This window comes from Cytobacillus sp. T106 (genome assembly GCF_040492155.1).
GTDB classification, from domain to species: domain Bacteria; phylum Bacillota; class Bacilli; order Bacillales; family Cytobacillaceae; genus Bacillus_AB; species Bacillus_AB infantis.
The window spans coordinates 1-55,972 of record NZ_JBEUMK010000007.1; the positions used below are offsets into that span (position 1 = coordinate 1).

Annotated in this window: 59 protein-coding genes and 3 riboswitches (1 of these 62 cut by a window edge); of the genes, 39 read left to right on the forward strand and 20 right to left on the reverse strand. The window is 45.1% G+C overall.

Going from position 1 to position 55,972, the window contains the following annotated elements; translation table 11 throughout:
* Positions 1–231 precede the first annotated feature (231 nt).
* Complete coding sequence (locus tag ABU165_RS13780; RefSeq protein ID WP_022543907.1) at positions 232–381, reverse strand: hypothetical protein; 150 nt, start codon at positions 379–381, stop codon at positions 232–234.
* Positions 382–508: 127 nt separating this feature from the next.
* Here ABU165_RS13780 and ABU165_RS13785 point away from each other — a divergent pair, with 127 nt between their 5' ends.
* The 11 genes from ABU165_RS13785 to ABU165_RS13835 all read left to right on the forward strand — a co-directional run bounded on the left by ABU165_RS13785 (position 509) and on the right by ABU165_RS13835 (position 8,618).
* Positions 509–1,888, forward strand: a complete 1,380-nt coding sequence (locus ABU165_RS13785; protein ID WP_318060673.1) for an amino acid permease — start codon at positions 509–511, stop codon at positions 1,886–1,888.
* Between the two features lie 74 nt (positions 1,889–1,962).
* Entirely contained in the window at positions 1,963–2,400 is a 438-nt protein-coding gene (locus tag ABU165_RS13790) for a GNAT family N-acetyltransferase (protein WP_253617015.1), read from the forward strand.
* A 353-nt stretch (positions 2,401–2,753) separates the two neighbouring features.
* Positions 2,754–3,569, forward strand: coding sequence for a lipid II flippase Amj family protein (locus tag ABU165_RS13795; protein WP_253617013.1), 816 nt, complete (start codon positions 2,754–2,756; stop codon positions 3,567–3,569).
* Between the two features lie 42 nt (positions 3,570–3,611).
* Entirely contained in the window at positions 3,612–4,085 is a 474-nt protein-coding gene (locus ABU165_RS13800) for an NUDIX hydrolase (protein ID WP_022543905.1), read from the forward strand.
* 105 nt (positions 4,086–4,190) lie between these two features.
* Complete coding sequence (locus tag ABU165_RS13805; RefSeq protein WP_276537412.1) at positions 4,191–5,759, forward strand: DEAD/DEAH box helicase; 1,569 nt, start codon at positions 4,191–4,193, stop codon at positions 5,757–5,759.
* Between the two features lie 287 nt (positions 5,760–6,046).
* Positions 6,047–6,571, forward strand: a complete 525-nt coding sequence (locus ABU165_RS13810) for a sigma-70 family RNA polymerase sigma factor (RefSeq protein WP_022543903.1) — start codon at positions 6,047–6,049, stop codon at positions 6,569–6,571.
* Positions 6,564–6,884, forward strand: coding sequence for a hypothetical protein (locus ABU165_RS13815; protein ID WP_009793633.1), 321 nt, complete (start codon positions 6,564–6,566; stop codon positions 6,882–6,884). Before ABU165_RS13810 ends, ABU165_RS13815 begins: the two co-directional genes overlap by 8 nt.
* Before the next feature lie 35 nt (positions 6,885–6,919).
* Complete coding sequence (locus tag ABU165_RS13820) at positions 6,920–7,180, forward strand: hypothetical protein (protein ID WP_009793634.1); 261 nt, start codon at positions 6,920–6,922, stop codon at positions 7,178–7,180.
* A gap of 39 nt (positions 7,181–7,219) precedes the next feature.
* Positions 7,220–7,387, forward strand: a complete 168-nt coding sequence (locus ABU165_RS13825; RefSeq protein WP_009793635.1) for a hypothetical protein — start codon at positions 7,220–7,222, stop codon at positions 7,385–7,387.
* A gap of 66 nt (positions 7,388–7,453) precedes the next feature.
* Entirely contained in the window at positions 7,454–8,014 is a 561-nt protein-coding gene (locus ABU165_RS13830) for a nucleotidyltransferase domain-containing protein (RefSeq protein WP_009793636.1), read from the forward strand.
* Positions 8,015–8,075: 61 nt separating this feature from the next.
* Positions 8,076–8,618 (forward strand): isochorismatase family protein, encoded by a 543-nt coding sequence (locus tag ABU165_RS13835; protein WP_094769522.1) that lies wholly within the window; start codon positions 8,076–8,078, stop codon positions 8,616–8,618.
* 39 nt (positions 8,619–8,657) lie between these two features.
* On the opposite strand, the gene ABU165_RS13840 is transcribed toward ABU165_RS13835, so the two are convergent.
* Together ABU165_RS13840 and ABU165_RS13845 are read right to left on the reverse strand one after the other, a co-directional pair.
* A complete protein-coding gene (locus ABU165_RS13840) occupies positions 8,658–9,866 on the reverse strand; it encodes a cytochrome P450 family protein (RefSeq protein WP_148949415.1) in 1,209 nt (402 codons plus the stop codon).
* A 132-nt stretch (positions 9,867–9,998) separates the two neighbouring features.
* Positions 9,999–10,922, reverse strand: coding sequence for a MerR family transcriptional regulator (locus tag ABU165_RS13845; protein WP_318060674.1), 924 nt, complete (start codon positions 10,920–10,922; stop codon positions 9,999–10,001).
* 361 nt (positions 10,923–11,283) lie between these two features.
* On the opposite strand from ABU165_RS13845, the gene ABU165_RS13850 reads away from it, so the two are divergent.
* The gene (locus ABU165_RS13850) at positions 11,284–12,030 is read left to right on the forward strand and encodes a C39 family peptidase (protein WP_022543901.1); all 747 of its coding nucleotides are present in this window, start codon (positions 11,284–11,286) and stop codon (positions 12,028–12,030) included.
* Positions 12,031–12,693: 663 nt separating this feature from the next.
* On the opposite strand, the gene ABU165_RS13855 is transcribed toward ABU165_RS13850, so the two are convergent.
* Complete coding sequence (locus ABU165_RS13855) at positions 12,694–13,782, reverse strand: AbrB family transcriptional regulator (protein ID WP_318060675.1); 1,089 nt, start codon at positions 13,780–13,782, stop codon at positions 12,694–12,696.
* 470 nt (positions 13,783–14,252) lie between these two features.
* On the opposite strand from ABU165_RS13855, the gene ABU165_RS13860 reads away from it, so the two are divergent.
* Positions 14,253–14,957, forward strand: a complete 705-nt coding sequence (locus tag ABU165_RS13860) for a response regulator transcription factor (protein WP_009793643.1) — start codon at positions 14,253–14,255, stop codon at positions 14,955–14,957.
* Here the strand turns inward: ABU165_RS13860 and ABU165_RS13865 are convergent.
* Positions 14,944–15,087, reverse strand: coding sequence for an anti-repressor SinI family protein (locus tag ABU165_RS13865; RefSeq protein WP_009793644.1), 144 nt, complete (start codon positions 15,085–15,087; stop codon positions 14,944–14,946). The genes ABU165_RS13860 and ABU165_RS13865 overlap by 14 nt on opposite strands.
* Positions 15,088–15,192: 105 nt before the next feature.
* Here ABU165_RS13865 and ABU165_RS13870 point away from each other — a divergent pair, with 105 nt between their 5' ends.
* The 4 genes from ABU165_RS13870 (at position 15,193) to thiE (ending at position 22,904) form a co-directional block, all read left to right on the forward strand.
* On the forward strand, positions 15,193–20,361 hold the full coding sequence (locus ABU165_RS13870) for an AAA family ATPase (protein WP_318060676.1): 5,169 nt from the start codon (positions 15,193–15,195) through the stop codon (positions 20,359–20,361).
* A gap of 61 nt (positions 20,362–20,422) precedes the next feature.
* A riboswitch (TPP riboswitch) is annotated at positions 20,423–20,536 on the forward strand.
* A 78-nt stretch (positions 20,537–20,614) separates the two neighbouring features.
* Positions 20,615–21,430, forward strand: coding sequence for a hydroxyethylthiazole kinase (thiM, locus tag ABU165_RS13875; protein WP_050767298.1), 816 nt, complete (start codon positions 20,615–20,617; stop codon positions 21,428–21,430).
* On the forward strand, positions 21,431–22,264 hold the full coding sequence (gene thiD, locus ABU165_RS13880) for a bifunctional hydroxymethylpyrimidine kinase/phosphomethylpyrimidine kinase (RefSeq protein ID WP_094769517.1): 834 nt from the start codon (positions 21,431–21,433) through the stop codon (positions 22,262–22,264).
* The gene (thiE, locus tag ABU165_RS13885; RefSeq protein WP_094769516.1) at positions 22,251–22,904 is read left to right on the forward strand and encodes a thiamine phosphate synthase; all 654 of its coding nucleotides are present in this window, start codon (positions 22,251–22,253) and stop codon (positions 22,902–22,904) included. Before thiD ends, thiE begins: the two co-directional genes overlap by 14 nt.
* A gap of 39 nt (positions 22,905–22,943) precedes the next feature.
* Here thiE and ABU165_RS13890 read toward each other — a convergent pair whose 3' ends face one another.
* Positions 22,944–23,921: a quinone oxidoreductase family protein gene (locus ABU165_RS13890; RefSeq protein ID WP_129612772.1), complete on the reverse strand. Its 978-nt coding sequence runs from the start codon at positions 23,919–23,921 to the stop codon at positions 22,944–22,946.
* Positions 23,922–24,452: 531 nt separating this feature from the next.
* Here ABU165_RS13890 and ABU165_RS13895 point away from each other — a divergent pair.
* The 5 genes from ABU165_RS13895 to ABU165_RS13915 all read left to right on the forward strand — a co-directional run bounded on the left by ABU165_RS13895 (position 24,453) and on the right by ABU165_RS13915 (position 27,748).
* Positions 24,453–25,136: a M50 family metallopeptidase gene (locus ABU165_RS13895; RefSeq protein ID WP_318060677.1), complete on the forward strand. Its 684-nt coding sequence runs from the start codon at positions 24,453–24,455 to the stop codon at positions 25,134–25,136.
* Positions 25,137–25,245: 109 nt separating this feature from the next.
* Entirely contained in the window at positions 25,246–25,521 is a 276-nt protein-coding gene (locus ABU165_RS13900; RefSeq protein WP_094769513.1) for a hypothetical protein, read from the forward strand.
* Between the two features lie 25 nt (positions 25,522–25,546).
* Complete coding sequence (locus tag ABU165_RS13905; RefSeq protein WP_022543897.1) at positions 25,547–25,879, forward strand: aminoacyl-tRNA hydrolase; 333 nt, start codon at positions 25,547–25,549, stop codon at positions 25,877–25,879.
* Positions 25,880–25,901: 22 nt separating this feature from the next.
* Positions 25,902–26,492: a hypothetical protein gene (locus ABU165_RS13910; protein ID WP_318060678.1), complete on the forward strand. Its 591-nt coding sequence runs from the start codon at positions 25,902–25,904 to the stop codon at positions 26,490–26,492.
* A 248-nt stretch (positions 26,493–26,740) separates the two neighbouring features.
* Entirely contained in the window at positions 26,741–27,748 is a 1,008-nt protein-coding gene (locus ABU165_RS13915; protein ID WP_009793655.1) for a DUF3231 family protein, read from the forward strand.
* Positions 27,749–28,567: 819 nt separating this feature from the next.
* Here the strand turns inward: ABU165_RS13915 and katA are convergent.
* A complete protein-coding gene (katA, locus tag ABU165_RS13920) occupies positions 28,568–30,019 on the reverse strand; it encodes a catalase KatA (RefSeq protein WP_009793657.1) in 1,452 nt (483 codons plus the stop codon).
* A 394-nt stretch (positions 30,020–30,413) separates the two neighbouring features.
* Here katA and ABU165_RS13925 point away from each other — a divergent pair, with 394 nt between their 5' ends.
* Together ABU165_RS13925 and ABU165_RS13930 are read left to right on the forward strand one after the other, a co-directional pair.
* Positions 30,414–31,232, forward strand: coding sequence for a squalene/phytoene synthase family protein (locus ABU165_RS13925; protein WP_318060722.1), 819 nt, complete (start codon positions 30,414–30,416; stop codon positions 31,230–31,232).
* An 83-nt stretch (positions 31,233–31,315) separates the two neighbouring features.
* Entirely contained in the window at positions 31,316–32,167 is an 852-nt protein-coding gene (locus tag ABU165_RS13930) for an SDR family oxidoreductase (RefSeq protein WP_009793659.1), read from the forward strand.
* Positions 32,168–32,217: 50 nt separating this feature from the next.
* Here the strand turns inward: ABU165_RS13930 and ABU165_RS13935 are convergent, their stop codons facing one another.
* Together ABU165_RS13935 and ABU165_RS13940 are read right to left on the reverse strand one after the other, a co-directional pair.
* Positions 32,218–32,634, reverse strand: coding sequence for a VOC family protein (locus ABU165_RS13935; protein WP_009793660.1), 417 nt, complete (start codon positions 32,632–32,634; stop codon positions 32,218–32,220).
* An 84-nt stretch (positions 32,635–32,718) separates the two neighbouring features.
* Positions 32,719–33,570, reverse strand: coding sequence for a VOC family protein (locus ABU165_RS13940; RefSeq protein WP_101547816.1), 852 nt, complete (start codon positions 33,568–33,570; stop codon positions 32,719–32,721).
* A gap of 146 nt (positions 33,571–33,716) precedes the next feature.
* Here ABU165_RS13940 and ABU165_RS13945 point away from each other — a divergent pair, with 146 nt between their 5' ends.
* Positions 33,717–34,040: a winged helix-turn-helix transcriptional regulator gene (locus ABU165_RS13945; protein WP_009793662.1), complete on the forward strand. Its 324-nt coding sequence runs from the start codon at positions 33,717–33,719 to the stop codon at positions 34,038–34,040.
* 144 nt (positions 34,041–34,184) lie between these two features.
* Here ABU165_RS13945 and ABU165_RS13950 read toward each other — a convergent pair whose 3' ends face one another.
* Positions 34,185–34,400 carry a hypothetical protein gene (locus tag ABU165_RS13950; RefSeq protein ID WP_009793663.1) on the reverse strand — a complete coding sequence of 72 codons (216 nt, stop codon included), beginning with the start codon at positions 34,398–34,400 and terminating at the stop codon, positions 34,185–34,187.
* A gap of 469 nt (positions 34,401–34,869) precedes the next feature.
* On the opposite strand from ABU165_RS13950, the gene map reads away from it, so the two are divergent.
* On the forward strand, positions 34,870–35,616 hold the full coding sequence (gene map, locus ABU165_RS13955) for a type I methionyl aminopeptidase (protein ID WP_009793665.1): 747 nt from the start codon (positions 34,870–34,872) through the stop codon (positions 35,614–35,616).
* 44 nt (positions 35,617–35,660) lie between these two features.
* Here map and ABU165_RS13960 read toward each other — a convergent pair whose 3' ends face one another.
* Together ABU165_RS13960 and ABU165_RS13965 are read right to left on the reverse strand one after the other, a co-directional pair.
* Positions 35,661–36,083, reverse strand: a complete 423-nt coding sequence (locus tag ABU165_RS13960; RefSeq protein ID WP_009793666.1) for an organic hydroperoxide resistance protein — start codon at positions 36,081–36,083, stop codon at positions 35,661–35,663.
* A gap of 79 nt (positions 36,084–36,162) precedes the next feature.
* Positions 36,163–36,612, reverse strand: a complete 450-nt coding sequence (locus ABU165_RS13965) for a GNAT family N-acetyltransferase (RefSeq protein ID WP_129612775.1) — start codon at positions 36,610–36,612, stop codon at positions 36,163–36,165.
* A gap of 100 nt (positions 36,613–36,712) precedes the next feature.
* On the opposite strand from ABU165_RS13965, the gene ABU165_RS13970 reads away from it, so the two are divergent.
* Entirely contained in the window at positions 36,713–36,967 is a 255-nt protein-coding gene (locus ABU165_RS13970; protein ID WP_129612776.1) for a hypothetical protein, read from the forward strand.
* 57 nt (positions 36,968–37,024) lie between these two features.
* On the opposite strand, the gene ABU165_RS13975 is transcribed toward ABU165_RS13970, so the two are convergent.
* Both ABU165_RS13975 and ABU165_RS13980 read right to left on the reverse strand, forming a co-directional pair.
* Positions 37,025–37,792 (reverse strand): CPBP family intramembrane glutamic endopeptidase, encoded by a 768-nt coding sequence (locus ABU165_RS13975; RefSeq protein ID WP_009793669.1) that lies wholly within the window; start codon positions 37,790–37,792, stop codon positions 37,025–37,027.
* A 110-nt stretch (positions 37,793–37,902) separates the two neighbouring features.
* Positions 37,903–38,748, reverse strand: a complete 846-nt coding sequence (locus ABU165_RS13980) for a YitT family protein (protein WP_396349989.1) — start codon at positions 38,746–38,748, stop codon at positions 37,903–37,905.
* A gap of 601 nt (positions 38,749–39,349) precedes the next feature.
* Here ABU165_RS13980 and ABU165_RS13985 point away from each other — a divergent pair.
* The 6 genes from ABU165_RS13985 to ABU165_RS14010 all read left to right on the forward strand — a co-directional run bounded on the left by ABU165_RS13985 (position 39,350) and on the right by ABU165_RS14010 (position 44,791).
* Positions 39,350–39,910: an RNA polymerase sigma factor gene (locus tag ABU165_RS13985; protein ID WP_129612778.1), complete on the forward strand. Its 561-nt coding sequence runs from the start codon at positions 39,350–39,352 to the stop codon at positions 39,908–39,910.
* The gene (locus tag ABU165_RS13990; RefSeq protein WP_148949629.1) at positions 39,907–40,638 is read left to right on the forward strand and encodes an anti-sigma factor; all 732 of its coding nucleotides are present in this window, start codon (positions 39,907–39,909) and stop codon (positions 40,636–40,638) included. Before ABU165_RS13985 ends, ABU165_RS13990 begins: the two co-directional genes overlap by 4 nt.
* A 237-nt stretch (positions 40,639–40,875) precedes the next feature.
* A complete protein-coding gene (locus ABU165_RS13995; protein WP_318060679.1) occupies positions 40,876–42,219 on the forward strand; it encodes a copper amine oxidase in 1,344 nt (447 codons plus the stop codon).
* Between the two features lie 72 nt (positions 42,220–42,291).
* Positions 42,292–43,215: a class F sortase gene (locus tag ABU165_RS14000; protein ID WP_318060680.1), complete on the forward strand. Its 924-nt coding sequence runs from the start codon at positions 42,292–42,294 to the stop codon at positions 43,213–43,215.
* Between the two features lie 126 nt (positions 43,216–43,341).
* Positions 43,342–44,064 carry a CBS domain-containing protein gene (locus tag ABU165_RS14005; protein ID WP_022543894.1) on the forward strand — a complete coding sequence of 241 codons (723 nt, stop codon included), beginning with the start codon at positions 43,342–43,344 and terminating at the stop codon, positions 44,062–44,064.
* A 115-nt stretch (positions 44,065–44,179) separates the two neighbouring features.
* Positions 44,180–44,791 (forward strand): lysophospholipid acyltransferase family protein, encoded by a 612-nt coding sequence (locus tag ABU165_RS14010; RefSeq protein ID WP_035402537.1) that lies wholly within the window; start codon positions 44,180–44,182, stop codon positions 44,789–44,791.
* A 14-nt stretch (positions 44,792–44,805) separates the two neighbouring features.
* Here the strand turns inward: ABU165_RS14010 and ABU165_RS14015 are convergent, their stop codons facing one another.
* Positions 44,806–45,591: an HAD family hydrolase gene (locus tag ABU165_RS14015; protein WP_009793677.1), complete on the reverse strand. Its 786-nt coding sequence runs from the start codon at positions 45,589–45,591 to the stop codon at positions 44,806–44,808.
* A gap of 686 nt (positions 45,592–46,277) precedes the next feature.
* Positions 46,278–46,320: riboswitch (PreQ1 riboswitch) on the forward strand.
* A 50-nt stretch (positions 46,321–46,370) separates the two neighbouring features.
* Here ABU165_RS14015 and queC point away from each other — a divergent pair.
* The 3 genes from queC to queE are packed head-to-tail and all read left to right on the forward strand — an operon-like array spanning position 46,371 to position 48,220.
* Positions 46,371–47,027: a 7-cyano-7-deazaguanine synthase QueC gene (gene queC / locus ABU165_RS14020; RefSeq protein WP_009793680.1), complete on the forward strand. Its 657-nt coding sequence runs from the start codon at positions 46,371–46,373 to the stop codon at positions 47,025–47,027.
* Position 47,028: 1 nt separating this feature from the next.
* On the forward strand, positions 47,029–47,502 hold the full coding sequence (gene queD, locus ABU165_RS14025; protein ID WP_318060723.1) for a 6-carboxytetrahydropterin synthase QueD: 474 nt from the start codon (positions 47,029–47,031) through the stop codon (positions 47,500–47,502).
* The gene (gene queE / locus ABU165_RS14030; protein ID WP_009793682.1) at positions 47,495–48,220 is read left to right on the forward strand and encodes a 7-carboxy-7-deazaguanine synthase QueE; all 726 of its coding nucleotides are present in this window, start codon (positions 47,495–47,497) and stop codon (positions 48,218–48,220) included. The genes queD and queE overlap by 8 nt, the downstream gene beginning before the upstream one ends.
* A gap of 377 nt (positions 48,221–48,597) precedes the next feature.
* Here queE and ABU165_RS14035 read toward each other — a convergent pair whose 3' ends face one another.
* Positions 48,598–49,242 (reverse strand): SDR family oxidoreductase, encoded by a 645-nt coding sequence (locus ABU165_RS14035; RefSeq protein ID WP_318060681.1) that lies wholly within the window; start codon positions 49,240–49,242, stop codon positions 48,598–48,600.
* Between the two features lie 285 nt (positions 49,243–49,527).
* Here ABU165_RS14035 and ABU165_RS14040 point away from each other — a divergent pair, with 285 nt between their 5' ends.
* Entirely contained in the window at positions 49,528–49,938 is a 411-nt protein-coding gene (locus tag ABU165_RS14040; RefSeq protein ID WP_022543891.1) for a hypothetical protein, read from the forward strand.
* 36 nt (positions 49,939–49,974) lie between these two features.
* Here the strand turns inward: ABU165_RS14040 and ABU165_RS14045 are convergent, their stop codons facing one another.
* On the reverse strand, positions 49,975–51,246 hold the full coding sequence (locus ABU165_RS14045) for an ATP-binding protein (RefSeq protein WP_094769498.1): 1,272 nt from the start codon (positions 51,244–51,246) through the stop codon (positions 49,975–49,977).
* Positions 51,247–51,368: 122 nt separating this feature from the next.
* Between ABU165_RS14045 and def the strand changes: the two genes are divergently transcribed.
* On the forward strand, positions 51,369–51,947 hold the full coding sequence (gene def, locus ABU165_RS14050) for a peptide deformylase (protein ID WP_009793686.1): 579 nt from the start codon (positions 51,369–51,371) through the stop codon (positions 51,945–51,947).
* Between the two features lie 44 nt (positions 51,948–51,991).
* Here the strand turns inward: def and ABU165_RS14055 are convergent, their stop codons facing one another.
* The 3 genes from ABU165_RS14055 to ABU165_RS14065 all read right to left on the reverse strand — a co-directional run bounded on the left by ABU165_RS14055 (position 51,992) and on the right by ABU165_RS14065 (position 55,293).
* Entirely contained in the window at positions 51,992–52,282 is a 291-nt protein-coding gene (locus tag ABU165_RS14055; RefSeq protein ID WP_318060682.1) for a hypothetical protein, read from the reverse strand.
* A gap of 236 nt (positions 52,283–52,518) precedes the next feature.
* Positions 52,519–54,258, reverse strand: coding sequence for an AAA family ATPase (locus ABU165_RS14060; protein ID WP_318060683.1), 1,740 nt, complete (start codon positions 54,256–54,258; stop codon positions 52,519–52,521).
* Between the two features lie 108 nt (positions 54,259–54,366).
* A complete protein-coding gene (locus tag ABU165_RS14065) occupies positions 54,367–55,293 on the reverse strand; it encodes a DMT family transporter (protein ID WP_318060684.1) in 927 nt (308 codons plus the stop codon).
* Positions 55,294–55,660: 367 nt separating this feature from the next.
* Positions 55,661–55,765, forward strand: a riboswitch (SAM riboswitch).
* 67 nt (positions 55,766–55,832) lie between these two features.
* Here ABU165_RS14065 and ABU165_RS14070 point away from each other — a divergent pair.
* Positions 55,833–55,972, forward strand: partial view of a Fur-regulated basic protein FbpA gene (locus ABU165_RS14070; RefSeq protein WP_084520832.1) — the 5' portion only. 28 nt of this gene lie beyond the right edge of the window; only the first 140 of its 168 coding nucleotides appear in the window; it begins with the start codon at positions 55,833–55,835; its stop codon lies off the right edge, out of view.

The following is a 55,972-nucleotide window of genomic DNA, read 5'->3' on the forward strand; positions in this document are numbered from 1 at the left end:
CAACAGGCTCCTGGGATACATGACCCGGCTGTGCAAAGGGGAGTCATGTACTTCAACAGGCTCCTGGGATACATGACCCGGCCGTGCAAAGGGAAGTCATGTACTTCAACAGGCTCCTGAGATGCACGATCCGACTGCCAAAAGGGGAGTCATGACTCTATTCAGCCTGATTCCAGACTTACCTCAAAATGTCACTCCTCCTCCAGCCACGTAAAAAAGAAAAACAAGCCTTTAATTCACCTTTTGTCCGTTCTGAACCCTCATAATTAATTCCTCAATCCTCAGATGATGATAAATCGTCATTCCAATAATGATCAGGCTGAAAAAGCTTGAGAGAATAGCGCCTGCACCAATCATTTTCCTATTTTTATTCTCGAACACAAACAACACCTCCCTGATTCCATTTATTTCACCGGATTTTCTGGCCGAAGATTAGAAACGATAATCTTGTATAGTGTTTGTCGGATAAATGACAATAATTCATTTTTCTCTAAGAGGGAGGCAGAAAATGAGCAGTGCTAGTTGTGATCCAAGCAGTTCAGGAAAAGGAAGCAAGGGAGGGAAGGAAGGAAATCTGAAATGGTGGCAGCTGTCCTTGACAGGGGTTGGCTGTACAATCGGGACAGGCTATTTCCTGGCCTCAGCCATCGGCATTAAGATTACTGGCCCTTCCATCGTCTTTTCGTTCATACTGGCTGCACTTGGAACTTATATTGTTTTTAACCTGCTTGCAAAGATGACTGCAAAAGACCCGCAGGAAGGTTCATTCTGCTATTACGCAAAAAAGGCTTATGGAAAATGGGCCGGCTTCAGCTGCGGATGGAATTATTGGACATCCAATATCCTGATCATGGGCAGCCAGCTGACAGCCTTGTCCATATTGTCACGTTTCTGGTTCCCGCATGTGCCTTTATGGGTATTTGCAGCCGGCTATGCCATTTTGTCCATCCTTGTTGTACTGACTGGTACAAAAGGCTTTGATAAGATAGAGGATATCCTGGCAGTCGTAAAAACGGCAGCCATCATCATGTTCATCATTCTGGCGGCAGCCGCCATGTTCGGCTGGCTGCACAGCGATGCGGACCGGCCTGGGATCCCGGACTCTGCAGGTGCTTTTTTTGAAGACGGCTTTAAAGGCTTCTGGTCTTCCCTTATTTATGCTTTCTATGCCTATGGGGGGATTGAAGTCATCGGGCTGATGGCCATGCAGCTGAAAAAGAAGGAAGATGCACCAAAGGCGGGGAGTGTGATGCTGATCCTCCTGGCATCTATTTATGTGATCTCTCTGGGGCTTGCTGTCGCGATGGTGCCGATTGATGCTTTCCATGAGAAAGAAAGCCCGTTCATTACGGCTTTGTCGAAAAATCATCTGCCATTCTTTCCGCATGTTTTTAACGGGGCAATCATCATTGCCGGGTTTTCAACCATGACTGCTTCACTCTTCGGAGTGACCAATCTTCTTGTGACACTGGCTAAGGAAGGGGATGCACCGGCTTTCTTCGGAAAAAAAATCAAGAAAATGAAGGATCTGCCCCTGCCATCCCTGGGGCTGGCTTCTGTCGGGCTGCTGTTATCCATTATCACCGCCCTGCTTTTGCCGGGTAAAATTTATGAGTATATTACAACAGCGGCAGGGATACTGCTTCTATATAACTGGTTTTTTATCGTCATTTCTTCATTTAAGCTTCTCAAAGCGAAGATTTGGAGCAAATTGATGGGTTCGGCGGCACTGCTGCTGATCCTGGCAGCCGTCAGCGGCACTCTGCTTGAAAAGAATATCCGTCCCGGATTTTTCGTTAGCCTGGGCATCATTGCTTTAATCGCCATTGCGGTGATAATAATGAAGAAAAAGGTCTGGGATTCAAATCCAACTGAAAATACCGGCTGAAACAGGATTGGCGGCACCATGGGCATTTGTCCGGCATATATTATGCTGAAAGCAAATGAACGGGGTGCTGCCTTTTGTTTATACGAAAAGCAAATCGGGCTGAAACAGAACAGCTGCTATATACAACCGTGCATGTGATGGAGGAAAGCTCAATGGGGCATCTTCAGAATGATCCCCAAAAGGGATTGGGTGCATTTATTCCGGCGCTGCAGAGTGGGGCATTCTTTTATGTGGCAGTCCATGATTACAATATCCTTGGCTGGCTGATGGCAGGAAGGGATACGAATCCTGTAAATGGAAACAATGCGGCATTTTTGTATTCTCTTTATGTGTTCCCGCCCTACAGAAAGCTTGGGGTTGGAAGGATGCTTATGTCCCACGCGGTAGAAGTGTTCAGGCGGGAGGGATATGAAAAGGTACAGCTGAATGTTTTTCAGGGAAATCCCGCCAAGAGGATGTACGAGAAAATTGGCTTTCATGATATATCAACAGTGATGGAAATAAAGTTTTAGGCTATGTTAAAGTCTATTGTTGATAAGATGATTCAATGGATCCTTGAGCAGCAAGCTTTAAAAATATGCGGGAGTTTCTCCGCTTATTTTTGTGCCTGTCACCGATCCCCTCATTCAGGTCCGGGAAGGTCCGGTCCTTTTATGGGGTGGCGCGGATTTTTTTTTTACATAGATTTTTTGATCGGGTCCGTCAGTTTAGCAAGCAATTCCGGCAAAATGGAACTTCCGCTAATGATGAAGTCCTATTTTTGATCAGTATTATCAACATTGAACTTTATAAAGCTAACTTTTAAAGATAATATTTCCCATCATCTTCCTTTTGGTTTAAAATAAAATAAAAAGGAGGGTGGAGCATGGCGGCTTTTATTACAGGAAAACTCCTTATCATAGCCCTGCTTCTGCTGGTCATCACGGCTGTAGAAACACTGGCTTATTCGGCAAGGCTGTCAGGGGCAAGGGTCGGCCTTATTGCCACTGCTTTGTCCCTTTTCAGCTCGATTGTCCTTATATCCAGGTTTTCCACTCTTTTTCAGCAGCCGATGACAGCAAAATTGGCCGATTTAGCTCCTGAAGGGGACAAGCTTGGCTTTCTGGAGGACCAATACCGATTCCTTTTATTTGTCTCATCTGCAGGGGTCGTGCTCGGCATATTGCTGTTCCCAACCTTCATCGGCATTTTTTCGAGGACCATTGTCCAGCTGTCGGAAGAAAAAGGATCATATATCAAAGTGCTGAAAAAAGGGTTTACAATAGCAAGCCTCAAAAAAGCAGCTGCCTGCTTCCGTTTTCCGAGGCTCTCTTATCTGGACGGCATTACTTATCAGACGGTGCCTAAACGCTTGTTTGCCGTTAATGTCCTGATTTCCGGGATTTATACAGTGGGCATCCTTGCGGCACTGTATGCTTCGGCGCTGGCTCCTGAATACCAGGGGGCAGCCATGATGTCATCAGGCATCATCAATGGCTTCGCCACCATTATGCTGACCCTTTTTGTTGATCCGAAAGCGTCTATACTCGCCGACAGGGTCGCCAATAAAAAGGCCGGCTATGTGTATTTGAAGAGCTATTCACTGACCATGGTGACAAGTAAATTCGCCGGGACGCTTTTTGCACAGGCATTATTCTTGCCCGCTGCTTATTATGTTGCCTGGTTTTCTAAATGGATTTAGCAGGATGTTCATAGCTTGCCAAACTAATATAGGGGGAAAATCATGGGGTATATAATGGATTTAAGAAAGGTGGTAGGGACACGGCCGCTTATTGCTGCGGGAAGCAGTGTCCTGCTATTGGATGGAATGGACAGGCTGCTGCTGCAGCTGCGAAAGGATAACGGCTGCTGGGGCCTTCCAGGCGGATCGCTTGAGCCGGGAGAATCACTAGAAAGCACAGCACTCAGGGAGCTGAAGGAAGAGACAGGCTTTCATGCAGAAGATCTTTCATTTTTCAAAGTATATTCCGGCGAGCAATTATATTATAAGTATCCTCATGGCGACGAAGTTTATAATGTCATTGCTGCTTATATTTGCACGAAATACCACGGAACGGCTGAACCAGATCCTGAGGAAGCAGTGAAGGTCGAGTTTTTCCCGTTGGAGCAGCTGCCTGAGAATATCAGTCCTCCGGATAAGATAGTCATCAGTGACCTATTGAAAACTAAGCGTGCTATGCATTCTTCTGTCCTATAGAGGCCTCCCGGGTCTCTTTTTTCTTTTACGGTCCGATAAAGGTTGCTATTTGATGAAGCTATCGCAGATAATAGGAGTATTGTCCAAAAGAAAGCAGGGATTAGATTGAATTTTAAACATCTTGGGATTTCAGATCCTCTTATACATAAACTGGCCGCCCAGGGAATCGATGAACCGACAGCTGTCCAGGAAAAAGCGATTCCAATCGTATTGGAAGGCAGGGATATCATCGCCCAGGCACAGACAGGCACAGGAAAAACGCTGGCGTTCATTCTTCCCATCCTGGAAAAAATTGATCCTTCAAATGGAAGCACGCAGGCATTGATTGTCACGCCGACAAGAGAGCTCGCCCTGCAAATCACATCCGAAGTGAAAAAGCTGATCGAAGACATGCCTGACTTGAATGTGCTGGCCGTGTACGGGGGCCAGGATGTCGAGAAACAGCTGCACAAGCTGCAAAGACAGACACAGATTGTAGTGGCCACGCCTGGCCGCCTTCTTGATCATCTCAGGAGGGGGACTGTCCAGCTTGATGAGGTATCGTTCCTTGTTCTTGATGAAGCAGACCAGATGCTGCATATCGGTTTTCTAAATGAGATGGAACTGATTATCAGCCAGACACCTGCTTCAAGGCAGACGATGCTGTTTTCAGCCACCATGCCTGACGATATCAGGAAATTGTCCAAAAAGCATCTGAAGGAGCCGGAGAGCATACGCATTGAAAAAACATTTGTTCCCGAAAAAGCTATCGAGCAGCTGGCTATTTTTACGACAGACCGAGCCAAGCAGAATGCCCTTATCAGCAGGATCAGGGAAGACAGGCCATTCATGGCGATCATATTCTGCCGGACGATCCGCAGGGCCACAAAATTATACGATGCCTTGAAGTCCCAGCGGTTCTCATGCGAAGAACTTCATGGGGATCTTACCCAGGCGAAACGTGAAAAAGTCATGAAGAAGTTTCGTAATGCTGAAATCCAGTTTCTGATCGCAACCGATGTAGCGGCCAGGGGCCTTGATGTGGAGGGCGTGACACATGTATACAATTATGACATCCCCCAGGACAGCGAAAGCTATGTCCACCGCATCGGCCGCACCGGGCGGGCAGGCAAAGACGGGCTTGCTGTCACTTTCTACGCAGAAAAAGATGAGGCGGCTTTAAAAGCGATCGAGCAGGAGCTGAATATAAGACTGCCTAAAGAAGAAAGCACTGCGACTGCCAATACAACAGCTGATGGGGAAAAAAGCAGCAGTGGAGATAAACCTAAAAATCGTTCTGACAGGGACCGCAGGGCTGGCGGCGCTGAATCACGGAGAAGGACTGGCGGCCGGACGGAAGGGCGGGGTAGCCGGGAAGTCCGCAGCACCCGATCAGGGGAGAGGCGCAACCGTTCGAGTGAAGGACGCAGAGCCGATGGCGAAATCCGCAGCTATACACATGACGAGCGGAGAGAGAATGGCCGCCGATCAGGGGACAGGCGCTCTCTTAGTGATGGCCGGAGATCGTCAGGTGGGCGATCTGCTGAAAGAAACCCAAGGCCTGATGGCATACGCTCAAGCGGGGAGCGGAGCCGTGACAGCCAGCGCTCCAGAAGTTCAGATGGAACAGGCGGTCGCAGAGACCGGGGTCCAGCTTCAAATGGAAGCCGGGGACCTGGCCGCGGCAGGAGGTAATGAGAGAAGGCCGAAATTGGGCCTTCTTTTTTTATGAACATTTTTTTGCACCATTCTCACCTTTCATTTAATATATTGCTCAAAATACTTGCATCGGATATCTTTTCTCCTAAACGGCTGAAGCTCAGGCCTGCCTAGGCCTGGGACTGATTAGAAATCGGGAATACCATTTGCCCAAAAAGCTCCTTTTTTCTCCAATTTCCATAAGTAATTAAGCCCAATTTAGATAAAAAATGGAACCTTTGCATTCGAAAAAATGTCTAATGTGCAAAGGGAGGAAGATAAATGTGTTTTCAGAAAAAGACATTATTCTTGCCAAAAAAGGAAATGAGGAATCTTTCGTCAGACTGATCGAATCTTGCGAACTATCGCTTTACCGGGTGGCGCGAGGCCTGCTGTCCAATGATAATGATTGTGCAGATGCCATTCAGGAAACGATCCTGAAGAGCTTCCGCAGCATCCGCAAACTGAAGCAGCCCAAATATTTTAAAACCTGGATCACGCGCATCCTCATCAATGAGTGCCATAACATCCTGAGAAAAAAACAAACAGTCGTGCCTGTGGAGGATATTGAATATTATCTATCAGACCGGTTTCTCGGCGATCCGGCCCAAAGCATTAGCGAAGCAATCGGTGAGCTGGATGAAAAACACCGTGCACCAGTCATCCTTTACTATTATGAGGATTTCTCCGTCAAGGAAATTGCAGAGCTGCTGGAAATCAGCACAGGAACAGTAAAATCAAGGCTGAACCGGGCAAGGGCCAAATTGTCTGTCTATCTTTCTGAGGAGAGGGGGATCGGCAATGCATGATAAATGCAAGGATGAACAGCTGAAAAGAATTCTGCAAAATGAGCCGTCATATCTGCCGCACTCTATCAAGCAACAAATACACTTCACTTTATACCGCCTTCCCAAACAAAACAGGACCCTATCCATTGTGATGCATTATCTAATGTACGGAGCAATTTTTGTCCTGGCCGCACTTATATTTCTATTCTTTTTCCTTTGGAACGCTGAAAAAACTAAACAAACAGCCTATGAAGAGAGCTATAACAGAATTTTGGATGCAGAAACCTATTTCTTTTGCCAAAAAGGAGGGAATGACATGCACCAGCCCGAATAAAGAGACAAACTGCCATAAAAAAGGGAGTGCTGTAAATGAAAGCTGTCCTGCTAATCTTCTTGACTATTTTAGGCTTAGCATTGTCCTGTAAAGGCATAGAGCTTATGCACCTAGGGACAGATGTTGATGGTGACGGGATCGGCATACAATTCCTGGGCTTTGAAATGGCTGACAGCCTTTCCGAACAAAACATTCCAAAAGCTGCCGCAGCCTTTCTTGCAGCTGGAGTCCTGCTGGTGCTGTATGGCATTATTTCAGCATTATGTTTAAAAAGACCGTCTGAGCGGAAAAAATGACAACAAAGAGTTACTGAACAACGAAAGGCAGGTAATTCTATGACAAAGGAAGGTCTGATGGATCTCAGCCTGATCATTTTTTTCAGTGCCCTGGCTATATGTTTGATTTTTCAAGGTTCCTGGCTTGCCGGCACTGCGTTTTTCTTCATGCTGGTTTCCAGCATAACCACTTTGGGAAGCTTCTTTCTCAAAGAAAAAAGCCGCTAGTCCAGAAATCTGCCGGATGCAATCCATCCGGTTTTTTTCTTTGAAAGAAAGAGGAGGAATGGGCCAATGTTCCCGGAGTGTAAAAAAGCAGCTGGATGGATGGACGGATTTGAGAGGCCTTGGTTTGTTGCGGGCGGCTGGGCGATTGATCTTTTTATAGGGAAACAGACCAGGCCGCATGCAGATCTGGAAATCGGCATATTCCGGGAAGACCAGAAAGCTTTGAGGGACCAACTCGCAGATTGGGAGTTTCGCAAGGCTGTCAATGGGTCTCTCATCACCTGGAATGGAGAATACCTCAATCTTCCGGTACATGAAATTCACGCAGTAGATAGAGTACATAATCAACAGACGGAAATTCTCCTGAGCGAGCGTGAAGAAGGAAGGTGGATCTTCCGCCGCAACTTTGGGATTTCCTGCCCAGCTGCCGAAGCCATCCTGTTCACAGAAGATGATATCCCCTATCTAAACCCGCAAGTTGTACTTCTCTTCAAGCTGAAAGCCCGTCCCAAAGATCAAGCAGATTTTCATAGTGCGAGGGATTTTCTCAGCAAAGAACAAAGGTATTGGCTGAAGCAAGGCATCCGGCAAATGGACATTCATCACCCCTGGATTTCTTATTTATAGAAGGAGATTACGAATCTAATGATGAATTGGTAGAGGATTGCCAATTAGGGGGGGAGAAAAAATGGAAGCATTGCTGGTGATAGATGTGCAGAATGGTATTGTTACGACAGGGGATTTTTCAGATGAACTGCAAAAAATGGAAAAAGTTATAATGGATTTTAAAGACAGGGGCAGACCGGTCATATTCCTTAAACATCTGGATGGAGTTGAAGAAAGCCCGCTGTATGAAAAAGGTGAAGGAGCTGAAATCATCGGGGAATTTGCCGATTATCCAGATTATGTGATTGACAAAAGGACCCCGAGTGCCTTTTTTGAGACGAATCTGGCAGAGCTGCTGCAGAAAATGGATGTCGAAAAGCTGGTGATCACCGGATTCAATACAGAATTCTGCTGTCTCTTTACAAGCATCAGCGCTTATGACAGGGGATATAAAGTAACTTTCATTGAAGATGCCACAGGCACTGTAAATAAAGATGAGACATATGAAATGCCCGGCCTTGATATCAAGGATTTTATCGGGACGGTCCTTCATTGGTCTGACGTTATCGAGGTGCTGGATTTTGAGGAATATGAAGAGATTTATTTGAAAGTGACAGAATCTTAAAGTGAAACAGCACCCTGACAGGGGTGCTGCTTTTAATTTTTATCTGACCCTCAAAGGAAGCTCTTTAACGCCTCTGACAATCATGCCAGGGCGCCACTCTAGCTCATCCGGTGAAGCATTCAGACCGATTTCCGGGAACCTTTCCAGCAGGGCTAGGATGGCTATCTCGCCTTCTAAACGAGCCAGTGGTGCACCGAGGCACAGGTGGATGCCCTTGCCAAAAGCAAGATGGGGGCTCTTCTCCCGCGTAATATCCAGTACGTCCGGATCCGCAAATTTCTCATCATCGCGATTGGCAGAATTCAGTGCAGCAATGACCAGCTCGCCTTTTCTGATCGTCTGCCCCTGGAATTCGACATCCTCTATTGCCCAGCGGGACGTGCTGTATTCTACAGGCCCATTGTAGCGCAGAAGTTCTTCTACGGCATTATGGATGAGTTCCGGTTTCTCCCTCAGAAGCTTTAGCTGATCTGGATTTTCAAGCAGGGACAGGATCCCGTTTCCGATCAGGTTGACGGTGGTTTCATGGCCCGCAATAATCAGCAGGGAGACGACGCCATACAATTCTTTTTCTGTCAGCTTATCCCCGCCTTCTTCAGCATTGATAAGCTGGCTGATCAAGTCATCACGCGGATTATCGCGCAAAAATGCAAACCATTCGCCCAGGTACTGGACAAATTCATTCATATGCTGCTGGATTTCATTCCAATTCTCGCCATTTGACCCTTCAATCAAAGAGTTGGACCAGATCCTGAACTTGTCCTGGTCTTCTGTTGGGACACCAAGGATTTCCGAAATGACGATGATCGGAAGGGGGAAAGCATAATCATCGATCAGGGTGATTTCTTCCTTGTTTTCCATCCTGTCCAGAAGCTGGTCTGCTATTTCCTTGATCCTGCCGCGCATGTTTTCAATCATCCTCGGAGTGAATGCTTTCTGGACCAGACCGCGAAGCCGTTTGTGGTCAGGAGGATCAGAGAAGAGCATATTCTCTGTAAAGATGCTCTCATGATCCATCTGGCCGCCGTAAAGTTTGGAAAAGTCCTTAATGAAGCGCTTGTCCTTCAATGCTGCAACTGCGTCTTCATATTTCGTAATGACCCAGCCTGTCTGTCCATCAGGCATGACGGTTTTATAGACTGGCTGTTCTTCTCTGAGCTTACGGTAGCCGGGATAAGGGTTTTGGATAAACTCTTTTGAAAAAATCCTGTATGCTTCCGGGTTGTCTTGATGGTTTCCATTAAACACGCTAATCGCTCCTTTGCTAGTACTAATGCATAAAATAAGCGTAGCATAAAGAGGATGTTAAAATATAACAATAACTGTCAGGCTGCAGAAATTTCGTGCCAATGTCTCAGATGATCAATCAGGAATATAGGCTTATTTCCAGAATTTCCAGCCTTTTTTTGCCTTTTCCTCTGCAGCAGCTGCCTGGCGGAAGCCGACGACAAAATCCTGGAAGATATCTTCTCGCTGTTTGATATCCACCCGATATTGCTCTCTCTCTTCATTCATGGCATGAAGATAGGCATCACGGTCCTTATTCAGTGTATCAATGAGGCTGGTAATCTCGTGATTCGTTATTTCCGCAGATTTTGAAATATAGTGGATCATCGTTTTGAATTCTTCAGAAGCCGCTTCCGAGGAATCCGACACACGTGCCGTCAATTGGCGGATCTGCTCAGAAGTGCATTCCGAAGCCCTCGCAACCTCTTCTGAAAAAGCTCCGAATGTTTCGGAGGTATCTTCTGAAACCTGTTCGATTTTGTGAGACAGGCTTTTAAGCTGGGATTTCGTGCCTTCAGCTGTTTTATAAATAGAATCGGATATTGTTTTGACTGTGTGCACCGATCCCCTGGAAATCTCTTTTTTTACTTCTTCAAGTACTTCCTTTCGGATGCCATTCCTGATTTCAGCACGGATATCAGCAAGAAAGCTTTCTTTGTAGCTATCAAGGGCTTCCATAAAGAGTTCCATATCATTTACAGGATTCGCCTCAAGGCTTCTTGTAACGGCTGGAGGAGATGCCGGCAATGGGGCGGCATCTTCTTCGCCGCGCCCGTCCAGGTGGATCTGCATAAGATGGCGGATCATTTCCTTGCTGAGATTTTTCTCGCGCATCTCTTTAATTTTTCCCAATAGCTCAATTTCTGTATCAGTAAAAAAGCGCACCCCCTGCTTGGACCGGGGAATTACAAGAAGGCCATTCAAATCTTTTTCCCATTGCCGGAGTGTACCGGAAGGAACTCCTATTTTCTTTGATACCTCTTTAATCGTGTAAGCTTTCATAAATTGAGTTTCCATAAAAAACATCCTTTCAATTATATTGAATATAAAACATGATTTTACCTAACGTATTAGAGCCGCTTTTTATCATTGCCTGTTATATTCCGCAGTGCTGTCTTTTTTCCTGCCGTCTGACAAAAGCTCACAAAACTAGACGGAATCTATCATAGAAAGAGAAATTGCACGAAACTGGCAGAAAAAAGGGGAGGATGGCAGTATCAGCTGAGGCGCCCATATCTATACTTAACTGGAAAAGAAGGGAGGGATTGTGTCGAAAGGGTTAAGTTAACTTTAAAATTGAGGCAAATTTCTTGAAAGTCCCCTCTCCAGACTTAATAATAAAACTACTAGAATGTATGCAGCTAAGGAGAATTTGCAGATGAACAAAGCTTGGGGAATCGCTATTGCCGCCACAGTGGGTCTTTCTATTACTCTGGGAGGCTACCATTGGATGGATGCAGAAAACGAGCAGCCGGGAAAGGCCCTGGCAGCAGAATTACATAGTAAAGCAAAGAATGCGCCGATAACGAAGAATGAAATTATAAAGGAGGAAGTGATGCTGGATGTCCCATTGTTCAACCAAATGGCCGCCCCCCGGCTTTATAACGGCTGTGAGGTGACAAGCCTAGCCATGCTTATGAATTATAAAGGATATAAGGTTACGAAAAATGAATTGGCGGACAATATAGATACCGTCCCGCTCCGCTATAGTAACGGCAGCTATGGCAGCCCAAACACAGGGTTTGTGGGTGACATGGCCAACGGGCCTGGACTTGGCGTCTACAGCGGACCCATTCTCAAGCTGGCTCAGTCTTATGCCGGCGATAAGGCGGAAAACCTGACAGGCCGGGACTTTGAAGAAATCCTTAAAAAGGTTAGTGAGGGCTCGCCCGTATGGATTATAACAACGGCCAGTTTAACGCCGGCTGCTTCCTTTGAAAAATGGGACACGCCCGAGGGAGCGGTAGAGGTGACATTCAACATGCACAGTGTCGTGATCACTGGCTATGATGAGGATCATATCTATGTTAATGATCCTTATGGAACGAAAGACAGAAAGGCTGAAAAAGAAGCTTTCGCCGAAGCATGGAAGATGATGGGCAGCCACGCTGTAACTATAAATTAAAGCAACATAATACTAAAGAGTGCCTGATCAGAGCGTTCTTGTAGAAATACTGTAAATGGCATATGTGTCAGCATACATTTCAGTGCATAAAACATATGGTTGTTTGATAAGACAGCACAACTAAAATGGCAAAGAAACAAGCACCCCAAATAGCACATTGGCAATGAAGATTGTATCGTGCCATTTAGGGTGTTATTTAACTTTCTTGAGAGTTTGATCTGCTCATACAATTACGATCGATCATAACAGATACAACAGCTGGGAAACTACAAAGTGAGTAACAAGTGACAGGCAATAAGGGGAGATTTTACTGTTAATTGCAGGTCAGAAGTCGTTTTTGGGTAAAATAAGAGGGTTTTTTCCCTCTATGCAAATAAAAGCAATCTGTTTTTCGCGTTTTCGATTACATAAAAGGAATTTCTCCCTCTATAACACTCTATTGCAGAAAACCTGACTTCATTGTTTAAAAATCAAAAAGTTTAACGCAAATCACAGTTCTACCATTCAGCGATTGAGAGCGTTTACTGAATAAAGTCAAAAAAATAAAAAGCCTGGGGACATTCCAGGCTTTTTTGGTGTGTTAATTACCCTGCTATTTACATTACGAAAACGCATGTTTATTGGGCTGTGATTTTTACATTATCTGAACTGCTATGGTCATAGTCAGGCCCTCTTTGCCGTTCTCTTGCGTGTCCGAAGGCGGAAATACCAGCGCAGTGCAGGGGGGACGGCGAAAAAGATAAAAAAGATCCGGAAAAGCTGATAGCCGGTGACTGTGGCCAGATCTGCATGAACCTCGTGTGCCAGGATTCCCATTTGGTCCATTCCTCCTGGAGCAAGGCTGAGAAAGCTGGTGGCAGATGAAAGATCGTACTCGAATGCCAGCAGGATACTTAATAAAAGGGATAAACCGATAAGCAGAGCGCCGCTTAAAAGGGCAAGTGAGATGGTTTTAGTTTTGTGATGGAGCTTTTCCGGCCTCATAAGGAGGCCGATATGGCCGCCGATGAAAAACTGGGACAGATCCAGCAGGGAAGGAGGAAGCGCAGGTCCTCTCGTAAAATATATCCCCATCAAAGCGGTTGCGACAATGGGGCCGAGCAGATAAGGTGTCGGCAGCCTTAACTTTTTCCCCAGATAAGCACCTGCCAGTGAAGCGAAGATAAAGGGTATGACAGCCGGAAACAAGGCACTCCATTGCGGTATTTCTTCCTGAAGGATAGCAGCAGGCCCCGCTTCTCCTGATAAAAGCGGACCTAATACTAAAAAAGGGACAAAGAAGACGATCATCAGTAGCCTTGCAACCTGCAGAAACGTAACTGTCGTCAAGTCAATCCCTTCTGATTCTTCTGCAAAAACAAGCATTTGCGAAAGCCCGCCAGGAATGCTTCCTGTAAGGACCGTCGGAAAATCAATTCCGGATATGCGGGAAACGATGACGGCAAGGAGGACCGAGAATGCAATGGTAAGCAGGGTCATGGCAAGCATGCTAGGCAGTTTTCCTGACATCTGGCTGACTGCATCCTTTGTGAATGTCAGACCGATGCTGTATCCGACCAAGAGGATCCCTGCGTCCCTCAGCTTTCTTGGCCATTCCAGCTTGAAGGGGATGAACCGGCTGGCAGCAAGAATGGCCGTCAGACTGCCCAGCAGCCAGGGAATCGGCAGGTGAAGGAGAGTAAAAATTATACCGCCGGCAAGAGCGATGAAAAAAGCAGCCAGGAACCCCTTATTATTTGAAATGATTTGCATGTTGCAACCTTCTTTGTTTGTTTAGTTTTCCTAAATATATCTTACCATTTTTTTGCTGATACCCCAAGAAGTGCGGTTTCCTGCTGCAATCTTCAATAGAAAAAGCGCAAGCCATATGGCCTGCGCTTTCTGCTGCATAAGCAGCTAAGTTTCCCCTAGAGGGGCACGGAAGGTTCAGCTTTGGGGCCGAATCGGTTCTAAGTCCACCGATTAAGCACCAGGGTTCCTTGTGAACGGAAAACAAAAGAACCTTCCATTAAGATGCCAAAACCAGAAGTCGCTGCTAATCGATTCATCGTTTATCAGTCCCTTCGATAGATTGGCTTTCCTTCCTTTTTTACCCCGGGACCAGCTCATCAAACATATAAATCCTGCTGTCAGAAGATTTATACAATAAAACCTCTAAGGAGTGCTATAATATATCAGTAGTGTTAATTTTTTCCTTGTGCTTAAAAAGGGGGAAGCGTGCTATGACTGGTGAATTAATTCTGCTGGTTGATGATGATCCTGACATTCAGAATATTCAAAAGGCTTATTTATCTAAGGAAGGCTTTAGGCTTGCCTTTGCAGCAACAGGTGCAGAGGCGGTGCAACTGGCAGGAAGCCTGGAGCCGGACTTGATCATCCTGGATGTGGCGCTGCCGGACATGGATGGATTTGAGGTTTGCCGCATCATCAGAACAAAGACAAAGGTTCCGATCCTTTTCCTTAGTGGAAGGGAAGATGATATAGATCAGATAATAGGTCACAGGATAGGCGGCGATGACTATATAACGAAACCGTTCAGCCCGCCAGTGCTCGTTGCAAAGGTAAAGAGCCATATTAGAAGATATAAAGAGCTGTCAGGAAGCCCAAAGGCTGCTAGTAATGGACGGGCATTAATATTTGGAGAGCTGGCTATTGACAGGGACTGCTGTGAAGTGACGAGGGAGGGAAAGCCCATCTCTCTGGCTGCAAAGGAATTTCAGCTGCTCTGCTGCCTCGCTGAAAATGCCGGCCGTGTCTTCAGTGCAGAGCATTTATTCGATTCCATTTGGGGAAAAGACAGCTTTGGGGATATCAGGACTGTTATGGTCCATATCAGCAATCTCCGCAAGAAAATCGAACAGGACCCGGCCCGGCCGGAATATATTATCACAGTCAGGGGCATGGGCTATAAATTCAATGGAGGTTGAGGTTTTTGGCGGATTTGAAGAATTCCCTGACTTCCTCAGCCGTCATGCCAAGCTTTCTTGCTTCTGCCATCAAACATATCCATTCATACAAATCCTGTTCATAAGAGAGCGTTTTCTCTTCCTTCTTCATACTTTACCTCCAGACCATTCTTCTCGTTGGCTATATTATAAAATGGAAAGTTAAAGTTTTATTAAAGCCGTATTAAAGTTTCGCTTAAATAAGAGGGTGACCATTATGATTGAGAACATTAATATACCTGGATACCAGCTGATTGCCGCAGAAACTGCAAATGAAGAATTTATCTTCCTGAAAGGCTACTCGGTCAAAAGCAGGGAGCAGGTGCTGATAAAGACATATAAAAACGATGTGCTGTCAGATATGGAGATTGCTGCTCTTGTTCACGAATACCAGCTTACAAAGGAAATGGAAGAAGACAGCATCCTAAAAGCAGAAGAGTTAATCATACACTTAAAAAAGCCATATCTGGTCTGCAAATACTTTCCTTGTATAACACTAAGTGAACTCAGCATCAAGAATGCCGATCTTACAGAGATGCTGGACATTTCAGCAAAACTGGCCGGGGCAATCCTGCAGGTACACCAGCAGCATATTATCCATAAATCGGTCAATCCGGGAAATATCCTTTTTAACCCCGTTGATGGCAGGATTAAAATTACTGGTTTCGGCCAGTCGACGCTATTAAAAGAAGAACATCCTTCCTTGAACGCTGCCAGCCTGGCCAATTTGGCTCATTTGCCTTACATATCCCCTGAACAGACTGGAAGATTGAACAGGCTAGTTGATTATCGTTCAGATTTCTACTCAGCAGGAATAGTATTTTACGAATTATTTACCGGTGAATTGCCTTTCAAGGCGAAGGAACCGCTTGAGCTTGTGTACGAGCATCTGGCAAAAAGTATGAAGAATCCCTGTGATTCAAATCCTGATCTTCCACCTGTAATTGCGTCAATCATCATGAAACTTCTTGAAAAAATGCCTGAAAATCGATACGGCAGCGCTTTCGGGATACGCGCCGATCTTCTCCGTGCCCTCGAAAATCTAAAGTCCGGGAAGCGGCAAGAAGTTTATCCACTTGGGAAAGACGATGATAGTATGCTGTTTGAACCCGGAAGGAAGCTGTATGGACGTGACAATGAAAAAGCACAAATCCTTCATGTTTTTGAGGAGGTCAGCCGGGGGGGTACAGGCGCCGTGTTCCTGCCAGGTTCACCGGGGATGGGAAAGACGGCTCTTGTACACGAGATCCAAAAGCCGCTCATCCGGGAAAAAGGCTATTTTGTTTCCGGAAAATATGACATGCTGCAAAGGCAGATGCCTTATGCCCCGATCATTGCAGCATTCCGTTCTCTCGTTCTCCAGGTAATGCTTGAGAGCGAAAGCCGCAGAGCGATGTGGGCATCTAAATTGAAGGACGGCTTTACCGGAAATTATGCGGTCCTTTTCTCAGTCCTTCCAGAGCTGGGCTTGCTTATGGGAGAGCAGGTTGAAGAAGGGCCAAATGGAGCCGACGCCCATCAGCAATTTTTGTTTCATATCCACCAGTTTATATGCCTGTTTGCAGATGAACAGCATCCGCTTGTTCTCTTTCTTGATGATCTTCAGTGGGCGGATATTGCTTCGCTTGAGCTGATCGAATATCTCCTGCTGAAGGGCATGATTCCCCATTTTATGCTTATTTGTGCATACAGGGACAATGAAACAGGGTCCAGGCATCCAGTAAGAAGGACACTTGCCAGGCTGGAAGAAGGAGCAGCAGAGATTCATCATATCCCGGTTCGCACGCTCAGTCAAAAGGAGATTTATGCATGGGTAGGAAATGCCCTGAGAGATGATGGGAAAACGGTTTTGGAACTCGGAGGGCTCTTACACAGGATAACCGGGGGCAACCCGCTGTTCATCAGCCAGCTTTTATTTTCATATTTTGAGGATGGCTTCATTACCAGGGATCCAGCAGAAAGAAAATGGAAAGCTGATATCGGAAAAATAATGGAAAGGCCAGTGGATGACGGAATATCCGGTTTTATGCTGGAGCGTTTCCAGAAGCTGCCTGAAAAAGCAAAAGAGGTTTTAAAGGCTGCCTCCTGCTTTGGCAACAGATTTGATTTCAAAACGCTTTCCCTCCTGTTCAAAGACCGTCCAGGGTGGCTCGCTGAATCTCTTTGGCTGGCCCTTGAATCTGGCTTTATTCTCCCTAGAGATCCTTTATATAAATATATTCATTCCAGCGGCTATGTGAATGCTATGCCAACAGAGTACAGCTTCCTTCACGATACCGTCCAGCAGGCAGTCTATCAGTCTATGAACCTGGAAGAACAGAATGCCTCCCATTTGAAAATCGGCAGGCTGCTTGTCGGCATGAAGGAGAATACACCGTCACGCCTTTTCCAGATTGTCCACCATTTGAATATCTGCAGTGAACAGCTTGAAATGAAAGAAAGGGCTCCGCTGGCAGAATGGAATGCCGCTGCAGGAGAACTTGCCAAGGATGCTGCTGCCTTTCGGGAAGCGCTCTCTTATTTCCAGGCTGCACTTAAGCTCGCCGGGGAAGATTGGAACGGGAAATATGAATTGACTTTCCGCATATTCAAAGGTCTTGGTGAATGCTTTTATTTGACAGGAAAATTGGTTGAAGCTGAAAGAACCTTCGCTATAGTGCTTGAAAATGCAAAAACTGATTATGAGAAGTTATCAATTTATAATCTGCAAATCACTTTATTCACTCATATGCACAGGGTGAAAGAGGCGGTCAGCTCAGGAATAGAAGGCCTTAAGCTTTACGGAATCACTTTTGCACCAAGCATCGGCAAACATGCTATTGTGATGGAGTTTCTCCGTGCAAAATTTGCTTTAAGCGGTAAATCACAAGAAGACATAATGTCCCTTCCTGAAATGGTGGACCGGGACAAAAGGCAAATCCTGCAGACGCTCATCAACCTGAACGCTCCATCCTACCATGCAGACCAGAATCTTGCCACCATGCTGATGCTGAAGGCACTGAACTACACGCTCAACAACGGATTAACCGACTTAAGTGCCCTTGTATTCAATAATTACAGCCTGATATTAAGCGCGGGATTCAGCGATTTCAAGGGCAGCTACGACTATGGCAGGCTGGCGATCAAACTGTCTCAGCATTTTGGTGTCACAGGCATTAAAGGCCGTGTGCAGTTTGTCTTTGGAAGCTTTGTCAGCCACTGGAGACACCCGATTTCAGAAAATCTCCACCACCTCACGGATTCACAGAGATACTGCCTGGATGCAGGAAATATCCATCTTGCCGGTGCTAATAGTTCATTCATCGTCATCACATTATTTATGAAAGGATCGCCGCTTGAAGAGGCGCTGGATGGGATCCGGAATCAGATCATGTTCGTCAATAGGATTCAATATCCTATTTCAATCGGTTTTTTGACGGAGATGGAGGAATGGGTCCTCTATTTGAAGAAGGAAAAAGAGAGTCATGACTGGACCTTTACTCCTGTGCTCGATGATGACTCTGCAAAAATCATCCATTATACGATCCGGCTGCAGATGAGCTATCTTTTTCAGAAAACTGAATATGCCGATGAACTGATTCAGAAACTGGCACCGCTTATCAGCAAAAGGCTGACGCTTGTCATTGTCCCTGAATACCATTTCTATCATGGTTTATGGCTTGTCCGTTTTTATGAACATGAAAAGCAGAAAAAGAAAAAAGCTCTTCATTTGGCTAAACTGAAGAACTCTATATCAAAAATGAAACGCTGGGCAGCTCTTTCCCCGTCGAATTTCCGTCATAAATACTTGCTTTTAAAAGCAGAATACCGAAGGATTGCCAAGAGGGATTCCAATCTATTTAATATTTATGATGAAAGCATTCAGGAAGCCGAAAAGAACGGCTTCCTGCAGGATGCTGCCCTTGCAAATGAATGTGCAGGCCGATACTTTTCTGCGCAGGGATATAGCAGGATGGCAAGTTCCTTTTTCTCAGAAGCTTTTAAATGCTATCGGCTTTGGGGTGCAGAAGCCAAGGCTGATGATCTTCGGAAGAAGGTTAAAATTTCCTTACCGAAGGAACCGGAAACCAGTCATTCCATTCAGTTTGATGAGTATGCCCTTGTTTCCGCCGCCCAGAGCATATCCAGGGAAGTAGTGCTTGAAAATCTGCTGGCCCGGCTAATGGAGGTTACCATGCATTACAGCGGAGCAGACAGGGGGATTCTGCTCTTTAAACGGGATGGAATTTGGACGATCGGGGAGTATGCCGGTGGGGGTGAACGGCCAAAACGCTTCGAGCCGGTCCAAGGAAGAGAAATGCTGTCCGAACAGGCAATAGAACTTGCAGAGCTGAGCAGAGAAGGAATCATTCTTGATTATGCCTGTGAAAACAGTCTGATTTCAGGGGATCCTTATGTCAAAAGGATGCTGCTGAAGTCGCTCATTTGCCTGCCGATCCTGAATAAGGGTGAAGTAAAGGGTATGATGTACCTGGAAAACAACCAGATTTCGCATGCATTCACAAAAGAAAATCTCCGGGTTCTTGAATTGATTGCCTCTCAGGCAGCCATATCTTTGGAAAATGCAGATCTGTATGAGAGGATGGAAGCAAGGGTTGCCCGGCGGACCGAAGAGCTGAATGAAGCAAATATCCGCCTGGAGAGGGCCAATAAAGAACTCGACCGCTCAAGGCAGGCAAAGAACACTATATTATCAGACATCTCTCATGATTTAAGGTCTCCGCTTGCTGCCGTTAAGGGCTATATAGAAGCTGTGCAGGAGGGTATTGCCGAATCAGAAGAGCAAAAAAGAGAATTTCTTCAGCGAAGTGTCAGCCGCCTGAATGAACTGAATGTCCTGATCCGCGACTTGTTTGATCTTTCCCGTATGGAGGCTGGCCAAATACGGTTTGAGATGGATTATTTGCCCCTTGGCCAGATGCTGGTCAATATTAGGAAGCAATTTAAATTTGAAGCCGAAAAGAAAGGACTTTATTTTGTCCTGGATCTGGAAAACACGAATGTTGAGAATGTTCCGTTGGTGGAGGCAGATCCCGCCCGTCTGCTGCAGGCCTTCTCCAATCTGGTCTCAAACAGCATCAGGCATACAGAGACTGGCGGTTTGATCCTTAGCGCCAGGCTGGCATCCCAGGGCGGAAGTGTCAGGATATGCCTGTCAGATACCGGCAGCGGCATCCCGGCTGCAAGGCTTCCATTTATTTTTGACAGAAACTATACCAAGGCAAGCAGTAACAGCAGGACGGCCGGAAATGGCATCGGACTTTCGATTACAAGGGAAATCATCGCAAGGCATAATGGTAAAATTTGGGCCGAGAGCAATGAAGGAGAAGGGACTTCCGTTTTCATTGAACTGCCAATCTACCATTTTGCCGCAGAAATGGTTTAGTAAATGATTATCGCTTTACGCCGGGGACAAAAAAAGATACTATGTAATTGTCAATCTAATAAGCAACTACTGGGGGTGCCTGCGGAAAGCAGGCTGAGAGAAAAACTGGCCCGTTTTTTAACCCTTTGGACCTGATCTGGATGATGCCAGCGTAGGAAAGTAGCGAAGTGGAACTATTTGCTATATTTTTTATGCACAATTGCCAGGTCCTTTTCAGGGCCTGGCTTTTTTGCTGCTGAAAGGAGAAAAGGGAATGAATACAATAGAGATAGCAGTGATGCTGGAAAAGCTTAGGGCTGAAAAGCCGCTTGTACATAATATCACTAATATGGTTGTCACCAATTTTACCGCTAACGGCCTGCTGGCGCTGGGGGCATCGCCTGTCATGGCTCATGCTGCAGAAGAAGCTGCCGATATGGCCGGCATTGCAGGGGCGCTGGTCCTGAACATCGGCACTCTTACTTCCCCTGTGGTAAAATCTATGAAACTTGCGGGAGAATCAGCGGGCAGAAACTCAGTGCCGATCATCCTTGATCCGGTCGGGGCAGGTGCAACAGCTTACAGGACCGAAACAGGCAGAAACCTTCTCGAAGAGCTGCCGATCTCCATTTTGCGCGGCAATGCTGCCGAAATATCTCACCTTGCCGGAAAAGGAGGAGAAATTAAAGGTGTTGACGGCGGGGAAGCCGGCAACCCGGAAGAGACAGCCCTTCTTGCTGCAAAACTGTTCAACACCGTAACTGTTATTACAGGGAAGGAGGACATCATTTCTGATGGAATAACAGTTGTCCGGATCAGTGGCGGAAGCAGCCTCCTTACGAAAGTTACAGGAACGGGCTGCCTGCTGTCATCGGTGATAGGCGCTTTCCATGCAATTGAATCAGACTCACTGAAAGCCGCGGCGGCTGCGCTGGCTGTATACTCTGCAGCGGCAGAAATGGCTGCAGAAGCAGCGGGAAACAAAGGACCTGGAACCTTTCAAATAGAGCTGCTTAACAGCCTTGCCCTGCTTAAGGGTGAGGATCTTGAAAACAGGACGGACATTACTGTCCTCAAAGGAGAAATATAAATGAATATTAACAAAGCATTGACAATAGCGGGTTCGGACAGTGGAGGCGGAGCCGGAATCCAGGCTGACCTTAAGACCTTCCAGGAACTTGGTGTCTATGGCATGTCAGCACTGACAGCAATCACCGCTCAGAATACCACTGGCGTGCAGGCGGTCTTCCCGATGACGGCCGAAGCTGTAGGTAAACAGATAGAGAGCATTGGAAGCGACATGGGGACGGATGCTTTAAAAACGGGCATGCTTTTTGATGCAGACATCATTAAAGCTGTTTCTGCTGTTATCAGCCATTATCAATGGACAAAGGTGGTCGTCGATCCTGTGATGATTGCCAAGGGAGGGGCTAGCCTCCTGCAGGAAAGCGCCATGGCAGCCCTGAAGGAACATTTACTCCCGCTCGCACTAATCATCACCCCTAATATTCCTGAAGCAGAAGCAATAACCGGCATGAAAATCTCTTCTTTAGCCGAACGGAAAGAAGCAGCCAGGAGATTATGTGCGCTCGGCGCTCACAATGTAGTCATTAAAGGGGGGCATGAAACAGGAAATCAAGAAGCTGCTGCTGATTTGCTTTTTGATGGAAGCAGCTTTGATGTGTTTGAAGGCAGGAGGGTGGATACAGTCAATACCCATGGGACCGGCTGCACCTTTTCAGCAGCAATCACGGCAGGACTGGCGAAGGGGCTTTCTGTAAAGGAGAGTGTCCGGCTTGGAAAAGACTTCATCCAGGCAGCCATCGAAGATGATCTTCTCCTTGGGAGCGGCCACGGCCCGACAAACCACTGGGCATATAACAATAGACAGAAAGCAGAGGGCTTGGCATATGGCGCGAATTGACAGTCAAAGAATGAAAGAGCTGTTAAAGGTCTATTTTATCATGGGAAGCACGAACTGCACTAAGAATCCGGATATGGTTATGAAAGAGGCGATTAAAGGCGGGATCTCCCTTTTTCAGTACAGGGAGAAAGGGGCAGGATGTCTTGGCAGGCAAGAAAAATACGTGCTTGCAGAGCAGCTTCAGCGGATGTGCAGGACAGGGGGCATTCCTTTTATCATCAACGATGACATAGAACTGGCATGTGAAATCGGCGCAGACGGCGTCCATATTGGGCAGGAGGACGAGCCGGCCGAAGCAGTACGGGAGAAAATCGGGGATAAGATTTTGGGGGTATCTGCCCATACACTTGTGGAAGCGAACGAAGCTGTCAGGGCTGGCGCAGATTATCTGGGTCTTGGCCCCATCTATCCGACGTCAACAAAAGCAGATGCCAAGGCGGTTCAGGGAATGGCTCTCATACAGGAATTGAGAGAGTCTGCTATCACAATACCAGTTGTAGGAATAGGCGGAATCACACCGCACAATGCACGTGCTGTTATTCTGGCCGGGGCAGACGGCGTTTCTGTCATAACAAGCATCAGCCAGGCTGCAGATATAAAGGAAGCTGCTGCAAGCCTTAAAAGAAGTGTGACGATATAGAAGATTCATAGCCTGCAAATAGGTGCAGGCTATGAATCTTTAGTCTATTATCAGGACAGTTTTCCCCAGGCTCTGCCTGCTCTCTATCCTGGTATGGGCCTCCGCTGCCTCAGACAAGCTGAAAGTTTCTCCAATTTTCATGCTGAGCCGGCCGGTTTCCAGCAAACCGATAATTTTTCCAGCTGAAGCCCTTACAAGATGCGGCCTCTTTTTGCGCACCGTCCCAAAGCTGAAGCCAAGGAGGGAGCGGCAGCTGCTGTGAAGATCATTTGTCTCTACAGTTCCGGCATTTCCCGAAGCATTGCCGAAATTGACAAGCCTTCCAAAAGGTGCAAGGCAATCCAGACTTTTTTCTGTCACTGTACCGGCAACAGAATCAAGGATCACATCAGCCCCTTTACCTTCTGTCCATTCCATTACTTTTGCAGGAAAATCTTCGATTGTATAACACACTCCGTAATCGGCTCCTGCTTCCAAGGCATATGCTGTTTTTTCAGGGGAACCAGCCGTTGTGATTACTTTTCCAGCGCCAAGTATCCTGGCAAGCTGAATGGCTGTAGTCCCGACTCCGCCAGCGCCGGCATGCACTAGTACGGTTTCTCCTTGCTGGATTCGTGCTATATCTTCAAGCAGCTTAAGTGACGTTATTCCGGCAATCGGGCATGCTGCAGCCTGTATATCTGAAATGCTTTTCGGGATGGGGAAGGTCAGCATGGCTGGGGCAAGGGCATATTCGGCATAAGATCCTTTAGAAGGAAACGCAATTACCCGCTGACCTGGAATAAGACCTTCCACACCGTTCCCTAAAGCTTCTATCGTGCCGGTACAGTCTATACCCGGGATATAAGGGAGTGGACCGCCTCCTTTTTTTCCGTATCTCGTCTTGATATCGGCAAAATTCACACTGGCCGCCTTCACTTTTATCAGAACTTCCCCTGCAGCAGGCACCGGCCTTTCAGCTTCTGCCAGAATCATATTCTCTGGGCCGCCATACGCTGTAACATGTATCGCCTTCATAATAAACCTCCTTATGTATCTGCTATTATCTATTTTAACTTTTGAAAAGAAAGTGAGGAATGATCAGAATATTATAGTTAATCATAAGAAAAACTTATGTAACTAGATGACAAAATGAAGGGATTTCGGGGGAAAGTTATTTATTTCCTTATAGAAGTAAGTGAAATATTTTTAGTACAGCCAATCCAGCCGTGGAGGAACTACCCAGTTTATCACTGAAAACTAGCCAACAAAATTATTAAACCCTGTTGATTGCAGTGGAGGCACGCAGACTCCTGCGGGAGATAGCGGCAAGGCTGAGACCCCGCAAGAGCTTGCTCTGAGGAGGCTCAGCGTCGCCCCGCGGAAAGCGAAGTGCCTGGAACGGAAATCAGCAGCCTGCATGGAAAAGCTAACTTAAAATAAGGCTGCAGGCAAAGTGGTTTATATAGTTAGCATTTTTAGAGACTTAAAAAGTAATAGCCACAAAAGCTTTTTAAAGTTATATCCGGTATAATTTTCTCTAAGAATACCAGGAAAAGAGGACTAAGGATGAATTTTATTCGCAGCAAATTCAGCTGGCGGTTTTTTATATTTTTAATACTGGCCGTCCTTATTACAAGAATGCCGGTCATCGGCGACTATTCAGGCATCATCAATACCCTCATCCACGAGTCCGGCCATGCGCTTGTATCCCTGTTCGGGGGAGAAGTTCATCATATCTCCCTTTTTGCCAATACAGAAGGTGTCACATACACAAGACATTCTAATTGGTTCGGGGGAGTTTTTACTGGAGCTGCAGGATATGTTTTTTCATCTTTTATGGCTTTTATCGCCTTTTGGCTGCTGGGGAAGAGAAAGGACAAAGTGCTGATTCTGATTCTGCTCGGCTTTATCATTCTTAACCTGGTTTTCTGGGTGCGGAATGCTTACGGGATCTTCTGGCTGATTTCTTTTGGTGCCGGCTTTGCTTTTCTTTTAAAGAAAGGAAGCCCTTCGCTCATACAAAATGTCCTGCTCCTGATCGCATCGATCATGCTCGTTGAATCCGTCACAAGTGCCTTTGAGATCATGCTGCTGAGCTTGATGTCTCCTCAGGCAGCAGGGGATGCAACCAATCTTTCTGCTTCTCTTTTGCTTCCTGCACAAGTATTTGGGACCTTGTTCTTCCTGCAGGCGATTTGGTTCTTTTATTTGTCCATAAAAAAAGGCATATTTAAATTAAGCCGCTATTAAAAAAGAATTTCTTATCTGGACAGAATTTCACATATGCATTACTATGAGAAAACAAGGGAACTTACAAAATCAACCAGTTAAAAACCATCTGAAAAAAAGTGGAGGACCTATGAAACTGACGACTGTTATTAATCCAGCTATCCTTGTCTCGTCTGGGCTGGCTGCTGCTTTTGCTTATGAAAATATCCAGCCGCATTCCCTGAAGACCTTATCCATCTTCGTCACCATCGGGTTCATCCTGCTATTAACCGACTTTGCTATGAAAAAGCTGTCTTTGGATAAAAAGGAAATACGCATGGAAACTGGTGTCTGGCTGATCATTGCCATTTTCGTTGGCCCGCTGGCAGTCTCTTTAATCATGGATGTATTCGGAGCTGGAATATAACTAAACGAAATAAATGAGGGTCAATATGAAACAAATTGTGCAATATTATGTGATTAACTCTGACTTGAAAATGTCTGCCGGGAAAGCTGCTGCCCAGGCTGCCCATGCAGCAGCCATAAGTGTGCTCACTTATATGGAAGAACCACTTTTCAAAGAATGGCTGATGAGCGGACAAACAAAAATTATGCTCTCCGGCCGTGAAGCAGAGCTCAAGAAACTTGAAGAGAAAGGCTATGTAACAATCAAAGATGCCGGAAGGACAGAGGTTGCTCCCGGAAGCCTCACTGCATCAGCCCTGCCGCCGATGGATAAAGAAGAAGCCAAAATGATCGTCGGGCATCTTCGGCTGTATAAATAAGCTTATATATAGGGAGGTTCTCATGAAAACCATCTTCAGGGCCTTAACTGTTCTTCTTGCTCTATTCATTTTAAACGAAGGAGAAGAGGCTCTCGCTGCACCCGATTCAGCTGAAGTGGAAGAAATGAAGCTTCAGGCTCCATTGCATATCGTTGGCAAGGTGGAAAAAGATGCGTTCTTTCAGGATTTGCCAAACGAAAAATTTCTCCAGATCAGGAAAATGACCCTTTTACCCTCAGAAGTAATAAAAGCGCCCGGCAGCTTTGACCAGGACGTAGCCTTAGAGGTTTATTATCATTATATTCCTTCCTGGATGGCTGACCAATTCACCGGTCCTGCACCGATGGATATCGCAAAGGGGGATATAATAGAAATTTGGCTCGAAGAAGGCAAGAATGGATGGGAGCCTGTCATGTCCGGCTCGACTGTCAAACATGTTCAATATAGGGATGAACGTGAGGAAGCAGTAAAAGAGCCTCTCATTCACAAAATAAAAAGGCTTGCTGAAAATGTTTTCAGAGAAAGCAGTTTTTTAACGGCACTGTTGTTTATTATTCTGCTGCTCGCCATCACTTTTTTATCCAGAAAGGTTCCAGCAGGTAAATTTAAATAATACAGTGGAACAAGCTGGTCAGAATTTAAATTTCAGAGAAAACATCTGATTAAATCATTAAATATAATCCCAAAGGCAGCGCCCGGAATCTTCCCGGGCGTTTTTTATATGCAAACTTGAGCAAAATTCAATGGTAAAAGATTTCTGCTGACTCAATTTAAATATAATGATTCCCAATTTAATTCCATATTACTGTAATTTCTTTAAACCATTCGCACATACTACAATTATCAAAGGAGGATCGGAAGATGGAATTACATCATGACCCAAGGCTGACCAGTGCTGAAATAGCTTACTTGTGGAACACTTATATGGACGACAGCGCAACCATCTGTTTGATATATCATTTTTTCCAGCGAGTGGACGACCAGGATATCAAGGCTTGCCTGGAGCATACCATCCAATTGGCGGAAAGCCATATGGAAAGAGTGGCACAGCTGTTTGCCAAGGAAAATATTCCGGTGCCCCGTGCCTTTCCGGCTGACCAGCATGTTAACCTGAATGCTGCCCGCCTATATACCGATATGTTTTATTGTGATGTCATGCTTAATGCAGCAAGGTTTGCAGTCCTTTCCCATACCATGGGCCTGAACATTTCTTCCAGAGAAGATGTTTTCATACTCTATTCTGAATTCTATGAGGAAGCTAACCATGTGCTGAAAGAGATTCTTGATACCATGAAAGGGAAGGGGATATTTGTGCGGCCTCCTTATATCCCATATCCAGACAAGCTTGATATCGTAGAAAAACATAGCTTTGTCAAGGGGTGGATGGGAAAAAGAAGGCCGCTTCTTGCCATCGAAGCCGCCCAGCTGTTTGATAACGGCATCACCAACCAGATGGGCAAGGAGCTGCTTACAGGGTTCATCCAAACCGTAAGAGACCCGCAAATAAAAGAATATTTCATAAGGGGCAGGGAACTTGCTTCAGAATTTGTTTCTAAAGTACAGAGCCTGCTTGAAGAGGACCTGGTGCCAAATGGGATGACCTGGGACTCGAAAGTAACAAAATCTACTGATGCTCCGTATTCAGATCAATTGATGCTTTTCCTGGTTTCTACTCTCAATGCCTTGGGGGTGGCACGCTACGGGCAGGCACTGTCCATGACACTGAGGAGGGATGTTGCGTCTTATTATATGAGATGCTTTGCAGATACAACAGCCTATTCAGAGGACGGACTTGACCTGCTTATCCAAAACAAATGGTTCGAACAGCCGCCGCCATGTCCAGAAAGAGATGAACTTGCCGGGAAATGATCTGCTGGTCTTGATTACATCTTTTAAAGTTTCGGCGGTGCCCTGCATAAAATTAGCCAGCCAATAAAAGAGCACTATTTATCGTGCTTCTATTGGCTGGCCCGGCATTCAGGAAATTCTATGATCATCATATTAAAACACCATTCTTCGTATTAATTCTTCGCCCTCAGCCGGCTGCCGCACTTGCAGATTATGCTGTGCTTCAATTGTTTTTCAGCTGTCTGGCATTTAGGGCATATCTTCTTAATCATTAATTTCACCTTCTCATTCAGCATTGATTATTCTGAGACAAGTGCATCTTCACATTCCTTGCATGTTCCGAAGAAGGGGCGGTTCCATAAGGAAGTTCGTCCAAATCTGCAGTTCCACATACAATTCAAGATCATGATAGATTGTCGCCAGAGGCTCATTTCGTGGATTTACTCTCCTGTGGATGGTTATATTGCTTCAGCAGCTTGTACGAATGACCATTCTTTAAGAAGCAATTCACAATCCGGTCTTTTGACCAGCAAGCCTTAAAATAAGCGTAGATTCTCCGGTTAGGCTGCTGACTATAACTCTGGCGGGTGTAAAAAGCGGAGGATTTCCGATAAAGCAGAGCGAAGTTGCCCATTTTCAAGTTTTTCAGCTGATAGCCGGAATGACTCCACTTATTTTCAACCTGTGGATTTCCTTATTCAGTTATGAATGGCAAAATAACAGCCATTCATGCGATGAGCCTTTTCATAAAATAATTACAGGCACCGGCCGAAGCAGGTGCCTGTAATTGAGAATATTGTCGATTATTGAGAATAGAGAAGGGCAGATTCAGACAAGGATTTATGCTTTTACAGGCACCTGCAGGCCCAGTCCTTCTGCTACTTTAGTTCCATATTCAGGATCTGCTTTAAAGAAATGCTCAATTTGGCGAAGTTTGATTTCATCGCTCTCAACAGGCTTCATGGCACCGACGATATTTTCCACAAGACGGGAACGCTCTTCTTCACTCATAAGCCGGTAAAGATCTCCAGCTTGTGTGTAATGATCATTATGGTCGTAAGAAACGCTGTCCGCAGCACCTGTTACGGCAAAAGGAGCGGGCTTATTTTCCGGTGTTTCTTTAGGGCCTCCGAAGCTGTTTGGCTCATAGTAGACTGATCCGCCGCCATTTGAGTCAAAACGCATCTGGCCGTCGCGCTGATAATTATTCACTTCATTCCGGGCACGGTTGATCGGCAGTGCCTGATGATTCGCACCTACACGGTAGCGGTGTGCATCATGGTAAGCGAACAGGCGCCCCTGCAGCATTTTATCAGGAGAAACATCAACACCCGGGACAAGAGTGCCAGGAGAGAAGGTTGCCTGCTCTACTTCCGCAAAATAGTTTTCAGGATTTTTGTTCAATACCATCCGGCCTACCTCGATAAGAGGATAATCCTTCTGGGACCACACTTTCGTTACGTCAAACGGATCAAAACGGTATGTTTCAGCATCTTTTTCCGGCATGATCTGCACGCAAAGCTTCCATGAAGGATAATCACCATTTTCAATCGCATTGAAGAGATCCTCAGTATGGTAGTCGGGATTTTCCCCGGCTATTTTCGCAGCAGCTTCAGGCGCCAGGTTTTTAACACCCTGCTCAGTCTTGAAGTGGTATTTGATCCAGACACCTTCGCCTTTCTGGTTGACCCATTTGAAGGTATGGCTTCCGAAACCGTGCATATGCCTTAATGTAGCAGGGATGCCGCGGTCAGACATCAGGATGGTTACCTGATGAAGGCTTTCAGGTGAAAGGGACCAGAAATCCCAGACAGCATTCGGATTCTTCAGATGTGTCTGCGGATGACGCTTTTGCGTATGGATGAAATCAGGAAATTTAATCGCATCCCGGATAAAGAAAACAGGTGTGTTATTGCCGACGATGTCATAATTGCCTTCCTCTGTATAAAATTTCACAGCGAAACCGCGCGGGTCACGGACTGTATCTGCTGAACCGAGCTCCCCCGCTACAGTGGAGAAACGGATAAACAGCGGAGTGCGCTTGCCGACTTCAGAAAGGAATGAAGCCTTTGTATATGTAGTCAGGTCATTTGTGACTTCAAAATAGCCATGCGCACCTGCTCCTTTGGCGTGGACCACACGCTCAGGTACACGTTCACGGTTAAAATGGGCCAGTTTTTCAAGAAGATGTACATCCTGGATAAGGGTCGGCCCGCGGGATCCAGCCGTCATTGAATTTTGATTGTCGCCAACAGGGGCGCCCCAGCTTGTAGTCAGTTTATTATTTGTCATCAAAACATCACCTCTTAGTTTAATAGATTGCTTGTTCCATGTAATCAATGATATCACTTCTCAATAAAAAATCAATACTTTTTTATAATAATTATTAATAAGTAAGAGATTTAAAGAGATAGACATTTAAATGTTTTAACAAGATATCTATTTCGCTTAAAATATCTTTATGCCAAAATGGAAGAGCTCATTACTTTATGGGCTTTTTCCACCCGTTTCCTTCAATAGTACATGTGGGTTACTATCCTGCATAAAGGGGTATTAGCCAGGAATGTATGATAAAATTCCTGCCTTTCAGCCAATATTTTGATTGGGAAGTATTATTACATAACAAAAAGATGATTTTATGGTAGGATTTAAGATAGATATTTCTATTATGAAGGGAACATTGGATATGAATGACACTGCCAAGCTACATGAAGAAGCCTATGAAATGCTGAAAGAGACAAGCCGGACCTTTTTGATCCCGATCAGTTATCTGTCCCCGGGCCTGAAGGAAACCGTTTCATCCGCTTATTTATGCATGAGGGCTATAGATGAGATTGAAGACCATCCCGAACTTGAAGCGGAGTCAAAGGACCACCTTTTGCGTTCAATCAGTGAATTGCTGAAGAGGCCTGTAAATGCCGAGGATATGAAATCCCTTTTCAAGCCGTATAAATCCAAGCTGCCTGAAGTGACATTGCGCCTGTATGACTGGATCAGGCTTTGTCCAGCAAGCATCAAAGAAAAGGTTCTTGATTCTACCAGCACAATGGCAAAGGGCATGGCTGACTGGACGATGAAGGGCTGGAATATCAGGGACGAAAAAGATCTCGATGACTATACCTTTTATGTGGCGGGCCTTGTCGGCGTCATGCTTTCCGACATTTGGAAATGGCATGATAATACAGAAACGAAAAAGGACCTGGCGATTGCATTTGGCCGCGGTCTCCAATCTGTCAATATCCTCCGCAACAAAATCGAAGATAAAGAGCGGGGCGTTAGCTTTTATCCCGATGGCTGGGACAATGACCAGATGTTCAGTTACGCCCGCAGGAATCTTGCACTTGCAGATGCATATATAAAAGATATCAAGTCTGCCCCGATCCTGAATTTCTGCAGGATTCCGCTTGCACTTGCACATGGGACCCTTTCTGCCTTGTCAGAAGGCAAGGAAAAGATGAATCGCGAAAGTGTAAATGCAACGGTCAAACAAGTGGTCGCAGAATAGACAATAAAAAAATCCGGCCGGCCTGGCCGGATTTTTTTTGCTGTGCTCTAATCTAAGTGTACCGAAGGAAAGGATGAAAGAGAATGAACGGGAAAAAGAATGCCATTGTTACAGGGGCATCCAGGGGATTCGGGCTTCTAATTTCCATTGAGCTCGCAAAAATGGGCTATAGCGTGACAGCTGCAATGAGGGACAAGTCCAGCTCTGCAGAACTGCTGAAACAGGCTGAAAAGGCAGGGGCAGTGGATAATATAAACTTGCATGAGCTCGACGTAGCTTCAGATGAATCTATTCTCCGGTTCCGCACCTACCTGGAGGGTCTTGGCTCAGTTGATCTCCTGGTTAATAATGCTGGATTTGCCGGTGCAGGGTTTGCAGAGGAAGTTGAACTTGCTGAATATAGGAGCCAGTTTGAAACCAATGTATTTGGCGTTTTTGCTGTTACTCAGGCTGTCCTTCCTTATATGCGTGAACAAAAGAGGGGAAGGATCATCACCATCAGCAGCATCAGCGGAAAAATGGGTTTTCCGGGATTGTCTCCCTATGTCGCCTCCAAACATGCAGTCGAAGGGTGGGCTGAAAGCCTCCGACTTGAAATGAAGCCCTTTAATGTTGATGTTGTTCTCATTGAACCTGGTTCATACAATACAGGCATCTGGTCAACAGGTAAAAAGGTTTCTAGTCGGTCTCTTCAGCCAGATTCTCCTTATTATGCATACTATTCACAGCTTGAAAATTATTTAAATAAAAGCTCTGAAAAATACGGAGATCCCGCAGAAGTGGCCGAGCTGTGCGGGAAAATTGCCGGGAGAAAGAATACAAGGCTGAGGTACCCAGTAGGAAAGGGAACAGCTTTCACGCTGAAGCTGAAAGACAGGATAGGATGGCGGAATTGGGAAAGGCTGTTCTGGCGAATTCTGGCAAACAATAAATAAGTTGACTAGAAATGTATTATGTAAACTGCATATCCAGCCCAGCTTCACATCTAAGCTGGACCTGCAGCATTCCAATCATCCTGTATAGAAAAAATCACTTGGCTTTTGAGTTTTTCATTTAAATATTCATATAACCCAATTTTGTTCATCCAGGGATCATTAATGGTGCACCAGCGGGTTTGCATGCTTTGCTCGGTTTTGATCTGAAGATCGTCAACCTCAATGCCGATTTCTTTCTTCAGGCGTTTTAGCTCGGTTTCAAGATTGTATACCCCTAAACGGAGCAGGCTGTTCTTTGAATCAGGCTGTCCCTGGACCAGCCTGAAACCGCAGCCGGGAGCAACAGACCATTCTGCAAAGCCGCCATCCCGCAGCAGATCCGGTTTTCTATTGAAAAAAGGACTGTACCAAACGATTCCTTCATTAAGTTCGGGAATTTTAATCTCTGCTATCATTTCATAAATCATTCCAGCTTCCTCCTAATCTCTGGGATAAGAGCTGAGTGAAAAAGAAACGCAGGCTAACAATAATATTTCATTTTTTTAACCCAATTAGAGTGATAATATAATCCTATTCCCTGAAGGATCTGCAGTTAAAACCAACTCTCCTTGAATTTCAGCATTTTGGCCCAGCTTCCTGATCCTTTCTGCTGCTGCTCTGATTGATTTTGTATCGGGATAGAGCAATTTAAAATCTTTCATACCTGGTGCATTTTCTCTGGCCGGCGGTGCACCAATCCCATTCCATGTGTTAATGCCAATATGATGATGATAGTTCCCTGTGGAAAGAAAGAGAGCCTGCCCGCCGTATTCAGCTGCAATATTGAAGCCCAGCCCCTTTACATAAAACTCTTCAGCTGCTTTCAGATCCGACACATGCAGATGAATATGGCCCATGATGGTATCTCCCGGAATTCCTTTCCAAGGCATCTTTTCTTCCATGGCGAGGAGCTCCCCGGCATGCAGTGCAGCAGTGTCCATCCTGACCATTCCGCCTTCCCAGGTCCAGGATTCTGTGGGCCGGTCCGCGTATATCTCAATCCCATTTCCGTCAGGGTCGGCCAGATAAATCGCTTCACTGACAAGATGGTCGGAAGCACCCTGCAAAGGCCAGCCGGTCTGGATCAGATGTGCCAGTGCTGACGCGAGAGATGGGCGGTCCGGGAGCAGGAGGGCGAAATGGTAGAGGCCTGCAGACCTGGCTGACTTTTGTTCTATAGCTGGCGGCTGCACCAGTACAATCAGAACTGTTTTACCGTCAGCAGTAAGTTCAGCACTTCCTGTATCCTCCCGCAGCACTTTTAACCCGATTATTTCTTTATAAAAAAGAATCGATCTTTCAAGGTCACTGACCTTGAGTGTTATTTGGGAAGCATAAGTGAGTGGTGCTTCATGGAAATTCATAATAGTAGCTCCTTTGTAATCTACTTACTTTATGTAAGTTAGTGTATGAAAATAACTTCATTCAGTCAAGAAGAATGCCATACGAAAAGCAAAAATTTTATAATTGTTTTTTTTTATGTATACTGTAGCTATAGGAGTGAATTCAGATGAACGCTTCAAAGATTTGCCCCAGATTTGAAAAGGCTATGAGCATACTCAGCCAGAGGTGGACAGGGCTGATCATATATCAGCTTTCACAAGGGCCGCAAAGATTCTGCACTATAGAATCTTCTATTTCTATAAGCGGCAGAGTTTTGTCTGAGCGGCTGAAGGATTTGGAGAAGCAAGGTGTAGTCCATCGGCAGGTATTTCCGGAAAAACCCGTCAGGATAGAATACTCGCTGACCCAAAAAGGGGAGGCGCTTAAACCAGTACTCTATGAAATTGAACAATGGTCTCAGAATTGGATAGAGGAAACCGGGGGCGAATAAAAGCCATGCTTAACCGCATGGCTTTTATTAAATGGAGTATAGATCATAGTAAACTCAGCAATTGGCTGTTTTCTATTTTTCAGCAGAAGAGAGGAAAAGCATGGACCAAGCATATCGATGCCTGTCCCAAATTCAGCTAGACCGCTAAAACTGCCTGTTTTCCTCCCAGGCTGAATAAAGCCCGCTTCCGCTGCAGCCAGGGCATTCTAGTGAATTGGTATAATACACATATTCATTTGCATGGAACGCATTGAACCCGCGGCCAAAGCAGTCAGGGCATTTGTCGACCGCCCGCATCCCGGCAATCCGGTTTTCTTCCCTTGCAGCCAGCCAGTCCTGGAAGGATTGTAGAAGACCCATGCTGTTCACCTCCTTTTCTTTACATATTGTTATAGCATCGGCATGTTTTTATACCTTATTTTTCTATATTATATTCAGAATATTTAGAAATGTTAAGGGATTTTTGTATTTAACATAAAAAATTACTTGTCAGCACATTCATTTTTGCCTCAATCCGAAAAAGGAGGTAGTATGCTGATAGGGATTGGATACCCAATCTTGATAATCCCTAATAGGAGGAGCTATATACCCAGCATGGCTCCTCTTTTTAGGATATCAGTTTCCTGAATGCGGTTACATGCGGCAGCCTGATACAGGTGCCGTTTTTCTTTGATCTTGGCTTTGCTGAAATACATATTAACCATAGTTTTACAATAATGAGTTCGAAACAATCTGATGCACTGATAGACCTTGGTCATAATGGTTTTTGATTAGAAAAAATTTGTGGTAATCTTATATAGAGATTTCAAAGAGAAGGGAAACACGAAAGATGATAGTGAAAACTGAAGAAGATATTAATGGAATTAAGGAGATCGGCAGCATTGTTGCAAAAATCCGAGATGAACTGATTGAGAAGACAGTGCCTGGCATTACTACAAAAGAGCTTGATGAGCATGCCGGCAGGCTTTTCGAACAATACGGGGCCATATCCGGTCCAAAGGGAGAATATGACTTTCCCGGCTACACATGCATCAGTGTAAATGAAGAGGTTGCTCACGGAATACCGGGCAGCCGCATCATCAAGGACGGTGATCTGGTCAATATAGATGTCTCGGGATCAAAGAATGGCTATTTTGCGGATACAGGCCTTTCTTTTGTGGCAGGAGACGAAGCTGATGACACCTTGAAAAAGCTTTGCAGGACAGCCCAGCTGGCATTTGATGCCGGCCTTAAAAAAATCAGGCCGGGAAAAAAGCTGAACGGAATAGGAAAAGCTGTTCATCAGACAGCTGTCAATGAAGGATTTACAGTTATCATGAACCTGACTGGCCATGGAATCGGCCGTTCACTGCATGAAAAACCTGACCATGTCCTTAATTATTTTGATTCATGGGATACAGGGCTTCTCAGGGAGGGGATGGTCATTGCGTTTGAGCCGTTCATTTCAACAGCAGCTGAGGAAGTAGTGGAGCTTGGTGATGGATGGACATACGTTACCGAAGAAAAAAGCTTTGTCGCTCAAATCGAGCATACCCTTATAGTGACCAAAGAAGGCCCGGTCATTGTTACATTATAGAAGAATAGGAAAATCCCCCGGATCATCCGGGGGATTCTTCGCGCTTAATAGGTTTCTGTGTTTACAGTAACTTCTATATTGCCTCTTGTAGCTCTGGAATAAGGGCAGACACCATGTGCCTTTTCTGTCAGCTCCTTCGCTTCCTCAAGGGATACGCCGCTGACTGCCGCATTCAAAACCACCGCAAGGGCAAGGCCGCCATCGTTTTCTTTCCCGATTGTCACTTCAGCTGTTACCTTTGATTCAATTTTCTTACGGTCCTGCCGGGCTACTAGATTAAGGGCACCATCAAAGCAGGAGGCATAGCCGGCTGCGAAAAGCTGCTCAGGATTCGTTCCATTTTCTGTTCCATTTCCGCCTAAAGACTTTGGCATGGATAGGTTAAAATCAAGATTGCCGTCATCAGTACGTACCTTCCCGCTGCGTCCGCCCTCAGCCGTTGCTTTTGCTGTGTACAATTTGTCCATGTTCCTCACTCCTGTCCATTTTCTTTCACTATATTGTTCCCTAATCACGAAAAGCGAAACCGGGGAAACATATTGAGGTTCAAAAGTGCAAGCTGAGCCTGATCATGTCCCGGCAGACTATTCCGTTTTCACAGATTTCATCAGGGTAACGTCTGGTGAAATAATCAAAATCGATTCCTGTAATCCGGAATCCATGCTTCTGATATAATCCAAGCTGCTGTACGCTTGAATTCCCTGTTCCGATTTCCAGGGTAAGGCATCCTGATGACTCTGTATGCTTAATCGCATGCTTCAATAGCTGTGTCCCAATTCCACGGCTCCGCGCGTGTTCATATACGGCCAAATTGATGATCTCTGCTGTTTTTGGCCTGGTAAGAAGAAGGATGCAGCTTCCTGCCAGATCTTCCCCCTCGTACGCTCCCCAGCAAATTCCTTTAGCTGCATAGTCCCTGACAGCTTCAGCAGAAGGATCTGCCAGCAGCAGCAAGTCCAGCGGAGGCTGTTCCAGCATTTTTATAATAGCAGCCATCTTATCACCTTTCTTTTCAGTTTATAAATGATTATAAATTCTGTTTAGCTTTCACGATTATTTGCCAAGATGATATCAGGCAGAAAGCAGGTGAGAAAGCATGGAAAAAACAGAAGTTTTTAAAATACTAATGTTAATAGAAAGCAGCTATCCATTATGCCGCTTTAGAAATGAAACGGTCGAACAGTGGTTCAGGCAATGTAATGCCCTTATATATGAAGATGTCTTCCAGCATGTTTGCGGGCATATTCGAAGCAGGCCGTACCCGCCAAGTTTTCGGGATGCGGCAGGATTTACTGCAGAAGGAAAGTCTGCTGATTGGATGGAAGAGTACATACTGCCTAAAGAAATCTAAATACATCTTGCCGCTGTCATATCTAAAAATGTGTTCAGCTGCAGGAATCGCTGGTCCTTACTGCTTCCTTGAATTTGCGGCAAGCGGGGCTAGGATGACATGAAGGACGATATCTGCACAAAAATGGGACAGCATGGCCATTTCAATCCCATACTTCCAATATAAGTAGCCAAAAAGGATGCCGGGCACCATATTGAGGAGAATAGTCCGCAGCGTCACGATGAGTGATTTCCCGTATATCTGATAGCTTGCCGGAAGATGGCCTGCACCGAATAAGAAGGCAGCCAATATTATTCCAGTCCAGTAGATCCAGCCTCCACTGGACAGGAATGAAAGCATATAGACAACCAATGTCATCAGAAACAGCCTCATCAGCACTTCTTCCGATATTCCGCCGTAAAAGGAAGCAAGAAAAGCTTGTTTTCTTGTCGGTGTTTCCGCTTCCGCTTGAGGCATCTTTTTGCTGAATATCCGGTCCAGCAGCAGGATTGCCAAGGCGGATGCTGCACCGCCAAGGATACTAAGCAGCATAACAGGCCATATTGAAAAAGATATCCTCGTGCCATATAAATAATAGTCCAGCAGCGGCCATTGCAAATCTGTCTTTGGAGCCAGATAGGTGCCTGTAAATGAGGCTGCCCCCAGGAGGACTCCAGTCTGCACTGCACCAATCAGTGCAAGCACCGGGAGGGGAGGCAGCTTCTTTTTCGGCTGCTTTTCTGCCGCTTCCTGGATGCGGCCATGCAATATTTTGGTCTGATAAGGAATGACAAGTATGGCTCCAAATACCGAAGCCAGCCAAAAGATATAGAATTCTGTCATCATGAACACCTCTTAAAATTTATAAGTACAAAGATAAGACGGTTCAAAACTGAATTCGTTCATTTATTTTTAAAAATCCACAAAAAAATGAGGCTATCCTGTCCGGGACATCCTCAATGAATATCCTGCTTCTTGAATCTTCCTCCCCGAACCTCGGCAATGTCTCCGATGGCAAGGAAAGCAGAAGGATCAAGCCCCTCAACTATTTCTTTCAGCTTGGCTTCTTCCAGTCTGTTAATGACACAAAATATCACTTTTTTATCATCCCCGGAATAGGCGCCTTCTCCAGAAAGATAAGTTACACCCCGCCCAAGGCGGCTGTTGATGGCATCCCCGATCTGCCTGTAGTTGTCGCTAATGACCCATACTGATTTGGATTCTTCCAGTCCTGTAATTGTAATATCAATGGTTTTGAAAGCAACAAAATAAGCAATGAGAGAATACATAGCCCGGTCCCATGTAAAGACAAACCCTGCACTTCCAAGTATGAACAGATTGATGAACATGATAATTTCCCCAACTGAAAATGGAAGTTTCTTATTGGCCAGTATGGCGAGAACCTCACTTCCATCAAGGGAGCCTCCGTACCGGATGACAATGCCGACCCCGATTCCAAGCACGATTCCCCCAAATACAGATGCCAGGAGGATATCCTGTGTGAAAGCAGGCACTGGATGAAGGAGGGCAGTTGTAATAGAAAGGATGAAAATACCGTAAAGTGTGGAAATCGCGAATGTTTTTCCGATTTGCTTGTAGCCGATAAAGAAAAAGGGGATATTGAGCAGGAAGATGATCAGTCCGAGCTTAACGCCTGTAAGATGGGACAGCATGATTGAAATGCCGACTATTCCTCCGTCAATGACCTGGTTGGGAACGAGGAAAATCTCCAGCCCGACTCCCATAAGGATTGCTCCTATCGTAATGAGGAGAGCACGTTTGAGAATTTTTCCTTTTGTCATTTTCCGGTGTGATTCTCTCAATAGAACTGCCTGCTGTCCAATTTCCAATTCCGTCACCCGCATCCCTCCTTTTCTTGCCTGGCAGCTGGCTGTACTGCCGGCAGCAGGATTATACACTCATATCTTAAACAGTATATTCAATTGTGTTCATCCTAAAACCTTTGAGCAGAATAATAAATAGTATTCTAATCGCCTGTATTTATTATATCCTCATTGGCGTAATATTCACACTATTTAACCTTCAGGCTGATAACAAAAATGCCCGGCTTTTTGGCCGGGCGGGAAAATCCTTAACAGAAGGATAAGGGAGGTATTCATTTGCTTGCCCGCCTCTATATCCGTTAGCAAAGATAAAGAGGCAGGGCCATATTAAAAAGGGGAAAGCAGGCGGCCTGCAGCCACAAGATCATTGTATCGTTAAAGTATGAACAAAATATGACCCTTTTAAGACGAAGCCATGAATATGAAAAAAATATAATCTTAACTGATCCAAATTCCTTTTCTTTTCGTTTTTTGCATAGAGCGGGCAGATTTGATTTACTTCCTGCACAGTACTTTCCGATATAATGATAGAGCTAACCTGAAAAGAAGGAGGAATACGATGAGCAGAAGCAATGACAGCTTGCTTTATGAAAAGATACTTCGTAAAGATAAGCAGGCACTAGAGGATTTGTATGACAAATACGAGAAAATCCTATTCTCTTTCTTATATAAAATGACAGAAGACAGAGATTTGTCAGAGGAAGCCCTTCAAGAAGTGTTCTTAAAAATCTGGCGAGGCAAGGGACATTATACCGAAGACAAAGGAAAATTCAGTTCATGGCTGTTTACAATGGCGCGCAATACAGCTATTGATATCATCCGGAAAAAGGAGAAGGGTCCTGTTCCTGTTGACGAAATTCAGCCGGCCGCCAGCCTGGAAAGCTCGGCGGAAGAGCAGACAGAGTGGAAAGAAGAAAGAATGAAGGTACATAGTGCAGTCTCAAAACTGTCTGAAGACCAAAAAGGGATTATTGATCTTATTTATTTTAAAGGTTTCACACAGCAGAAAATTTCTGAATCCTGCAATATTCCACTTGGAACTGTCAAAAGCAGGGCAAGGCTGGCACTTAGGAATCTCCGAAAATTTCTTGATGCTGCGGAAGGGAGGGAGAAGGCATGAACAAAGATTATTGCGAACTATCAATTGACTACTTTAATGGCACACTCTCAGAGGAAGAAAAACCGGCATTCGAACAGCATCTGCTGACTTGCGAAGAATGCAGGGCAGAAATGGAGGATTTGAAAATGCTATCCGGCCATCTTCCCTTCCTTTCAGAGGAAGTCCAGCCTCCAAAGGGCATGAAAGACCGTATATTTAAAGAAATATTCCAAAATGAAGAAAAGCAGACAGCAGCTAAGGAAGACAAAGTTGATGAGCCGGCAGGACTGACTTCAAAACAGAAGAGAAAATGGCAGATGCCAGCATTAGCTGCGGCACTCCTTCTATCTGTCATTGGAAATGGCTATGCAGTAATAAAGCTCTCTGAGAAAGAGCCTGTACAAAGGGCGGAAGAAAAAATCTCTTCTATTGCCCTGCAGCCTGGGGAAAACTTCGACGGCAATGCTGAAGCCTATCTCATACAGGAGAGTAATGGCTTGAAAGTCATTGTTAATGCAGAAGGGCTAGAACAGACTGAAGGAGAACAGGTATACCAGGTGTGGCTGATTAATGGCGGCAATCCTGTTCCAGCAGGTTCATTTGTACCAGACAGCACCAGTAAAGGTACAGCCTTTTATCAAGCAGCAGACAGCAGCAATGAAAACTGGGATACCATAGCAGTGACATTGGAGCCAAGAGCAGGCAACTCCCTGCCAGAGGGGCAGATCGTCTTAAGCTCTGAATTATAGCAATAAAAGGCCGGCTTTCCGAATAGGGAGCCGGCTTTCTTTATATGCCGGTGGGCAGGTTGAAGCATCCGGCTTCTTAGATAGAAATGAAGTGTAAATGGCTCTATAAAAACTTCCTGCATGTTTTCATATTGAGAAAATATTAAAAAATGTCTCTATAATGTGATCCAAAAGAAAATCCGCTGCGTTTAGTAGATGTAATCAAAAAAATAACTTATGAAAAGGAGAGTGCATCACATGAATTTGAAACAAAACCTGAAAAAAATGATTATTCCTGTACTGGGGCTTTCACTTTTATTCCCTTCTGCAGGATCTGCCGCAGAACAGACCCCAACGGTAAAAACACCAGCAGCCGATCTAAGGGCAGCACTTGATCAGCTTTTATCAGAGCATTATATACTTGCCGTTTCGTCCATGACCAAATCCTTTGAAGGTGCCACGGATGCGGAAGCACTTACAAAAGCGCTGGACCAGAATGCACTCGACATGACACCGGCAATTGCCTCCATATACGGTGAGGAAGGAGCTGCTGAGTTTGAAAGGATTTTCCGGAGACATAACGGCTATGCAGACACCTTCGTGCAAGCAGCTAAGAATGATGATGAAGCTGCCAGACAGGAAGCAGAAAAAGAAGTGGACGAATTTGTTGTAGAGTTTTCCACCTTCCTAGGCAAGGCAACAGAAGGGAAGCTGCCGGCAGAAGCCGCTGCAAAAGCAGTCAGCCTCCACGAAGACCAAGTCATTCAAACCTTTGATCATTATGTTGAGGGTAAATACGAGGAAGCATACAAAAGCTTCCGTGAAGGGTACAAGCATATGTTCTCCATCAGCAAAGCACTTTCATCAGCCATCACAGCTCAAATGCCGGAAAAGTTTGCAAATTCTTCTTCTGACACGCCAGCGGCCGATTTGAGGTCAGCCCTTAATAGCCTCGCTTCCGAACACTTTGCATTGGCAGTCATGGGAATGGAAAAAGGATATACTCAGTCAGAGGATTATGATTTCATCACTTGGGCAGAAAATGCCAACACTGCAGACTTCAAGGCGGCCATAGGCAGCATTTACGGTGAAGCTGGTGCACAGCAGTTTGAAAAAGTTTGGCAGACTGACCACATTAATGCCCAGGGCAAAATTGCAGCAGCAGAGCTTGAAGGAGATAAAGAAGCTGCCGAAGCAGCCAGGGCACAGCTTGACAAATTTGCAAAAGATTTCGGCGGATTCCTCGGTGCGGCAACAGATGGCAATCTTCCTGCAGCTGACGCTGAAGCAGCTGTAAAAGCCCATGAAAACCAGGTCCTCATGGCTTTTGACCAATATAAAGCCGGCAATTATGAGGAGTCAGCAGGAACTTTCCGTGAAGGATTTGCTGCTATGTTCACGATCGGGGAAGTACTGGGAAATGCAATTGTCACACAGATGCCTGATAAGTTTGCAGAAGCAGCCATGCCGGAAACTATGCCCAAGACAGGCTTGGGCGGAGCAAGCAATCCTGCAGATGCAGCCACAATTTTATGGAGTGTACTCGGTGTGATGCTTGCAGCAGGAGGAGTATTTTCTCTTAGAAAAAAAGCAGTAAAATAATTGCAGCAAAATTGGGAAGTTCGCTGGCCTCTTCCCGGTTTTGATTTAACCGCGACGCTGGGAGGTGAAGCCATGAAAAAACCAGCCGTATTGCTTGCCGGCAGCCTGATCTGTTTTATCATCGGAGGCTTTAGCTATAAGGACAGCAATGAATTAGAGGATCCCCCCATAATTAAACAAAAGCAGGAGCTGGAACTAAAAAAGTCACAAATTAAAAACGAATTCCATTCAGTAGATATAAAGATTCAAACCAAGGAAGAAGAGAATTTGAAAGGGATAGAACCAGCAGCAATAAAAATCCCTTCTCTGGGAATCGAGGCCCCGGTCGGCAAGGTAGGCGTCCTGGAGAATGGCGCAATGGGGGTTCCTGATGACAACAAATCCGCCGGATGGTTCGAACCGGGAATAAAACCTGGAGAAAAAGGAAGCAGTGTCATAGCTGGGCATGTAGACAGTAAAGCAGGACCCGCAGTTTTTTTCTATTTAAAAGATCTTGTAAAAGGGGATGCAGTGATTATAACAGCACAGGATGGACTAAGCTATACGTTTGAGGTTCAGCAATTAAAAAGCTATCCTTATGACCGCGCACCCATCAGCGAAGTGTTTGGTCCTTCAGACGAACGGAGGCTTAACCTTATAACGTGCACAGGTACTTACAATCGTAAAACAAACACGCATGAAGAAAGGCTTGTGGTTTACACAGTACTTAAGTCAGGACAGGAAGACAAAGCAGAAACCTTGGTAGTACCGCTACCGCCTGAACATGTAAAAATAAGCGGGGGCCTGCTTACCTGGCATGCAGTCAGAAGCGGTGAGATTTCAGGATACCGCATTTACAGCAGCACAGAAAATGGAGACTTCATCCATGCAGCCAGTATTTCATCTCATGAAAGAAAGAGCATGGTTATTGATAATGAAGAAGCAACATCCTTCTATATCACAGCAGTCAGCTCATCCGGCAATGAATCTAAACCATCTGAGATTGTCACAAAATAGTATCCATTCAGTATATTTGCTGAGATTATATTAATGAGGAAGATCAATACTTTCTTTTCCGATGTTAGTTTTTCAGCGAATCAGGGAATAAATGAACGAAAGATTTTATTCCTGGGAGAGATTATAATGGCAGAAACAGCAGAGAAAAACCTGTCTGAGCGCTTTGAAGCTGCGTTCAATCGTATTCACAAAGCATTGAAGCAATCAGTTAAAAACGCGCGCACTGACAAATTCCATAAGCTGGTCGATTTGGGGAAAAGCCATTCACTTGTAAGAAGTTACGAGGTTGATCTTTTCCAATTCGCCAAGCTGAGAAACGCAATCGTCCATGAAAAAATAGATCTTGGCTATTATATTGCAGAGCCCCATCTGGAAACAGTTGAAAAGATCGAAAAGATTGCCGATTATTTTGAAAAGCCTAAAACTGCAATCTCGGTAGCAGCCAAGCCGGTCTTTTATTTTTATGAAGAAGGGAAGCTTTCAGATGTGCTTTCGGTTATCAATAGTTTCTCGCATTCACAATTCCCAATTTATAACGAAAAAGAAGAATACAGCTGGCTCCTTACTTCAGCAGAAATCGTAAAATGGATGTCTGAGCATTTCTCTGAGGATACTGTCAGCCTTAAGGAAGTGAAAATCAAGGAACTCTATAACAAGAAATTCAAGCATCAAATCGCCTTTGCTCCAGCAGATTTAGATATCTTTGAAATTGAAAATATGTTCGAGGACCATCATGCAAAGAATGAAAAGCTGGAAGGGATCATTGTTACAGAGCATGGCGGATATAATGAAAAACCGCAAGGCTTCATTACTTCCTGGGACCTCCTTGAAGTGGATTCATTTGAATGAGGAAAGAACGGGCTCCTAAATAGCCCGTTCTTTATTTTCGTAAAATTTAGTACCAGATACTAATAATTGGTGTTAAAATAATGATAAATCTTGTCAACAAGGGAGGGTCAGCATGATGTATAATTTTTTTGCCCGGCTGGCTAATGCAGTTTTTAAATCAAGAGGGAAGTTCATTATAGAAGGGAAGGAAAATCTGCCGGATGAAAAAGGGTATGTAATTGCCTGTACACACAGGAGCTGGGTCGATGTAGTTGCACTTGGTGCAGGAGTTTTCCCGGAGCAGATTCACTTCATGGCAAAAAAAGAACTGTTTGAAAAGAGTTTGGCAGGCAAGTTCTTGACAAGCATCAATGCTTTTCCTGTTAATAGGGAAAACCCTGGCACAAGCACACTGAAGATTCCTCTCCAGCTTCTGAGAAAGGGGAAGACAGTCGGGATTTTTCCATCAGGCACAAGGTCGAGCGAGGAGGCATCCCTGAAAAGGGGGGCTGTCACAATTGCAAGCATGGCAAAGACGGTGATCGTGCCTGCTGCCTTTTATGGACCTGAAAGCGTCAAAGCACTGCTGTCAGGCAAGCCTATCCTGCTTAAAATCGGACAGCCTATCGACCTGAGCAGCGGCAAAAAAGATAAAGATGAACTGTCGCAAATTACGATGCAGCTCTCTGAAACGATGCTGGCTTTGGAAGAAGAGCTGAAATCCAATAAAATAAGCAGCCGGAAATAGTTTCCGGCTGCAATTCAATTTACTATTCCAAGCTCTTTCAGCCCATTAAAAATGCCGGAATCTGACACTGTGGTCGTCTTTTTGTCTGCATACTCCAACAGGTCAGGATGTGAATTGCCCATTGCGATTCCTACACCGGCATATTTCAGCATTTCTTTATCATTCATTCCGTCGCCAAAAGCAATCGAGGCCTCCCGGGGGATGCCAAGCTCTTTCATGACGACCTCCAGGGCATAACCCTTATTGACTGTATCGCGGATCACGTCATAACAGTCGCGCATTCCATCTACATTAACCTGGGAAAGATGAATTCCATTCCTTTCATAAAGATGCTGTTCTCCTTCTTTAAGAGAGAGGACTGTCATTCCAAGAATCTGATCGAAGTGCTCAGGCTTGATCAGTGCGTTTTTGTTAAGATGGAACTTGGCAAGGAAGTCTTTCATTTTACCGGCATCTTTGTCGGTCAATAAGTTTTGTTCACTCGAATAAAGCACTGCTTGATGATTATACTCTTTTGCCGTCTGCAAATACTCTTCAATCACTGGCCGGTCCATCGGCTTATCCAGGACCGTTTTGCCTTTGTGGACGGCAAAGGCCCCATTATATCCGATAAAAGAGGAAATGTTCAGCTCTTTTCCGATTTCTGCTATTTCATGCAATGGCCTGCCGGTGGCAAGGAACACTTCGATGCCTTTTTCTTTTGCCTGTGCGACTGCATGCCTGGTCGATTCCTGTATGGTATCATCAGGACGAAGAATGGTGCCGTCAATATCCAAAAAAATAATTTGATAAGCTGTCATGTCAATACTCCTTGCGGCTGGTTATTTAAAGGGGATTCTAGCACAAAAAAGGGGAGAAATCCATTATTCCGGCATAAAACAAAAAGCGCCGGATTCTGCTGGCGCTTTCTGCTCCTTACCGTATTATCATATAGCGGCCATAGAACTGCGGACCCTTTGACCGGTAAGCAAAATTGATCTTTCTCTCAATGCCAAACGATAAACGAGAAGTCGCTGTTAACCGAATCATCGATACCAGTCCCTCCTGATTAGTTTTGGCCTTGCCTCGATGTCACGGAGGATGGGGATTAAAAGGCAAAGACAGCTTCGTAATAGCCATTAACGAGAAAAAGCGCCAATTCCCTGAATAGGCGCTTTTTCTCAATCCTCCAAAAGGATCATGGAAACCAGACATCACAGCCGAATCGATGTTTACGTATATCGATTCAGGACAAGTGTCCCAATTGACCTGTCTGTAAAAGTTTCCTCTTGTGCAGCGCCAAATACCAATTTTGAAGTCGCTGTTCTGCGATCCATCGCTTCCAGTCCCTCCTTTAATATTTTGGCTTGCATCATTTATATACCACGTGTCTCATGCATCAAACATTTTTATTAAGAAAAAGAGAATCAATCTTTTATAGACTCATATATTTATGGTAGAATAAAACCTGTCATTTTTGACAACTGCATAAAAATCCGTTCTTGAAACGGTAGAGGTTCTAGCTACCCTCTCAAAAAAACTAAGGAAAACAGCACCGCTTTCTTAGTGGTGCTGTTTTTCTGTTAAAGGAGATCAAACCATGAAAAACGAAAAAGCAATCGTCGTCTTCAGCGGCGGCCAGGACAGCACGACCTGCCTTTTTTGGGCTAAGAAGAACTTCAAAGAGGTGGAGGCAGTCACCTTTGATTACGGCCAAAGGCATATTGCAGAGCTCGAATGCGCCAGAAGAATTGCCGCTGACCTAGCTATCCAGCATCATGTCCTTGACATGAGCCTTTTAAATCAGCTGGCTCCTAATGCTTTGACAAGGAAGGATATCAAGGTAGAGGAGAAGGAGGGGGAGCTTCCTTCAACCTTCGTCCCAGGCCGAAACCTGCTGTTTTTATCTTTTGCAGGGGTGCTTGCCAGCCAGGTTGCAGCGAAGCATATCATTACAGGCGTATGCGAAACAGATTTCAGCGGCTATCCCGACTGCCGCGACCAGTTTGTTAAATCGCTTAATGTCACATTGAATCTTTCAATGGATAGCCAATTTGTCATTCACACACCGCTCATGTGGCTGAATAAGGCGGAAACATGGAAGCTGGCTGACGAGCTGGGGGCGCTTGAATATGTAAGAAAGCAGACTCTGACTTGCTATGAGGGTGTTATCGCTGACGGCTGCGGGGAATGTCCTGCCTGCAGGCTGCGCAAGCGCGGATTGGAAGACTATCTTGCTGAAAGGCAGGGAGTCTGATATGTATGGCTTCCGGATCGTCGACAAGCTTCAGAAGATAAATGAAGATATAAAGCAAAACCAGCTAAAATATCATAGAAAAAGAGTATTAGTAAGCAAGGAATTCACTTTTGATGCTGCCCATCATCTCCATTGCTATGAAGGCAAATGTAAAAACCTTCACGGGCATACCTACAAGGTCATCTTCGGAATCAGCGGGTATGTGGATGAAATTGGCCTTTTGATAGACTTTGGAGATATTAAAGAAATATGGAAAAAACAAATTGAAGTCCACCTTGACCATAAATATCTGAATGAAACACTTCCTCCGATGAACACCACAGCTGAAAATATGGTTGTCTGGATTTATGAGCAAATGTCTGCCTGCCTAAAGGATTACTCGCCGCAGCAGGATGCAAGGGTCGAATTCGTGAGATTGTTTGAAACTCCGACCAGTTATGCAGAGGCGAGGAGGGAGTGGATGGAGAATGAGTAAGATTCCAGTCATGGAGATTTTCGGGCCTACCATCCAGGGTGAGGGGATGGTCATCGGCCAGAAGACAATGTTCGTCAGGACCGCCGGGTGCGACTATTCATGCTCGTGGTGTGATTCTTCCTTCACTTGGGATGGAACAGGCAAGGAGCTGATCAGACAGATGGATGCAGAAGAAATCTGGAATGAACTTAAGGCAATCGGCGGGGAAGGCTTCTCATTCGTCACGATTTCCGGCGGCAATCCTGCCCTCCTTAAAAATCTCGACAAACTGATTAGCCTGTTAAAAAAAGAAAATATTCAACTCTGTCTGGAAACACAGGGCAGCCGCTGGCAGGACTGGTTCTATTCCATAGATCAGCTGACAATCTCGCCAAAGCCGCCAAGCTCTGGCATGATAACAGACTTCGAAATTCTTGATGATATTTTTGAAAGACTGGCAGATCGCTTTACACACCAGGTGAGCTTGAAGGTGGTTATTTTTGACGAGAATGATTTTGAATACAGCAAAAAGGTAATGAAGCGATATCCAGGAATTCCACTTTACCTGCAGGCAGGCAACGAACATTTGTCTGCTGCAAATAATGACGAATTCCTGAGCCAGCAGCTGAAGAAATACAGCTGGCTGATCGAAAAAGCAATGCTTGAAGAAGAAATGAAAGAAGTCAGGGTTCTGCCCCAGCTGCATACATTTGTGTGGGGGAATATGAGAGGGGTATGATTGGTGCGGTTATAGTACAGCCGTAATCGGCTAGAAGTATTGAGAAAAAATAATAGAGAACAGTTGATGGCAGTGCAAGGCACGTAGACTCCTGCGGGAGATAGCGGCAAGGCTGAGACCCCGCATGAGCGGAGCGAAGAGGGCTCAGCGCCGCCCCGCGGAAAGCGAAGTGCCTGGAACGGAAATCAACACACCTATTACTGGTAAACCAAAATAGAAGCAGACTACACTGGCTTTTTTTACCAGGTATCTTATCTTCAACGATCTATATCATTCCAATGTGGAGTATTGATAAAGTCTAAAGATTCTTTTTCTAAATCCTATCTCACACAAATATAAAAAGCCAAAAGCAGCAACCCTGCTTTTGGCTTTCTTCCTTATACCTGCTTCAATGCTTCCTTAATCGGTGTTTCCCCGTTCAGGATTTCAAATGTTTTCTTATAGGTATTCTCAAGGTCAACCGCTTCTGCCAGGACCGCAGCGACATCTTCACGGGTGATCTCCCTTGAGCTGAATTCCTTGATCTTTTCTTCCAGCAGAATTTTCCCCGTCGCAGGCTCATTAAGAAGTCCGCCCGGACGTACGATTGTATAATCCAGCCCTGATGAACGCAGATGATCGTCAGCAAGTTTCTTAGCCACAAAATAATGCTTCATGGATTCTATCCCTGTATCAGGAGTGTCCGCATTCATGCTGCTGACAAGGAGAAAGCGGCTGATATTATGCTCTTTCGCCTGATCAATCGTCTTGATTGCACCCCAAAGGTCTATGAGTATGGTCTTATCCGCACCTGTGTGCCCGCCGGAACCTGCAGTGAATATAATACTGTCCACTCCTTCGAAAGCGTGCGAGAAGTCTTTTTCCAAGTCACCAATGACCACTTCATCGGCACCGAGTTCTCTCAATTCGCTTTCCTGCTCTTCTTTACGAACCATGGCAACTGACTTATGTTCAGTTTCTGCCAGTTTCTCAATCAGATGTCTGCCTATTTGCCCATTTGCTCCAACAATCAGGATTTTCATGGTGCATTCTCCTTTCCAAGTACACATTTGTATAATAACAATCTACCCTGATAGACCCAAAACATTCCGCCTGCAGCATATCCCCTAACAGGAAATAAGAAATATTTCTTGGGAAAGCGCATAATCTGACACGCCTGCCCTTTTTCTTACCGAAAAAATAAGCATGCTGGCGTTTTATGGCGCATCAGCTCGAAAGACGACTTATTGGGTGCGATTTGTTATAATAGAACCCAGACGAAACCTCATGTACTATTGGATGGTTTCGGTTTTGGAGGTGTAATATTCATGCTGCAAACAGCCAAAACACTTATAAATGCAGATGAAATAGAGGATATGCTGAAAAAGATGGTGGAAAAAGCGTATTTGGACATCAAGGACGACCCGATGCTGCTCTGCATAGACTGCAGCGATGTAGACCTGTATGTAGCTTCTTCAGGCAATCTGGAATTTGAAGAGCTGATAAAGGCCAATTTTAAGCTGGATGAATACGGAGACCCCTTAGACAATAAAGAATACCAGACATTAATGTGTGAGCTTCATGACTGTTTTATAGAGCTTCATAAATCGAGCGGAATGTTCGATTATTTCCCTGAAGGTGAATATGAGGTAAAAGGAGAAAAAAGAGATTCAGAAACAGATATGCTGGGGCCAAAAGGAGTCTTTTTTGCTCCGTTTGAGGACGCACTGCTTATATAAAAAGGAACGCTGCCTTATTGGGCAGAATTCCTTTGGTTACAATGGCTGATTTGGATGCTGTCCGCTGGATTCTCTTTCAGCTGCAGGGAAGATCAGTATAAATTCAGTCCCTTTATTCTTTTCGCTGATAATTTCGTAATGCCCGTCAAGCCGTTTGATGATATCAAATGAAATAAGCAGCCCCAGGCCAGTGCCTTTCGTTTTAGTTGAATAATAGGGGCTGCCCAGCTGTTTGAGCTGTCCAGGTGAAAGACCTGAGCCCTCATCTTTTATTTTTACGGAAACTTCCTTCTGATCCTGCTCTGCGGTCACAATGATAGAACCTCCGTCAGGCATTGATTCTACCCCATTTTTTATAAGATTGATCATCAGCTGCTTAAATTCATTTGCATTGCCATATATATATAAATCATCCTGGGTACGACATCTGATTTCTGCTTGGGATAAAAGGGCAAAAGGCCTGATGAATTCGGAAATTTCCCTCACTAGATCTGTTACCGGCAGCTTTTCCTTTGAGGATATCGAAGGTTTTGCGAGCGAAAGGAAATCTGAAATAATATGATTCGCCCTGTCAAGCTCTTCAAGTGAAGTTGCTACATATGACCGCTGGCCGTCCGTCAGGTTTTGCTCTTCCTTCATAAGCTGCAGAAATCCTCTGATTGTCGTCATGGGATTTCTGATTTCATGGGCAACAGAGGCTGCAAGCTGGCTGATCGCATTGGATTTGTCTGCTGTTTGTAGTTTCTCAGCCATTTCTGAGTGCAATCTGTACATTTCCATAATATAAATGGCAGCACAAAGGCTTATAAATGATAAAAGAAAGAAAAGGGCAAGGTTCACTGCATGCTGAATATGGCCAGTCTGCAGGAAATATATCAGCCTGGTAAACGTGATTAAAAAGTAAAAAGCAAAAGCAACCAAGGTTTTACCAAGGATGTTGATCTTCTGATATTTTTTCCGGATAAACAGCATCGGTATTGATATAATAAAATAATTTATGAGAGTTACATAAAGATTATCTATATTAAAAAGGGCCATGAGAATCAGAAGGGCCGCGATTGACAAATACCCTCCGACAGGTCCAAGATAGAAAAAACAAAAAAATACAGGTATGAACTTCATATCAAATTCAAGGCCATTGGACATTCTCACAGGAAATGCCAGTGTCAGCACCAGGGAGGCAGCAGCAGCAAAAAACATGACCCATGCTCTTTTTTCATGCTTTATGCTAACATTGTGCATAAGCGGGATGATCATCATGATAAAAAAATGAAGAAATAGATTTTCAGCAAACTCCCGCAACTTCATCAGCCTCCACACTTAAAGTCCTGTCAAAAACATTATAGCAAATATTTTGAAAATGGATAGACGGCATTTTAAAGAGCCTGCAGAGGACTTTACACATTACAAAAAACAAAGGAATGGTAGTTATGGACAGCCAGGACAGAAAAATGATTAGAATGAAAGACATTGTCAGAGAAGGAGATCCTATACTTCGGCAAAAAACAGCTGAAGTGGCGGTCCCTCTCAATCAGGAAGACCATGTTATCATGGAGATGATGATGGAATATCTAAAAAACAGCCAGGATCCTGAATTGGCCTACAAATATCAGCTCAGGCCCGGAGTCGGCCTTTCAGCCAACCAGATAGGGGAGGATAAGAGAATGTTTGCTGCCTTCTTCAGGGATGAAAAAGGGGAAGTAAAAGAGCTGAGGGTCTTTAACCCTAAAATCATCAGCCACTCTGCTGCAATGGTTTATCTTCCGGAGGGTGAGGGCTGCCTCTCTGTTGACAGGGAGGTTAAAGGCTATGTTCCCCGCTATGAAAGAATCAAGATCAAATATTCCGATGAAAAAGGGGAGCAGGTAGAGATGCGCCTAAAAGGGATTGCGTCTGTCATCGTCCAGCATGAAATTGACCATCTGAACGGCATCATGTTTTATGACCGCATCAACAAAGAAAATCCATTCGAGCTGCCTGCAGGTGCATCAGCTGCTGAATTGTTTTAAGATGGAGAAAAACAGCAAAAAAGGAGCGGAAACGCTCCTTTTTTTTAATATGGGTCGTTATCTGTGAAAGAAACCGAAGAGATGGCCTGTTCAATTGCCCGGTACGCCTGGCCGAAGGCTGCTGATGAGGAAGGGGTCCCTTCATTCAGAAGCTCTTTACTGCTGTTTCGGGCATGGGTCAGACTGTTGATGAGATCCTGGATCATAATCTTTTTATTCCCGGCTGTTTCTTTTAGTGCTTCAAGTTCTTGGATGCACGAATCCAGCTCCAGTGACTCAGGATGATCAAAATTTTCCTCCAGCAGCTGTTTAATGTGCTCTAATTGTTCTTTCATATTGAATTCTCCTTTCAGACTCTAAATAGAAACAGCATCAACTTATTCTTCATCAATGAACGAATGAGGCATGGCTTATAGGGACTGTACCCGGCAGGAGCCTCTATTTTATCTGATAAACCTTTGCAATTCCTACACCGCTAGTATGGCTGTTCTTCAATGCTTTATACTGGAATATAGGCAAAGCGCTTTTTATCAAAAAAAAGAAAGCAGCCGAGGGCTGCTTTCTGCTGATTCTATACTGTCACAAGTTCTGCCTCATGCTGCTTCGATGGTTCGCCAACAATTTCCTGAACCTCTGCACCTTCCAGTGTCTCTTTCTTCAGAAGGGCCGCAACCAGGCATTCAAATTCATATTCATTCGTTTTAATGAGCATTTCTGTTTTAGCTAGAGCCTGCTGGAACAGCTCTTGCATCTTGGCTTCCTTTTCCGCTTTGACAAAGGTCAGGTTGAAACCGTCCTGGAATAAGCCGATTTCCACCATTTGCTCAAGTATATGCTTGGCCTGCTGGACATCGCCGCTGACACCGATGCTATGCTCGCCGAGATACAGCCTTTCTGCAACTCCGCCAGCAAGAATCATGCTGACCTGGTCAAGCAGCTCACTGCTGGTGGACAGATGAAGCTCCTTTGGTATGGGTGCAACATATCCGAGCGCCTGTCCACGTGGTATGATTGTTGCTTTTCTTACTGAGCCAGGCTTGGTGATGGCGGCAATCAAGGCATGTCCGGCTTCATGGATGGCAACCCTCTTTTTAGTCTCGGGGTCCTGAAGCGGGCGTGTTGTGCTTCCAAGCACCGTCCGGTCAATGGCAAAATCAAGGTCTTCTTTATCTATTTTTTCTTTCCCGTTCCGGATGGCCCTTCTGCTGGCTGTCTCAAAGAGAGAGCTGATGTCAGCCCCTGAGAAGCCGGAAGTGCTTTCTGCCAGTGCAGGCAGGGAAGCTGCTACATCTTCTGCCAGAAGCTTGCCTTTTGTGTGAATGCTGATGATTTCCTGCCTTCCTTTTGTATCCGGAAGCGGAACTAGGAAAGAGAAGTCAATCCTGCCTGGACGGAGGAATGCATCATCCAGCATATCCTTGCGGTTTGTAGCAGCGATGAACAGGATGCCGTCATTTGAATGGCCGCCGTCAAGCTGGACAAGCAGCTCAGTCAATGTTTTCTCGCTTTCGTCCCCGCCATGCTGCTTCCGCTTGCCTGCAAGGGCATCGACTTCATCAATGAAGACAACTGCAGGTGAGTGCTTTCTGGCGTTCTGGAATAAGCTTCGGACCCTTGAGGCGCCTACGCCGACGAACATTTCATTAAAAGAAGATCCGCTGGTTGAAAAGAATGAAGCGCCGATTTCCTTGGCAATCGCCTGGGCAAGCAGCGTCTTGCCTGTACCCGGAGGTCCATAAAGCAGGATTCCCTTTGGCGGCTTCACACCAAGCTGGATTGATGCTTCCCTGTCTTTAATGATGGAAAGTGTCTGGAGGATTTCCTCCTTCATTTCATCCTGAAGGCCGCCAATATTATCCATTGTGATGGAAGGAAGGGGCTTTGCCTTGCTGGCGCTGTTTTTCATCGAATTGGCGGTGGATATTCCTTTGCCGGATTTATGAAGGTAAAGGCCAATCCCTGCAAAAAGGATCAGTGTTCCACCCAAAATCCAGAATGTAAATGGATTTGCGGAAGAATAGCTGTACTGGATATTGTAATTTTCAATCAGTTTAGCAACCATTTGGCTGTTTGGAGGCACCTGTGACACATACTCAGCTGTACCTGCGGTCAAATGGAGAGTGCCATTTTTCATTTCTTTTAATAGGACAGTTTCACTAGGATGATCCTGAATGATATTTTCTATGGAAGAAAAGGGAATGGTAACTTCTTTGCTGCCGGATAGGCTGAACCACAGCGCAGCAGCAGCAATTAGAATGGCCAATGAAATAAGGGGGACAGGTTTCGAAATTTTTTTGAAAGTGGATTTCAACAATTTCCCTCCTAAATGAATCTATCTCCATTATAGGAAAACTTGTTCGGACTGTATAGATTTATGCAAGGGAAAAAACATGTAATTTTTGGTAAAGGGTTTTAAATTCTATTTTACAGGGTATTTAAAAAGCTTTTTCATAAGGAAGCCGAGTACCGGCTTGTTAACAGCCGACACTCCCATGATGATCAGAACTCCGCCGATGCTGCTGTATAATGGGATTTTTTCCCCGAGAATAAGGATTGCTGCCAGCAGTGTAAACAGCGGTTCCAAATACATCATGACCGAAACCTGTGTCGCTTCGAGCACCTCAAGCGCCCTTCCCCAGTACCAGTAGCCCAGGGCCGATACAAAAATGCCTAGAAACAGCAGGTGCAGCCACCCGTCCAAAGGGAGGGTATACAGTAATTCATACCCCCGATTTCTCAAAAGGAATGGCAGAGTCGCCAAACAGCCTATCAGGCTTGTCCAAAAGGTGACAGCAAGAGAAGAATAGGGAAGTGCAAATTTCTTGGACAAAATCGAATAAACAGCCCAATTAAAGGTACTGAAAAGCAGGAGGAAATAACCAAGACCAGGGCTGAATTGAAGCATACCCCCTGAATTTTCTGCAGAGATAACCAGAACCCCTGTAACGGCAATCATCATTCCCCCAATTTTAAGGAGCGAAAGCTTTTCAGATAAGAAAAGGAAGGAAAGCAAACTAGTAAAAACAGGTGTGAAAGAGATCATCCAGCCGGCAGCAGAGGCATCCAGGGTGAGCATGGCAGAAGCTTGTACCATTTGATGGATGAACACCCCAAGTACCGAAAGAATAAAAACATGGGCGAAATGCTCTTTTTTTATGTAAAAGGATTCTTTGAATATTGTGAGAAGGCAGCCCAGGAAGATGGCAGCAATCATAAATCTTAAGGAAACCAGGGCACCCGGTGCCAAATAATATACCAGCCATTTGACTGAAACAAATGAAACACCCCAGAACGCAATTGCCAGAAGGGCGTACCATAAAGATAGAATGCGATTGCCCTGCATCATTCCCACCTCCCATATACCTTCTATTATTCTTATTCAAGTAGAATAGAAAATAGACTGAAAGAAGTGATAGACTGTTGCTTTCGCTTCAAGAGATTTGCCTTTGAATATGATGACTTCATCCAAGGGTTTAGACTCCATATGGATGTAACTGAAAAAGAGTTCTCCTGGTTTCCGATGTTCCAGAGGGGGCATTATATATACACTCATGCCGTTAAAATCGGGACTTGTGATTTGCATTTCACTTTCAGACAGGAAACCTATTGGCTATATCAGCTGAATAAAAAGCTGAACAGGAAATTGCAGCAGTACATCTTGACAATCAAAAGAAAGTAGCGTATATTTAATTCCAACAAAACTTATAGGAATACTCTTATCCAGAGAGGCGGAGGGAATTGGCCCTATGAAGCCTCGGCAGCAGACTCCTTGCGAGAACTGTGCCAAATCCAACAAGCGGAAGCTTGGAAGATGAGAGAAGCGGCAGCCATACGCGCATAAAGCCTCTTCTGCTTCCGGGCCACCGGTCAGAAGGGGCTTTTTTAATGAAGGAAGAAACTATAATGATAAAAGAAGAAGAGAAAAAGGACCAGCTGATTTCAGAGCTGCTGTCCATGGGTATATACAAACAAGAAGGCCGCCAGCTATTTCAGGTGCCGTACGAAGAATTGTTAAAACTTTATCA

What these genes read in the sequence shown, in the direction of transcription:
- ABU165_RS13785 (WP_318060673.1), top strand. Translation starts at nt 509, where the DNA reads ATGAGCAGTGCTAGTTGTGATCCAAGCAGTTCAGGAAAAGGAAGCAAG.
- ABU165_RS13795 (WP_253617013.1), top strand. Translation starts at nt 2,754, where the DNA reads ATGGCGGCTTTTATTACAGGAAAACTCCTTATCATAGCCCTGCTTCTG.
- ABU165_RS13800 (WP_022543905.1), top strand. Translation starts at nt 3,612, where the DNA reads ATGGGGTATATAATGGATTTAAGAAAGGTGGTAGGGACACGGCCGCTT.
- ABU165_RS13815 (WP_009793633.1), top strand. Translation starts at nt 6,564, where the DNA reads ATGCATGATAAATGCAAGGATGAACAGCTGAAAAGAATTCTGCAAAAT.
- ABU165_RS13820 (WP_009793634.1), top strand. Translation starts at nt 6,920, where the DNA reads ATGAAAGCTGTCCTGCTAATCTTCTTGACTATTTTAGGCTTAGCATTG.
- ABU165_RS13825 (WP_009793635.1), top strand. Translation starts at nt 7,220, where the DNA reads ATGACAAAGGAAGGTCTGATGGATCTCAGCCTGATCATTTTTTTCAGT.
- ABU165_RS13830 (WP_009793636.1), top strand. Translation starts at nt 7,454, where the DNA reads ATGTTCCCGGAGTGTAAAAAAGCAGCTGGATGGATGGACGGATTTGAG.
- ABU165_RS13835 (WP_094769522.1), top strand. Translation starts at nt 8,076, where the DNA reads ATGGAAGCATTGCTGGTGATAGATGTGCAGAATGGTATTGTTACGACA.
- ABU165_RS13845 (WP_318060674.1), bottom strand. Translation starts at nt 10,922, where the DNA reads ATGGAAACTCAATTTATGAAAGCTTACACGATTAAAGAGGTATCAAAG.
- ABU165_RS13850 (WP_022543901.1), top strand. Translation starts at nt 11,284, where the DNA reads ATGAACAAAGCTTGGGGAATCGCTATTGCCGCCACAGTGGGTCTTTCT.
- ABU165_RS13855 (WP_318060675.1), bottom strand. Translation starts at nt 13,782, where the DNA reads ATGCAAATCATTTCAAATAATAAGGGGTTCCTGGCTGCTTTTTTCATC.
- ABU165_RS13860 (WP_009793643.1), top strand. Translation starts at nt 14,253, where the DNA reads ATGACTGGTGAATTAATTCTGCTGGTTGATGATGATCCTGACATTCAG.
- ABU165_RS13865 (WP_009793644.1), bottom strand. Translation starts at nt 15,087, where the DNA reads ATGAAGAAGGAAGAGAAAACGCTCTCTTATGAACAGGATTTGTATGAA.
- ABU165_RS13870 (WP_318060676.1), top strand. Translation starts at nt 15,193, where the DNA reads ATGATTGAGAACATTAATATACCTGGATACCAGCTGATTGCCGCAGAA.
- thiM (WP_050767298.1), top strand. Translation starts at nt 20,615, where the DNA reads ATGAATACAATAGAGATAGCAGTGATGCTGGAAAAGCTTAGGGCTGAA.
- thiD (WP_094769517.1), top strand. Translation starts at nt 21,431, where the DNA reads ATGAATATTAACAAAGCATTGACAATAGCGGGTTCGGACAGTGGAGGC.
- thiE (WP_094769516.1), top strand. Translation starts at nt 22,251, where the DNA reads ATGGCGCGAATTGACAGTCAAAGAATGAAAGAGCTGTTAAAGGTCTAT.
- ABU165_RS13890 (WP_129612772.1), bottom strand. Translation starts at nt 23,921, where the DNA reads ATGAAGGCGATACATGTTACAGCGTATGGCGGCCCAGAGAATATGATT.
- ABU165_RS13895 (WP_318060677.1), top strand. Translation starts at nt 24,453, where the DNA reads ATGAATTTTATTCGCAGCAAATTCAGCTGGCGGTTTTTTATATTTTTA.
- ABU165_RS13900 (WP_094769513.1), top strand. Translation starts at nt 25,246, where the DNA reads ATGAAACTGACGACTGTTATTAATCCAGCTATCCTTGTCTCGTCTGGG.
- ABU165_RS13905 (WP_022543897.1), top strand. Translation starts at nt 25,547, where the DNA reads ATGAAACAAATTGTGCAATATTATGTGATTAACTCTGACTTGAAAATG.
- ABU165_RS13910 (WP_318060678.1), top strand. Translation starts at nt 25,902, where the DNA reads ATGAAAACCATCTTCAGGGCCTTAACTGTTCTTCTTGCTCTATTCATT.
- ABU165_RS13915 (WP_009793655.1), top strand. Translation starts at nt 26,741, where the DNA reads ATGGAATTACATCATGACCCAAGGCTGACCAGTGCTGAAATAGCTTAC.
- katA (WP_009793657.1), bottom strand. Translation starts at nt 30,019, where the DNA reads ATGACAAATAATAAACTGACTACAAGCTGGGGCGCCCCTGTTGGCGAC.
- ABU165_RS13925 (WP_318060722.1), top strand. Translation starts at nt 30,414, where the DNA reads ATGAATGACACTGCCAAGCTACATGAAGAAGCCTATGAAATGCTGAAA.
- ABU165_RS13930 (WP_009793659.1), top strand. Translation starts at nt 31,316, where the DNA reads ATGAACGGGAAAAAGAATGCCATTGTTACAGGGGCATCCAGGGGATTC.
- ABU165_RS13935 (WP_009793660.1), bottom strand. Translation starts at nt 32,634, where the DNA reads ATGATTTATGAAATGATAGCAGAGATTAAAATTCCCGAACTTAATGAA.
- ABU165_RS13940 (WP_101547816.1), bottom strand. Translation starts at nt 33,570, where the DNA reads ATGAATTTCCATGAAGCACCACTCACTTATGCTTCCCAAATAACACTC.
- ABU165_RS13945 (WP_009793662.1), top strand. Translation starts at nt 33,717, where the DNA reads ATGAACGCTTCAAAGATTTGCCCCAGATTTGAAAAGGCTATGAGCATA.
- ABU165_RS13950 (WP_009793663.1), bottom strand. Translation starts at nt 34,400, where the DNA reads ATGGGTCTTCTACAATCCTTCCAGGACTGGCTGGCTGCAAGGGAAGAA.
- map (WP_009793665.1), top strand. Translation starts at nt 34,870, where the DNA reads ATGATAGTGAAAACTGAAGAAGATATTAATGGAATTAAGGAGATCGGC.
- ABU165_RS13960 (WP_009793666.1), bottom strand. Translation starts at nt 36,083, where the DNA reads ATGGACAAATTGTACACAGCAAAAGCAACGGCTGAGGGCGGACGCAGC.
- ABU165_RS13965 (WP_129612775.1), bottom strand. Translation starts at nt 36,612, where the DNA reads ATGGCTGCTATTATAAAAATGCTGGAACAGCCTCCGCTGGACTTGCTG.
- ABU165_RS13970 (WP_129612776.1), top strand. Translation starts at nt 36,713, where the DNA reads ATGGAAAAAACAGAAGTTTTTAAAATACTAATGTTAATAGAAAGCAGC.
- ABU165_RS13975 (WP_009793669.1), bottom strand. Translation starts at nt 37,792, where the DNA reads ATGATGACAGAATTCTATATCTTTTGGCTGGCTTCGGTATTTGGAGCC.
- ABU165_RS13980 (WP_396349989.1), bottom strand. Translation starts at nt 38,748, where the DNA reads ATGACAAAAGGAAAAATTCTCAAACGTGCTCTCCTCATTACGATAGGA.
- ABU165_RS13985 (WP_129612778.1), top strand. Translation starts at nt 39,350, where the DNA reads ATGAGCAGAAGCAATGACAGCTTGCTTTATGAAAAGATACTTCGTAAA.
- ABU165_RS13990 (WP_148949629.1), top strand. Translation starts at nt 39,907, where the DNA reads ATGAACAAAGATTATTGCGAACTATCAATTGACTACTTTAATGGCACA.
- ABU165_RS13995 (WP_318060679.1), top strand. Translation starts at nt 40,876, where the DNA reads ATGAATTTGAAACAAAACCTGAAAAAAATGATTATTCCTGTACTGGGG.
- ABU165_RS14000 (WP_318060680.1), top strand. Translation starts at nt 42,292, where the DNA reads ATGAAAAAACCAGCCGTATTGCTTGCCGGCAGCCTGATCTGTTTTATC.
- ABU165_RS14005 (WP_022543894.1), top strand. Translation starts at nt 43,342, where the DNA reads ATGGCAGAAACAGCAGAGAAAAACCTGTCTGAGCGCTTTGAAGCTGCG.
- ABU165_RS14010 (WP_035402537.1), top strand. Translation starts at nt 44,180, where the DNA reads ATGTATAATTTTTTTGCCCGGCTGGCTAATGCAGTTTTTAAATCAAGA.
- ABU165_RS14015 (WP_009793677.1), bottom strand. Translation starts at nt 45,591, where the DNA reads ATGACAGCTTATCAAATTATTTTTTTGGATATTGACGGCACCATTCTT.
- queC (WP_009793680.1), top strand. Translation starts at nt 46,371, where the DNA reads ATGAAAAACGAAAAAGCAATCGTCGTCTTCAGCGGCGGCCAGGACAGC.
- queD (WP_318060723.1), top strand. Translation starts at nt 47,029, where the DNA reads ATGTATGGCTTCCGGATCGTCGACAAGCTTCAGAAGATAAATGAAGAT.
- queE (WP_009793682.1), top strand. Translation starts at nt 47,495, where the DNA reads ATGAGTAAGATTCCAGTCATGGAGATTTTCGGGCCTACCATCCAGGGT.
- ABU165_RS14035 (WP_318060681.1), bottom strand. Translation starts at nt 49,242, where the DNA reads ATGAAAATCCTGATTGTTGGAGCAAATGGGCAAATAGGCAGACATCTG.
- ABU165_RS14040 (WP_022543891.1), top strand. Translation starts at nt 49,528, where the DNA reads ATGCTGCAAACAGCCAAAACACTTATAAATGCAGATGAAATAGAGGAT.
- ABU165_RS14045 (WP_094769498.1), bottom strand. Translation starts at nt 51,246, where the DNA reads ATGAAGTTGCGGGAGTTTGCTGAAAATCTATTTCTTCATTTTTTTATC.
- def (WP_009793686.1), top strand. Translation starts at nt 51,369, where the DNA reads ATGGACAGCCAGGACAGAAAAATGATTAGAATGAAAGACATTGTCAGA.
- ABU165_RS14055 (WP_318060682.1), bottom strand. Translation starts at nt 52,282, where the DNA reads ATGAAAGAACAATTAGAGCACATTAAACAGCTGCTGGAGGAAAATTTT.
- ABU165_RS14065 (WP_318060684.1), bottom strand. Translation starts at nt 55,293, where the DNA reads ATGATGCAGGGCAATCGCATTCTATCTTTATGGTACGCCCTTCTGGCA.